This is a genomic window from Pseudomonas fluorescens (assembly GCF_005938625.1).
GTDB classification, from domain to species: Bacteria; Pseudomonadota; Gammaproteobacteria; order Pseudomonadales; family Pseudomonadaceae; genus Aquipseudomonas; species Aquipseudomonas fluorescens_BD.
The window spans coordinates 1-57671 of record NZ_VCNJ01000022.1 but is presented as its reverse complement, the minus strand read 5'-3'; the positions used below and the strand labels follow the sequence as shown (position 1 = coordinate 57671).

The following is a 57671-nucleotide window of genomic DNA, read 5'->3' as shown; positions in this document are numbered from 1 at the left end:
CCCTGGCTGAGGAAATTCTGAAAACCGGTGCGCATCTGGCGGTCAGTTCCCGTCAGATCGCACCGCTCAAGGTCTTGTCGCAACGCTATCCAGGGCAGGTTTTAGTAGTGCCGGGGGATCTGACGAACAGTCAGACAGTGCGCGAAATCGGTGAGCAGATCGCCGAGGACTGGGGTTCGCTGGACTCGGTAATTCTCAACGCGGGCACCTGCGAATACGTCGATGCCAAGCAGTTCGATTCCTCGATCATCGAGCACGTGGTGCGCACCAACCTGCTCGCCAGCAGTTATTGCATCGAGGCCGCGCTGCCGCTGCTGCGTAAAGGCACCGCGCCGCACCTGATCGGCGTGGCCAGTTCGGTCACCTACCTGCCGCTGCCCCGCGCCGAAGCCTATGGCGCGTCGAAGGCCGGTTTGCGCTACCTGTTCGAGTCATTGCGCATCGATCTGGCCGACGAAGGCATTGAAGTCACCGTGGTCAGCCCGGGTTTTGTCGAAACACCGCTGACCGCCAAGAATGATTTCCCCATGCCTTTGAGCTGGCCTGTGGATAAAGCCGCGCGGCACATCTTCGCCAAGCTCAAGGACCGGCCATTGGAAATCGCCTTTCCGGCGCTGTTCATGGCCGCGCTGTGGCCGCTATCGAAACTTCCGTCCAGGGTACAACTGGCAATCGGCAAGCGCATGGTGCGCAAGTCCCCACCGCTGACGGATCCGACATGAAAATCGCCATCGTCGGCAGCGGCATCGCCGGGCTGACCTGCGCCTACCTGCTCAATCGCCGCCATGACGTTACGGTGTTCGAGGCCAGCGACTGGATCGGTGGCCACACGCACACGGTCGACGTCACGGTCGCAGGACGTCAGTACGCTGTGGACACCGGTTTCATCGTCTTCAACGACTGGACCTACCCGAATTTCATCCGCCTGCTCGGCCAGCTCGGCGTCGCGTTCAAGCCGACGGAAATGAGTTTCTCAGTCACCGACCCGGACACCGGCCTGGAATACAACGGCAATAACCTCAACAGCCTGTTCGCCCAGCGTAGCAACCTGTTTTCGCCCGGGTTCTGGGGCATGTTGCGCGACATTCTGCGCTTCAACAAAGAAGCCCAGCGCGACCTCGTCGAACTGCGCATCGCCGCCGACACCACCCTCGACGAATACCTCAAGGCCGGCGGTTACGGCGAGCGTTTCATCCTGCATTACATCGTGCCGATGGGCTCGGCGATCTGGTCGATGCCAATGGCGGAGATGCTCAATTTCCCGCTGCAGTTTTTTGTGCGGTTCTTCAAGAACCATGGCTTGTTGTCGGTCAGTGAGCGGCCGCAATGGCAAGTTATCGAAGGCGGCTCGAGCGCCTATATCGCGCCGCTGACGGCAGCGTTCAAGGAGCGGATTCGTCTCAATTGCCCGGTAACCCGGGTTGATCGCGACGTGCATGGCGTAGTTATCCACAGCCCGGCAGGCATTGAGCATTTCGACCAGGTGGTATTCGCCTGCCACAGCGATCAAGCGTTGAAACTGCTGGCGGTCCCGAGCGAAGCCGAACGCGCGATCCTCGGCGCCCTGCCCTACGCCGACAACGAAGTGGTGCTGCACACCGACAGCCGTTTGCTGCCGACGCGAAAACTGGCGTGGGCGAGCTGGAACTATCGGCTCAGCGGCGCCGGCCACACCCACGCCGCCGTCACCTACGACATGAACATTCTGCAGGGCATACAGAGCGACACCACGTTCTGTGTCAGCCTCAACCAGAGCGCCGGCATCGGCCCGGACAAAGTGCTTGCCCGTTACACCTATGCCCATCCGCAATTCAGCCTCGCGGCAGTGGCGGCGCAAAACCGCTGGGGCGAACTGGATGGCGCGCAGCACACGCATTATTGCGGCGCCTATTGGGCCAACGGTTTCCATGAGGACGGTGTCGTCAGCGCCTTGCGCGTGGCCGCCGCGTTCGGGGAAACCTTATGAACAGCGCCCTGTACAGCGGCTGGATCGGCCATCGGCGCTTCTCGCCGCGCCGTCATGAATTCCGTTATCGGATCGGTTTGCTCTACCTCGACCTCAGCGAGCAGGACGCCGTGCTCGCAATGTCGCCGCTGGCCGGGCGCAGTCGCTTTGCGCCGTTTTCCTTTCGCGAGACGGACTACCTCAAGAGCTTTACCGGCCGAGGCATGCGCCTGATCGATGCAGTGCGTCAGCAGGTCGGCATCGCCATCGGCCACGAACCGCAAGGCTCGATCTGCCTGCTGACCCAGGCGCGCAGTTGGGGGTTGTCGTTCAACCCGGTGAGTTTCTTTTATTGCCATGAAGCCGACGGACAACTGGCGGCGATTGTCTGCGAAGTCACCAACACGCCGTGGCGCGAGCGCTATCACTACGTGCTGCCGGCGCGTACGCCCGTCGACCTGCAGGATTTCCATCAGCACTTCGCCGTGGCCAAGGCCTTTCACGTTTCTCCGTTTTTGCCGCGCGATCTCGAATACCGTATGAGTTTCAGTCCCGCCGCGCAAACCCTAGGCGTGCACATGGCCGACTGGCAAGGCGAGCACAAATTGTTCGACGCTACCCTCAATCTGCAACGCGAAAGTCTTGATCGTCGCAGCCTGCACCGTTACCTGCGGCGTTTTCCGTGGATGACCGCGAAAACTGCCTTGGCGATTTATTGGCAGGCGCTGCGACTGCTGCTCAAACGCGCACCGCTCTTTGCTCATCAGGCTGCCGACGGCAGTTTTCAAACCGCCACTGTGCCTCCCAAGGAGCACCGCCATGAAATCCTCTAGTCTGTCGGTCAGTCGGTTCAGCACCAACGGTTTGACCGGTTCGCTGCTGCGTCGTGGCGTGTTGCGCCAATTGGCGCAGCTCAAACACGGGCAACTGTTGGTGATCGAGGATGGCGAACGGCTGATGTTCGGCACGCCGGGCAGTGCCTTGCTCGGGGAAATCAATGTGCTCGACTCGGCCGTCTGGGGCATGGTCGCCGGCAACGGTTCGATTGGTGCCGGCGAGGCCTTTATTCACGGTTATTGGAGTTCGCCTGATCTGACCGCTGTGGTGCGCGTGTTCGTCAGCAATCTGGACGTGCTCGATGCCATGGAGGGCGGCCTGGCACGCCTCGGCCGGCCGTTGGTGCAAGGTCTGCACTGGCTCAACCGCAATACGCGCAAGGGTTCGCAGAAAAACATCGCCGCGCACTATGACCTCGGCAACGATCTGTTCGAGCAGTTTCTCGATCCGACCATGATGTATTCGGCGGCGCAGTTCCTTACGCCAGAAGACAGCCTCGAACAGGCGCAGCTGAACAAGCTGGAGCGGATCTGCCAGAAACTCGCGCTGCAACCCGGCGACCATTTGCTGGAGATTGGCACCGGTTGGGGCAGCATGGCGCTCTACGCCGCACAAAATTACGGTTGCCGCGTAACCACCACGACCCTATCGAAAGAGCAGTACGCGTTTACCGCGCAACGCATCGAACAACTGGGTTTGCAGGATAAGGTCACGCTGCTGCTCAAGGACTACCGCGACCTGACCGGCGAATACGACAAACTGGTGTCGATCGAAATGATCGAAGCCGTCGGTCACCGCTTCCTGCCAACCTACTTCAAACAATGTGCGCACCTGCTCAAGAGTAACGGCCTGATGCTGATCCAGGCGATCACCATTCGCGAACAACGCTACGAACAAGCCAAGCGCGGCGTCGATTTTATCCAGCGTTACATATTCCCCGGCGGTGCCCTGCCCTGCGTGCAGAAAATGCTCGAAGTGGTCAGCCGCGACACCGACATGAACCTGCTGCACATGGAAGATTTCGGCCTGCATTACGCCAAGACCCTGCGCCTGTGGCATGAGAACTTTCGCCGCGCCCATGGCCGTTTGAGCGAGCTGGGTTACGACGATTACTTCCTGCGTCTGTGGGAGTTTTACCTGTGTTACTGCGAGGGCGGTTTCCTCGAACGCACCATCGGCACTGCGCAATTGTTGCTGGCCAAACCGGCCGCGATGACGGCGCCGCTGCTCGGACGCTTCGATGCTTGAGCGTGTCGCCAATGCCGTGTTGTTCCAGCTCGGCTGGCTGACCTGCGTGCTCGGCGGCAACAGTTTGTGGTTGTTGATCGCGTTGGCGGTGCTGGTGATTCATCTGCGCTGGATCAGCAGTTGGGCGGCTGAAGGCCGTTTGATTTTGAGCGTGGTAATTGTCGGCACCGCTGTGGACAGTTTGTTGCGCGGTGTCGGCGTGTTCGAGTTTCAGGATCAGTCGCCGCTGATTCCGCTGTGGCTGATGCTGCTCTGGGCACTGCTGGCGACCACGTTGCGTCATTGCCTGGCCTGGAGCGCCCGGCCATGGTGGCTGGCGAGTGTGCTGGGGGCGGTCGGCGGCGCGTTGTCGTATTACGCTGGCGGGCGACTGGCCGGGGTGCAATTTCCCTATGGCGAGTTACCGACGCTGATCGGCATCGGCCTGCTCTGGGCGCTGCTGTTTCCGCTACTGCATGCGATGGCGCGGCGGCTGGCGCACTGAGCGTCTGTCAGACCTTTCACACGCACAGCAGCGACTGCCTTACACTGCCGCCATGAAAACCATTCCCCACCAGCAAATCACCGAGCCTGCCGTCACCTGCTCGACCTGCGCAGCCTGCTGCTGTCAGCTCGAAGTGATGCTGATCACCGACACTGGCGTGCCTGATCGCTTTATCGATACTGATGAATGGGGCGGTGAAGTGATGTTACGTCTGGACGACGGTTGGTGTGCGGCGCTGGATCGCGACACGATGATGTGCACGATTTACGAAAAGCGTCCGCTGATTTGCCGCGAGTTCGAGATGGGTGCACCGGAGTGCATTGAAGAACGCAAAGGCATCACCACGGCTTACCGCTGATCTCAAAAACAAAAGATCGCAGCCTTCGGCAGCTCCTACATGGGAATGTGTTTCACCTGTAGGAGCTGCCGAAGGCTGCGATCTTTTGATCGTGCTTACAGCGGCATCGTGTAATGCAGCGAGTAACTTTCTACACCGTCGTTGTCACTGGCAAGACCTGCGTTGGAATAGTGCGTCGCACGAATCCCGACTTCATGCCCGCCATTGAAACGCAGACCAAAACCGAAGCGGTCTTCAAACTGGAAAGAGCCGCCGAGATTGTTGGATTCGTACTTGGTGTTAGAGAAGGCCGCCACACCGATCCCCGCTTCGATATACGGTTTGACCGACTGACCGGCAAACTCATAAACAAACACCGGCGAGAACGACAAGCTGTTATTGCTCGACGTCTTGTCACCTTCCCAATAGGTGTAAGCACCGCTCCAGTAACCGGTCAGGCGACCGACGTCGCTCTGCAGCCAGCTCTTGTCCCAGTCGAAATTCATGCCCAGGCGGTACGTCATGGTCGAGTCGCTGGTGGCCCCCACCGCAAACTCAACACCTGCCGCTTGCGCAGTAAAACTTTGCCCCATCAGTGCGGCCGCAATCGCGGCCAAGCAGAATAGTCGCTTCACGTTGAAACTTCCTTTTCCGGAACGATCGTTTGTTTTCTAGGTAACTCTTCGCTATAGAAGCTAGCGCCTGCTCAGAAGTTCAGCTGATTATTTAGTTATTTCACAATTTTTTTACAAGTCGAAGTTTTGCACTTCGCCGGCACTCTGGCCCAGTAGCGGCAGGATGTTTTTGAAGTAGGCAGGATCAGCGCTGGTCCAGAATCTGACCGGCTGGTTCGGGCCGGCAGCGAGTAAGTCGCGCTCCGCCAAAAGCCGCTGAAGTTGCCGCGCTACAGCAGCACCGGTATCGATCAGACTGATGTCCGCTGGGATCATCGACTTGAGCATCGGCTTGAGAAAGGGATAGTGGGTGCAGCCCAGAATGATCGTGTCGCAACCGCTGGCCAGCAGTGGCTCGACATACCCTTGCAGCAACTGGCGCAACTCGGCGCTGTGCAGATCGCCGCTTTCGATCAGCTCGACGAGGCCGGGGCATGGCTGGGTGATCACGCGTACATCAGCGGCAAAGCGATCCAGCAACGCAGCGAACTTGGCGCTCTGCAACGTGCCGGTGGTGGCGAGCACGCCGACCACACCGCTGCGGGTCGCGGCGGCGGCAGGTTTGACCGCTGGCTCCATGCCGACTATTGGCCAGTCGGGAAAATCACGACGCAAGTCGGCAACGCCGGCGACGGTGGCCGTATTGCAGGCCAGCACCAGCGCCTTGGCGCCTTGCTCGCGGAAAAACCCGGCCATCACGCTGCAACGCTGACGGATAAATTCCGGGGTTTTCTCACCGTAGGGAATGTGCCCGCAATCGGCAACGTAGAGCAGCGATTCATTGGGCAACAAACGCTGAATTTCCGCCAGTACCGACAAGCCGCCGACCCCGGAGTCAAACACGCCGATCGGCGCTTCACGCATGGTGCGAGCCACAGACGCTGCACCCCGGATCACGCTTGACCCGCAACTCACGGAAACGCGAGCCCAAGGCATCGATCAACAGCAAGCGACCCACCAGCGGTTCGCCGAAACCGACCAGCACTTTCAAGGCCTCGAGCGCTTGCAGGCTGCCGACCAGACCGACCAGCGGACCCACCACGCCGGCCTCGCTGCAGGTCAGTTCGGCTTCACTGCCATGCCCGTATAGACAGTGGTAGCACGGGCTCTCGGCACGACGCGGGTCGAACACCGATAACTGCCCTTCCAGCCGAATCGCCGCGCCGCTGACCAACGGTTTGCACGCCGCCACACAAGCAGCATTGACCGCTTCGCGAGTGGAAAAGTTATCGGAGCAATCGAGCACCAGATCCACCGCCGCCACGGCTGCCGCGAGAGAATCCTCGTCCAGCGCCTGACGATGGGCGATCAGTTGAATCTCGGGATTGATCGCGCTCAGACGCTTGAGCGCCGAGTCGACCTTGCTCATGCCGACGCTGTCGGTGTCATGAATGATCTGGCGTTGCAGGTTGGTCAGGTCGACGGTATCGAAATCCGCCAGATGCAATTCGCCGACACCGGCCGCTGCCAGATACAGCGCAACCGGCGCACCGAGACCGCCGAGACCAACGATCAGCACGCGACTGGCCTTGAGCTTCAGTTGCCCGTCGATGTCGATGTGTTGCAGCAGAATCTGCCGGCTGTAGCGCAGCAATTCCTGATCATTCAGCACGGCAGGCGCCCCAGACTGATGCGTTGATGGCCGCCCAGATCGGTGCGGCTGTGGACTTCTTCAAAACCGCGGGTCAGCAGCAGATCACGCACGGCTTCGGCTTGATCATAGCCGTGCTCGAGCATCAGCCAGCCACCAGCCTGCAGATGCTCCGGCGACTGGGCGACGATCAGACGCAAATCGTCGAGTCCGTCTTCACCGGCGACCAGTGCACTGGCCGGCTCGAAACGCACATCGCCTTCGACCAGATGCGGATCGGCGGCAGCGATGTACGGCGGATTGCTGATGATCAACTGGAAACGCTGACCTTCAAGGGCGCTGAACCAGTGGCTGCTCAACACCGTGGCGTTGTTCAAATGCAGGCGCTGGCGATTGCGTTCGGCCAAGGCTACGGCTTCGAGTACGCGATCCACCGCAGTGACTTTCCACGTCGGACGTTCGCTGGCCAAGGCCAAGGCGATCGCGCCGCTACCGGTGCCTAGGTCGAGCACTGTGGCCGGGGTCGCGGGCAGCAATTCCAGCGCCGCTTCCACCAGCAACTCAGTGTCCGGGCGCGGGATCAGCGTGTGCGGTGCGACTTCCAGATCGAGTTTCCAGAACCCCTGCTGCCCGAGAATGTAGGCCACCGGCTCGCCGCCACGACGGCGTTGCAGGTATTCGGCAAAGGTCAGCGCTGCTTCACTCGGCACGATGCGCTCGGGCCAGGTGTGCAGAAAGCTGCGCGATTTTCCCAGCGCGGCGGCGAGGAGCAACTCGGCGTCAAGACGCGCCGTGGGCGAGTCCGGCAATTCAGCGGCGCGCAACAGGCTGGCGATGATGGTCATTTATTCACCTATCGCTGCAAGTTGGTCAGCCTGATATTCGGCCAGCAACGGCTCGATCACCGCTTCAACGCCACCGGCGAGGATTTCATCCAGCGAGTACAGGGTCAGGTTGACACGATGGTCGGTCACGCGGCCCTGGGCAAAGTTGTAGGTGCGAATCCGCTCGGAACGGTCGCCCGAGCCAACCAGCAATTTACGCTCGCTGGCGATCGCATTCGCCGCCGCTGCAGTCTGCTGATCGTTGAGTTTCGCCGACAGCCAAGCCATCGCCCGCGCACGGTTCTTGTGCTGGGAACGTTCTTCCTGACACTCGACGACGGTGCCGGTTGGAATGTGCGTAATGCGGATCGCCGAATCGGTGGTGTTAACGTGCTGACCACCGGCCCCGGAGGAACGGAACGTGTCGACGCGCAAATCCGCCGGGTTGATCTCGATGGCTTCGCGCTCGTCCGGCTCGGGCAGCACCGCTACGGTGCAGGCCGAGGTGTGGATACGGCCCTGGGATTCGGTGGCGGGTACGCGCTGTACGCGGTGCGCGCCGGATTCGAATTTCAGCTTGCCGTAAACGTTGTCGCCTTCAATGCGCGCGATGACTTCTTTATAGCCGCCGTGTTCGCCTTCGTTCTCCGAAAGGATCTCCACGCGCCAGCCACGGCGCTCGGCGTAACGCGAGTACATGCGAAACAGGTCGCCGGAGAAGATCGCCGCCTCGTCGCCACCGGTGCCGGCGCGAATTTCGAGGAAGACGTTGCGCCCGTCGTTGGGATCCTTGGGCAGTAACATGCGTTGCAGATCGGCTTCCAGGGTGATCAGCAATTCCTTGGCTTCGCGGACTTCTTCCACGGCCATTTCGCGCATGTCCGGGTCGCTGTCCTTGAGCAGCGCCTGCGCGCCTTCAAGATCGCTTTGTACGCTGAGCAACTTTTCATAGCCTTGAACCACCGGCTCGAGTTCAGCGTATTCCTTGGAATAAGCGCGGAATTTGGCCTGGTCGGCAATGACTTCGCCGTCGCCGAGCAGCGCGGTCAGTTCCTCGAAACGGTCCTGGAGGATGTCCAGCTTATTGAGCAGTGAAGCTTTCATTGCGGTTTTTTATCCGAAAAGCTATCCGGTGAGCCCTCGAGGGCAAAGAGTTCCTGGGCCATGGCCAGCGCATCGAGGCGGCCTTCGGCAGAAAGCTTTTTCAGTTGCACGCTAGGCGCGTGCAACAGTTTATTGGTCAGGCCACGGGCCAGTTGCCCGAGCACGTCTTCAGCGTTGCCGCCGTTGGCCAGCAAGCGCAGGGCTTTTTGCAGCTCCTCGTCGCGCAGGCGTTCGCTCTGTTGACGATAGGCCTTGAGCACATCGACTGCCGCCAGCTCGCGCAGGCGCACCATGAAATCGTCGGCGCCGACCGAGACCATCTCTTCAGCGGCTTGCGCTGCGCCCTGACGGCTCTTGAGATTTTCGGCGACCACTTCGTGGAGATCGTCGACGCTGTAGAGGTAAACGTCGTCCAACTCGCCGACTTCCGGCTCGATATCCCGGGGAACGGCGATGTCGACCATGAAGATCGGTTTGTGCTTGCGCAGCTTCAAAGCGCTTTCCACCGCGCCCTTGCCGAGAATCGGCAACTGACTGGCGGTCGAACTGATGACGATGTCGCTGCGTACCAGCTCTGCCGGGATGTCCGACAGCAACACCGCGTGAGCACCGAACTGTTCGGCCAGCAAACTGGCGCGCTCCAGCGTGCGGTTGGCAACAACGATGCGCTTGACGCCCAGCTCGTGCAAATGGCGGGCGACCAGGGTGATGGTCTCGCCGGCACCGATCAACAGCGCCTGACTGCGCTGCAAGTCACTGAAAATCTGTTTCGCCAGGCTGACGGCGGCAAACGCCACGGACACCGGGTTTTCACCGATCGCAGTGTCGGTGCGCACCTGCTTGGCCGCATTGAATGTCGCTTGAAACAATCGCCCCAACAGCGGACCGATGGTGCCGGCCTCGCGGGCCACGGCGTAGGCCGATTTCATTTGGCCGAGAATTTGCGGTTCGCCCAGCACCAGCGAGTCGAGCCCGGAGGCGACGCGCATCATGTGACGAACTGCCGCATCATCTTCATGCACATAAGCACTCGCGCGCAGCTCATCGAGGCTTAAATGGTGATAGTCGGCCAGCCAGCGCAGCACGATATCGGCAGAAAGCTGATCCTGTTCTATATAAAGCTCACTGCGATTGCAGGTGGAGAGGATCGCGGCTTCGCGGCTGTCGGTAAGTCGGCAGAGCTGCTGCAAGGCCTCCACCAGCTGTTCAGGAGTAAAAGCCACGCGCTCGCGGACGTCTACTGAAGCAGTCTTGTGGTTGATACCGAGTGCAAGGAAGGCCATTCAAGGTCGCTGATGGTGACGTGAAGCCGGCAATTGTCCACCTTCGAAAGATTCAGAACAACTACCGCTGACTATTGTCCCAATCGTCAGCCCCTATAATGGGCACAATTGAGTCTCGGTTATGTTTGGCCGAAGGCTTGTGTCATGATGATCCGACCGCAGGTTAGTCGTCCTCTTCCTATATGAATAGATCTTCCGCGTTGCTCCTCGCTTTTGTCTTCCTCAGCGGCTGCCAGGCCTTGGCTCCCGTTTCGCCGGACGGTACGCCGTCGGTTGAAGACACCACGCCCGCGCCTGAAAAGCCCAAGGTTTACAGCTCGTTCAGCGAGGAAACCGTTTTCAGCCTGTTGAGCGCCGAACTCGCCGGCCAGCGCAATCGTTTCGACATTGCCCTGGATAACTACGTGACCCAGGCCATCAATACGCAGGATCCGGGCGTCTCCGAGCGCGCATTCCGTATCGCCGAATATCTGGGCGCCGATCAACCGGCCCTCGATACCGCGCTGATCTGGGCGAAAAACGCCCCGGACGACCTCGAAGCACAACGCGCCGCCGCCGTGCAACTGGCGCGCGCCGGGCGTTACGACGACTCGATGGTCTATATGGAGAAGGTCCTGCAAGGCAAGGGCGATACCCATTTCGACTTCCTCGCGTTGTCGGCAGCGGATACCGATCAGGAAACCCGCAACGGTCTGATGAAAAGTTTTGACCGTTTGTTGCAGCGTCATCCGAACAACAGCCAGCTGATTTTCGGCAAAGCCCTGCTGTTGCAACAGGACGGCGACAACAAAGCCGCACTGGCATTGCTCGAAGACCATCCGCCGGAAGAAGGCGAGATCGCGCCGATTCTGCTGCGCGCACGTCTGCTGCAATTGCTGAACCGTGGCGACGAAGCACTGCCACTGCTGCAAAAAAGCATCAAGAAGTACCCGGACGACAAACGCCTGCGCCTGACTTACGCGCGCATGCTGGTCGAACAGGACCGCATGGACGACGCCAAAGCCGAGTTCTCCAGCCTTGTGCAGCAATACCCTGAAGACGACGAGCTGCGTTACTCGCTGGCATTGGTCTGCCTGGAAGCCAAAGCCTGGGACGAGGCCAAGGGTTATCTGGAAGACTTGATCGCCCGCGAAAGCCACGTCGATTCGGCGCACCTGAACCTCGGTCGCATCGCTGAAGAACGCAACGACCCGCAAGGCGCGCTCATTGAGTACGCCCAGGTCGGCCCGGGCAACGACTATCTGCCAGCGCAATTGCGTCAGGCCGATATTCTGATGAACAACGGTAAAACCGCTGAAGCGCAGAGCAAACTCGCCGCCCAACGCGACGAGCAACCGGACTACGCGATTCAGCTATACCTGATCGAATCGGAAACCCTGTCGGCCAATAAACAGGACGACAAGGCCTGGAAAGTCTTGCAGCAAGCCTTGCTGCAATACCCGGACGATCTGAATCTGCTCTATACCCGGGCCATGCTCGCGGAAAAACGCAATGACCTGGCGCAGATGGAAAAAGACCTGCGCCTGATCATCAAGCGTGATCCGGACAACGCCATGGCGCTCAACGCTTTGGGCTATACCCTGTCCGATCGCACCACGCGCTACGCTGAAGCCAAAGCGCTGATCGAGCAGGCACACCAGATCAACCCGGAAGACCCGGCCGTACTCGACAGCCTCGGCTGGGTGAATTACCGCCTGGGCAATCTGGATGACGCAGAGAAATATCTGCGTCAGGCGCTGGAGCGTTTCCCGGATCACGAAGTCGCCGCGCACCTGGGCGAAGTGTTGTGGACCAAGGGCAACCAGCGTGAAGCCAAACAAATCTGGGGCAAATTCCTCAAGGATCAGCCCGACAGCACCATTCTGCGCAGCACCATCAAGCGCCTGACCGGATCCGAGACTCTTTAACTCATGTTTTTGCGCCACGTTATTGTTTTCAGTTTCATCGCCCTGCTCGCCGGTTGCTCGGGTTTTGGCACTCGCGAATCGGTCGAGGGCCACGGCAGCCCGGCTCAATGGGCCGCGAACAAACAACAGCTGAGCGGCCTCGATGGCTGGCAGATCGACGGCAAGATCGGCATCCGTGCACCAAAGGATTCTGGTAGCGGCACGCTGTTCTGGCTGCAGCGTCAGGACTATTACGACATTCGCCTGTCTGGCCCGCTGGGTCGTGGTGCCGCGCGACTGACCGGGCGTCCGGGCAAAGTGTCGCTGGAAGTCGCCAATCAGGGGCGCTACGAATCGCAGTCCCCGGAAGCCCTGCTCGAAGAACAGCTCGGCTGGAAACTGCCGGTGTCGAATCTGGCCTGGTGGGTCCGTGGCCTACCAGCGCCTGATAGCAAAAGTCGCCTGAATCTGGACGCCGACAGCCGTCTGGCCAACCTGGAACAGGATGGCTGGAAAGTCGAATACACCGCTTACACCGAACAGAACGGCTACTGGTTGCCCGAGCGCATCAAGCTGCACGGCACTGACCTTGACGTGACGCTGGTAATCAAGACCTGGCAACCGCGCAAGTTGGGGCAATAACCGATGACCGCTGCACGTCTGACCCTGCCCTCGCCGGCCAAACTCAACTTGATGCTGCACATTCTCGGGCGCCGTGAAGACGGTTATCACGAGTTGCAGACGCTGTTTCAGTTTGTCGACTACGGCGATGAAATCACTTTTGCCGTGCGTGATGACGGCGTGATTCAACTGCACGCCGAATTCGCCGGCGTGCCGCATGACAGCAACCTGATCGTGCGCGCGGCGAAAATGCTTCAGCAACAGTCCGGCTGTTCGCTCGGCATCGACATCTGGATTGATAAAGTCCTGCCCATGGGCGGCGGTATTGGTGGCGGCAGCTCGAATGCGGCGACGACTTTGCTCGGTCTGAATCATTTGTGGCAGCTGGGTTGGGACGAAGATCGCCTGGCCGCACTGGGTTTGTTGCTGGGCGCCGACGTACCGGTTTTCGTCCGTGGTCACGCGGCGTTTGCCGAAGGCGTGGGCGAGAAACTCACCCCGGTGAATCCCGAAGAACCGTGGTATCTGGTGCTCGTGCCGCAAGTCTCTGTTAGTACGGCAGAAATTTTTTCCGATCCTTTGTTGACACGTAACACGCCGCCCATTAAAGTGCGCCCCGTTCCCGAGGGAAACAGTCGAAATGACTGCTTGCCGGTGGTTGCAAGGCGTTATCCAGAAGTACGTAACGCATTGGATTTGTTAGGTAAATTTACCGAAGCAAAACTCACCGGAACTGGAAGTTGTGTGTTTGGGGGCTTCCCAAGCAAAGCTGAAGCTGATAAAGTCTCGGCCCTTCTGACAGAGACCCTTACAGGGTTTGTAGCAAAAGGCAGCAACGTTTCGATGTTGCACCGCAAGCTGCAAAGTCTGCTCTAAAGGAACCAGGTGCTCGGCACTTGATGCAACAGATACAGGGGCGTCGCCAAGCGGTAAGGCAGCAGGTTTTGATCCTGCCATGCGTTGGTTCGAATCCAGCCGCCCCTGCCATTTTCTATACTCATCCAGGTTACCCTCAGCCTCTAGGTACTGCGCGTGTCCAAGATGATGGTCTTTACGGGGAACGCCAACCCCGATCTGGCTCGGCGTGTCGTACGTCAGCTGCATATCCCTCTCGGTGACATCTCTGTCGGTAAGTTCTCCGACGGCGAAATTACTGCCGAGATCAATGAAAACGTTCGCGGTAAAGACGTTTTCATTATTCAGCCGACTTGCGCTCCGACCAACGATAACCTGATGGAACTGGTAGTGATGGCTGATGCCTTCCGCCGCTCCTCGGCTACTCGTATCACTGCTGTTATTCCTTATTTTGGTTATGCCCGTCAGGATCGCCGTCCGCGTTCCGCACGTGTGGCTATCAGCGCGAAAGTCGTTGCTGACATGCTTACCGTAGTCGGCATCGACCGTGTTCTCACGGTTGATCTGCATGCTGACCAGATTCAGGGTTTCTTCGATATTCCGGTAGATAACATCTACGGCTCCCCGGTTCTGGTGGATGACATTGAAGATCAGCGCTTCGAAAACCTGATGATCGTTTCCCCGGACATTGGTGGCGTCGTGCGTGCACGTGCCGTTGCCAAATCCCTGGGCGTGGATCTCGGGATCATCGACAAACGCCGTGAGAAAGCCAATCACTCTGAAGTGATGCATATCATCGGTGATGTCGAAGGGCGTACCTGCATTCTGGTCGATGACATGGTCGATACCGCCGGCACTCTGTGCCACGCGGCCAAGGCCTTGAAAGAGCATGGCGCAGCCAAGGTCTTTGCCTACTGCACACACCCTGTGTTGTCGGGTCGGGCCATCGAGAATATCGAAAATTCCGTGCTGGACGAGCTGGTGGTGACCAACACCATCCCGCTGTCCGCTGCAGCACAAGCCTGTGCACGTATCCGTCAACTGGATATCGCACCGGTTGTTGCCGAAGCGGTTCGCCGCATCAGCAATGAAGAATCGATCAGCGCGATGTTCCGTTAAGGGCCCTGCCCTTCGCGAAATGTCTCGTTGACGAAAAGCGCCCCGCCCCGGCATTCCTGCCGGGGCGGGGCTTTTTTGCCCATACCGTGTTTGGCGCTGGTCGCAAACGCCACTCCGGTCATGGCTATTTTGGAGATACAAAATGAACGATTTTACTCTGAATGCTGAAGTGCGTTCCGACCTGGGGAAAGGTGCGAGCCGCCGCCTGCGTCGTATCGCTAGCCTGGTTCCAGCTGTAGTTTACGGTGGCGAAAAAGCCCCTGAATCCATCAGCATGCTGGCCAAAGAAGTTGCCAAACTGCTCGAAAACGAAGCTGCCTACAGCCACGTTATCGAACTGAACGTTGGCGGCAAAAAGCAGAACGTCATCATCAAAGCTCTGCAACGTCACCCGTCCAAGGGTCACGTTATGCACGCTGACTTCGTACGCGTCGTAGCCGGTCAGAAACTGACCGCTATCGTGCCTGTGCACTTTGTTGGTGAAGAAGCTCCGATCAAGAAAGGCGGCGAGATCTCGCACGTCCTGAACGAAATCGAAGTAACTTGCCTGCCGAAAGATCTGCCTGAGTTCATCGAAGTCGACCTGTCGGCTCTGGAAATCGGCGCAATCGTCCACCTGTCCGACCTCAAAGCCCCTAAAGGCGTTGAGTTCGTTGCACTGGCTCACGGTGACGACAAAGCTGTTGCAAACGTACACGCTCCACGCGTTGCTCCAGAAGCTGAAGAAGGCGCAGCAGAGTAATTCACTCTGTCATGCCTGAGTGAGCAAGTAACATCGCGGACTGGAACGTAGCGAGAAAGCGGGCGAGAACGCGGAGTTTACATCCATGGTAAATGAGCATTTTTCGTCCACTTTCGCCGCTTTGCCTGATCGCGGCGATGTTACCCACCACTCTAAGGAAGGGCCCCTATCGTGACTGCCATCAAACTGATCGTTGGCCTGGGAAATCCAGGCGCCGAATACGACCAGACCCGGCATAACGCAGGGGCCCTTTTTGTTGAGCGCATCGCCCACGCACAGAATGTGAATCTTGTGGCCGATCGCAAATATTTCGGCCTGACCGGGCGCTATTCGCACCAGGGTCAGGATGTTCGTCTGCTGATTCCCACCACCTACATGAACCGCAGCGGCCAGGCCGTGGCGGCACTCGCCGGTTTCTTCCGCATCAAGCCTGAAGAAATCCTCGTGGCGCATGACGAACTCGACTTGCCTCCGGGCGTTGCCAAGCTCAAGCAGGGCGGCGGCCATGGCGGTCACAACGGGTTGCGCGACATCATTGCGCAACTGGGTAATCAGAATACGTTCTACCGCCTGCGGCTTGGCATCGGCCACCCGGGCGTCGCCAGTATGGTTTCAAATTTCGTCCTGGGTCGTGCGCCACGCGCCGAACAGGAAAAACTCGATGCCAGCATCGACTTTGCCCTCGGCGTGCTGCCGGATATCCTCGCCGGTGAATGGAACCGCGCGATGAAAAACCTGCACAGCCAGAAGGCCTGACTCTACTCCGAGGGGAAACACCATGGGATTCAATTGCGGCATCGTCGGCCTGCCTAACGTCGGCAAGTCCACCCTGTTCAACGCCCTGACCAAATCCGGTATCGCGGCCGAGAACTTCCCCTTCTGCACCATCGAGCCGAACAGCGGCATCGTGCCGATGCCCGATCCGCGTCTGGAAGCCCTGGCGGCCATCGTCAATCCGAAGCGCATCCTGCCGACCACCATGGAATTCGTCGACATCGCAGGCCTCGTTGCCGGCGCCTCGAAAGGTGAAGGCCTGGGCAACAAATTCCTCGCCAACATCCGCGAGACCGATGCGATCGCTCACGTCGTGCGCTGCTTCGAAGACGAAAACGTGATCCACGTTTCCAACAGCGTCGACCCGAAGCGCGACATCGAAATCATCGACCTGGAACTGATCTTCGCCGACCTCGACAGCTGCGAGAAGCAACTGCAGAAAGTTGCGCGTAACGCCAAGGGTGGTGACAAGGACGCCGTGGTTCAGAAAGCTCTGCTTGAGCAACTGATCGCGCACTTCACCGAAGCCAAGCCGGCACGCAGCCTGATGAAGAACATGAGCGCGGACGAAAAAGCCGTGATCAAGGGCTTCCACCTGCTGACCACCAAACCGGTCATGTACATCGCCAACGTCGCCGAAGACGGTTTCGAGAACAACCCGCACCTGGACGTGGTTCGCGCCATTGCCGAAGAAGAAGGCGCGATGGTCGTTCCGGTCTGCAACAAGATCGAAGCGGAAATCGCCGAGCTCGATGACGGCGAAGAGAAAGACATGTTCCTCGAGGCCCTGGGTCTGGAAGAGCCTGGCCTGAACCGCGTGATCCGCGCCGGCTACGAAATGCTGCACCTGCAGACCTACTTCACCGCCGGTGTCGAAGAAGTCCGCGCCTGGACCGTCAAAGTCGGTGCTACCGCGCCGCAAGCTGCTGGCGTGATCCACACCGACTTCGAGAAAGGCTTCATCCGCGCCGAAGTAATCGCCTACAACGACTTCATCCAGTACAAGGGCGAAGCCGGTACCAAAGAAGCCGGTAAATGGCGTCTGGAAGGCAAGGATTACATCGTCAAGGACGGCGACGTGATGCACTTCCGCTTCAACGTGTAAGCGTTACGCCCAAGAAAAAGCCGCGTTTGATACGCGGCTTTTTTGTGCCTGAAATTTATGGCCCAACACATTCCCCCTGTAGGAGTGAGCCTGCTCGCGATAGCGTTCTATCAGCTACGGATGTGCTGACTGACACACCGCCATCGCGAGCAGGCTCACTCCTACATTTTAAATTGTGTGGAATCAGGCCTTTTTGGTGCGTGGCAGGAAAATCGCCAGTACGCCAAATAGTGGCAGGAACGAACAGAGGAAATACACATACTCAATCCCGTGCACATCCGCCAGATGCCCCAGCAGCGCCGCGCCAATCCCGCCAAAACCAAACATCAAACCAAAGAAGATTCCGGCGATCATCCCGACATTGCCCGGCACCAGTTCCTGCGCGTACACCACAATCGCCGAGAACGCCGAGGCCAGAATAAAGCCGATCACCACGCTGAGGACAGTGGTCCAGAACAGGTCAACGTGGGGCATCAGCAACGTAAACGGCGCCACACCGAGGATCGAAAACCAGATCACCGCTTTACGGCCGATCTTGTCGCCAATCGGCCCGCCGAAGAAGGTCCCCGCCGCCACCGCGCCCAAGAACAGGAACAAGTGCAGCTGCGAACTCGCCACCGACAGGTCGAACTTCTCGATCAGGTAGAAGGTGAAATAGCTGGTAAGGCTGGCCATGTAGAAATACTTCGAAAACACCAACAGCCCCAGCACCACCAACGCACTGGTCACCCTGCCCTTCGAAAGCCCGTGAGTTGCCGCCTGGCCGGCCTTGAGTTTGAACAGGTTCAAGTGATGGGCGTACCAGCGACTGATGCGGTACAGCACGAACAGCGCAAACACCGCGAACAGGCCGAACCACGCCACATTGGCCTGACCGAACGGAATGATGATCGCCGCCGCGAGCAACGGGCCAAACGCGGAACCGGCGTTACCACCGACCTGAAAGGTCGACTGCGCCAGACCAAAGCGTCCGCCGGAAGCCAGCCGTGCAATTCGCGAGGCTTCTGGGTGAAACGTCGAGGAGCCGATACCGATGAGCGCCGCAGCCAGCAGGATCAAGGGAAAACTGCCGACCATCGACATCATCACGATGCCAATCAGCGTACAGATCGAACCGGCCGGCAACAGCCACGGTTTTGGATGCCGATCAGTGTGATAACCGACCCACGGCTGCAGCAGCGACGCGGTCAGTTGAAAGGTCAAGGTGATCAGGCCGACCTGAGTAAAGGTCAGGCCGTAATTGGCCTTGAGCATCGGGTAGATCGACGGCAGTACCGACTGGATCAAGTCGTTGATCAAATGCGCCAGCGCCACCGCGCCGATAATGCGCATCACCAATGGACTGCTTTGCGGAGCAGCGGGCGCCGAGGCAGCGGCGGTCTGAGCGTTGCTGATAGCCATGAGAATTTCCGGACAACAGATGGGTGCGCACAGGCAGGTGCGTCAATGTGCCATTTTTCGGTGCGCCAGCGCCATCCCCTTAGCCAGCTAACTAACCAACCAACTGAATCACAGCTCCTACACAAAGCCCGGATTATCTAGACAAGGTGATAGCGCAACGCCATGGTCTGAATCTTGCCTTGCTACTTCCCTTGAACGCGGCGCCCTTACAAAGGGCACCGACAATGGGAAGTTTCGCTACAGAGCCGGCCTACAGAGCGGGCGAGAGTGAACTTTCGAGGCCTTTTAGCAGGGCACAACATCAACGTCGAACGACCGCGATGCACGCCAATGGTGCGTGGTGTCCAGAGGAGTCATGGGGCATGCAGGCTTTCCTTTCACCGGGGATCAAATTGCTGGGGCGGTTTGGCTTCGCAGGTAAATTCCAGTTGTTGTTTCTGCTGTTCATTCTGCCGTTGGCCGGCAGCCTGTTGATGATCGGCCAGGACTATCGCGATAAGCTCAATCTGATTTCCGGCGAACGTGCCGGCGTGCGGCAGTTGCACGCACTCGATGCGCTGGACAACCTGCTCGCCGCGCAACGCGACCGTGCCGCCCGTTGGCGCGCCACGGAAACCAATCGCCAGCCGACGCCCGCGACCCTCGCCGCCATGGGCGCGTTCGACGCGGTGCAACCGGCAGTTCTGCAAGCCACCACAGACTTGGGTAACGCGCTGAAAAACGAAGGTGCCGAAGGCGAAACCCTCAGCCGCTATCAGGCGCTGCAAACCGCTCTGAATGGTCTGGATTCGAAAAGCCTCAGCGGCGTCGGTTGGTGGCCGGACGGTTACGACCGTTTCACCAACGCCCTCAGCGCCCTGCAAGCGTTGCGCGAACAGATCGTCATGGACAATCGCCTGACCCTCGCGCCGTGGCTGGAAACCTATTTGCTGACGCAGATTTCCACGCAACACGCACCGGATCTGATCGAACGCGTCGGCCGCCTCGCTGCGGTCGGTCAGGCTTCGGTCGTCTCTGGCCAGTTCACCCTGCAAAGCCGTTTGCAGTTGCGCGACCTGCGCAGCCGCATCGGCGATGCCCGCGAACAACTGGTGAAAACCGCCACGCTGCTCGAAGCACGCCTGCCAAAAGACCAGCAGAGCTGGGCCAGCCAATACCACGACAGCCTGAAACACCTCGACAGCGGTTTGAAGGTACTGGATGACGGCGTGTTCGGTGGCAGCATCAATCTCAAACCGGAAGATTTTGAGCGCAGCCTCGACGCCTTGCTGACCGACCTCGCGTCCCTGCGCCAGCAATCGCTGGTGTCGCTGGATCAGCGACTCGACGCCTACCACAGCTCGGCGATACGTCAGTTCATCCTCGTCGCAGCCATTTTCGGCTGCCTGCTGCTCGCGGCGCTGTATCTGTTTGTCTGTCTGCAAGCCTCGATTCGTCGTAGCGCCAGCGGCATTACCCTGCTCGCCGAAGCGTTGCGTGACGGCAACCTCAGTCTGCAAGTGCCGGTGGAGGGCCGCGATGAACTGGCAGCAATCAGCACCGCACTCAACGTTGCCGTGGTGCAACTGCGCACGAGCATGCTCGGCGTCGATCACGAAACCTCGCAGTTGAGCCATGCCGTGCGTAGCCTCAACGAACACTCCAGCGGCGCTCTCGGCGAAGTCGAGGCGCAGCAGTTGCAGATCAGCCAGATCGCCGCTGCTGCCACGCAACTGGCCGCGACCTCGCAAGGCGTGGCGCAGAGCTGCGAACAGGCTTCCGGCAGCGCTCAGCACACCCGGCGCATCGCTGCCGACAGCAGCCGCGACAGCCAGCGCACCACCGCGAGTATTCAGCAGCTCAATCAACGCCTCAACGACACCGCAGCGGCATTGGGCCGGGTCAGCGAGCAAGGCCAGCAGATTCAATTGGTGGTCGACACCATTCGCGGTGTTGCCGAACAGACCAATCTGCTCGCGCTCAATGCGGCCATCGAAGCCGCGCGCGCCGGTGAACAGGGTCGCGGTTTCGCCGTAGTGGCCGATGAAGTGCGCAGCCTCTCGCAACGTACGCAGTCGTCCACCGCGCAGATCGCCGGCACGGTCGACAGCCTGCGCGCTACGGTCAACGAAGCCGTCAGTTTGATGGAAGCCGCCTGCGGTCAGGCGCAAACCGATGCCGAGTCGGTCACCGGTCTCGGTGAGCGTTTGGGCGAAATCGCCAGCGCCGTGCAGAGCGTCACCGATACCCTCGCGCAGATCGCCACGGCAGTCGAGGAACAGGCGAGTACCGCCGACGAGGTCAGCGGCAATATCCAGCAGGTCGATCAGGCAGCCGTGCGTTTACTCGAAGGCGCACGCGCAGTGAATCTCGCCGCAGACACCCTCAGCCAAGGCAGCAAAGCACTCAGCGACAACACCGCGCGTTTCCGCCTCAGTTGATTACCGCTTCAGGGAAGTCCGCTTCCAGCTCAGCCTTGAGCCATTGAATAAACCACGCCACATCCGCCGAGAGTTCGGCGGACGGCGTCAGCACCCGATAGCTTTCCAGCTTCACCTGAGCGTCGACGGCACGCACCAGTTTGCCGCTGGCGAGTTCATGGCGCACCAGCACCTCGTTGGCCAGTGCGATGCCCTGCCCGCTCTCGGCGACTGACAGCGCATGGTCATTGTTGACGTAGAGCATGTCGGAATTGAGGTGGATATCGAGGTCGTGCGCGGCGAACCAGAGGTTCCACCATTCGCCGTCATCGACGTGGATCAGTTCGTGGCTGACCAGATCGGCCGGGCTGTTGATCGGCGCGATGCTGGCCAGATACGCCGGCGTGCAGATCGGAAAAACCCGAGGACAAATCAGCGCCTCCCGTGAGTCGGCATATTGCCCGTCGAGGCCGTAGACGATGCCCAGATCTGCGCTTTTGCCATCCACTTCGGTGAAGGTCGAGTTCGGCTCGATCGCCAGTTTCAAGCCCGGGCGCAGATGGCGCAGCGCTTCGATCCTCGGCATCAGCCAGCGCTTGGCAAAACCCGGCACCACCATGATCCGCAACCAGCGCTCGGCATCTTTCGGCTGCGCTTCCTTGCCCGCCTCGATGATCAACTGCAAAGCGGCGCTGATCTTGCGGTGGTACTTGTCCCCCGCCGGGGTCAGGTTGACCCCGCGCGAGGTGCGCTCGAACAGTTGAATGCCCAACCACTCCTCAAGCAACATCACATGGCGGCCAATCGCAGGCTGGGTCACGTGCAGGGCTTTCGAGGCTTCGACATAGCTGCCCAAACGCGCAGCGGCATCAAAGGCGCGCACCGCGTTGAGCGGCGGCAAACGGTGGTCGGGCATGATTCCTGGCACCTTCGGCTGTTAAATTAACTAACACCTGCCATGTTTAAATTGAAGTGTCGCGCCGCGCAACCCCTGGCTGATAATCGAGCCACAGCAGAATAAAAAAACAGCTGGTTTCACACCCGAACGCAATCTCGATCCTGCCCAAAAAAATAATATCCATGGCCCGACGGCAACGCTTTGCAAAGCAAGTCGCAGGCGATGGGGGAATCGGAGGTAACGCATGAATGCCCTGCATTCGCTGCAAACGCTGGCGGTCTCGATCCGTTCAGTGCGCAAGGTTTACGGTGATCCGCAGACCGGTCCGGTGGCGCTGAAAAGCATCGATCTGGACATCCGCGACAATGAATTCTTCACCCTTCTCGGCCCTTCCGGCTGCGGCAAGACCACGCTGCTGCGGATGATCGCCGGATTCGAATTTCCCACCGAAGGCGAGATTCTCCTCTACGGTGAAAACATCGCCGATCGCCCGCCCTTCCAGCGTCCGGTCAACACGGTGTTCCAGCATTACGCACTGTTCCCGCACATGACCATCGCCGAGAACCTGGCTTTCGGTCTTGAATCGCAGCCGATGGGCAAAGTCCTGACCAAGGCGCAAATCGCCGAGCGTGTGCGCGAGATGCTGGCGCTGGTGCAGATGGAACGTTTCGCCAATCGCAAACCGGCGCAGCTGTCTGGCGGCCAGCAACAACGTGTCGCCCTCGCCCGCGCTTTGGCACCACATCCGAAAGTGCTGTTGCTCGATGAGCCGCTTTCCGCGCTCGATCTCAAGCTGCGTCAGGCGATGCGCGAAGAGCTGAAAACCATCCAGGCCAAGACCGGTATCACCTTCATCTTCGTCACCCACGACCAGGAAGAAGCGCTGACCATGTCCGACCGCATCGCCGTGCTCTCCGAAGGCGAAGTGCAGCAGGTCGGTCGGCCTGAAGATATCTACGAACGCCCGCGTAATCGCTTCGTTGCTGACTTCATTGGCGAGACCAATTTCATCGAAGGCACCGTCACCCGTGTGGAAGACGGTCAGGCGTGGTTCGCCGGGCCGGCCGGGCATCCATTGCCAGCGCAATCGTGCAGCGATGTGCAGGTCGGCGCCAACGTCACCTTGTCGGTGCGACCTGAGCGTCTGCATCTGGTTCCAGCTGCAACTGACACCGCACTGCCGTGCCGGATCGAAGCGCAGATTTATCTCGGCACCGACCTGCAATATCAGGTCAGCCTCAGCGACGGTTCGCGCCTCACCGTGCGTACACCCAACTGCGTCGACCAGAGCCTGCGCTTTGCGGTCGGCTCTCAGGCTGGTCTGTTGTTCGACCGTGGAAGCGCCAGCGTCCTGCACGATTGAGCCGGAGGAATTGCCATGCACGCCATACCGATTGCCAACACGCTGGAACGCCGCAAGGCCTTCCAGAGTTTCCTCGGGGTCAGCCCGGCGCTGATCGCTATCTGTTTGTTTCTGGTGGTGCCGATCCTGATCGTCATCGGCTATTCGCTGATGGAGGCCAACCCCTACGGCGGGGTCAACAAAGTCTTCAGCAGCGACGCCTACACCTCGCTGCTGTTCGAGCGGCAACTCGATGACAGCCTCGCCTTTGCCGACTCATATTTGATCATCGCCCTGCGCTCGATCGGCATTGCCGGGCTGACCACAATCATCACATTGCTGATCGGATTTCCGGTCGCCGTGTGGCTGGCGATGCAGCCGGCGCATCGTCGCGGCTTGCTGATCTTTCTGATCACCGTGCCGTTCTGGGCCAACCTGCTGATCCGCACGTACGCGTGGATTCTGTTGCTGCGCAACACCGGGGTGATCAACAACAGCCTGATGGGCATGGGCGTTATCCATGAACCATTGCAGTTGTTGTACACCGACGGCGCGGTGCTGCTGGGGCTGGTTTACACCTACGCGCCGTTCGTGGTGTTGCCGATTTACGCGACGCTGGAAAAGATGGATATCCGCCTGCTCGAAGCCGCGCAGGATCTCTATGCCGGGCGCATCCGCACCTTGCGCAAAGTGGTTTTGCCGATCGCCAAACCGGGAATTCTCGCCGGCGCCATCCTCACTTTCGTGCCGTGTCTGGGCGCGATGATCGCCCCGGAACTGCTCGGTGGCGGCACACGAATGATGCTCGGCAACCTGATCTTCCGGCAGTTCAGCGATGCGCGTAACTGGCCGTTTGGCGCAGCGCTGTCGCTGGTGCTGATGGCAGCGGTGATGCTGGTGTTGACCGTTTATGCCCTGCGCGCCGAGCGCCAGCGCATCGCCAAAGGAGGTGCGTGATGATCGGAATTTTCAAACGCAAAGGGCTGGATGTGCAGGACTTTCCCGGCTTCGGCGGCTTCAGTTTTCTGTTCTATCTGTACCTCTACGCGCCGATCGTGGTGCTGGTGGTGTTCTCGTTCAACGCCAACCAATCGGCGACGGTGTGGACCGGTTTCAGCCTCGACTGGTATCGCGCCGCGTTCGCCAATCAGGCCTTGCGCCAGGCCGCCGGCAACAGCCTGTTGATCGCCGTGTGCGCGAGCATGATCGCCACGGCGATCGCCACCCTCGCCGCCCTCGGCACCTCGCGCGGCGCCAAGTTCAAGGGCCTGCAATTGTCGATGGGCGCGATCATGTTGCCGCTGGTGCTGCCGGAAATTGTCGTCGGTGTGGCGACGCTGGCGCTGTTCTCGACCATTGGTCTGTCGCTGGGTTACGGCAACCTGATCATCGCCCATACGGTGTTCTGCATTCCCTTCGCCTACCTGCCGATCCGTGCGCGGTTGAACGATATGGACCTGTCGCTGGAGCAGGCTTCCGCCGACCTCTACGCCGGCCCGTGGCGAACCTTTCGCAAGGTCACTCTGCCGCTGCTGATGCCGGGGATTTTCTCCGGGCTGATGCTGGCCTTCATCGTCTCACTGGATAACTTCGTGATCTCGATGATGGTCTCGCAGGCTGGCACCACGACCCTGCCGATCTTCATTTTCGGCCTGCTGCGCATGGGCGTGACACCCGACGTCAATGCCGTGTCGACGCTGATCCTCGGCGTTTCGGTGCTGTTCGTCAGCCTCTCTTACCTGTTGGGCAAAAAGAACGCCTGAACCTTTCTACGACCTGTGGGGAAATAGCATGAGCAAGTGGATAAAAAGCGTTGGCACCTCGTTGTTCCTGACTTTGCCGCTGAGCATGGCCGCGAGTGTTCAGGCCGCCGAAAAACTCAACGTGGTGAGCTGGAGCGGCTACTTTTCGCCGGAGATCCTTGCCAAGTTCCAGAAGCAGACCGGCATCGAAGTCACCGTCGATTCCTACGATTCCAACGAGACTTTGCTGGCGAAATTGAAACAGGGCGGCGCCGGTTATGACGTGGCGATTCCGTCGCACCAGTTCGTGCCGATCCTGATCAAGGAAAACCTGCTGGAACGCTTCGACCCGGTCAAAGAGCCCTACTACGCCAGCGTTGTGGATAACTTGAAAAAACCGAGTTGGGACCCGGAAGGCGCGTATTCGGTGCCGTTCATTTGGGGCACCACCAGCGTCGTGCTCGATTCCGCGCGCTACAAAGGCCCGGCCGACAGCTACAAGGTTTTGTACGAGCCGCCAGCCGAGTTGCAGGGGCGCATCAACATGTTCGATTCGGTCAGCGACATGGTCGACATGGCCAGCCTCTATCTGAACATTCCGCTGTGCAGCGAAGACCCGAAACAGATGCAACAAGTGCTGACGCTGCTCAAGGCACAGAAACCGTTCGTGAAAACTTACAGCTCCAAGGCCGGCTCGATTCGCGAGAACCTCGCCTCGGGTGAAATCGACATGTCGATGTTCTGGGGCGGTTCGTCGATGCGTGCCCGTGAGATGAAACCGACGCTGAAATACCTCTACCCGAAAGAGGGCGTGCTGGCCTGGGTCGACAACATGGTCATCCCCACCGGCAGCAAAAATCCGGCAAATGCCAAGGCGTTCATCGCCTTCCTCAGCCAGCCGGAAAACTCGGCGATGACGCAGAATTTCCTCAAGCACCAGAGCCCGATCAAAGGCGTCGAACCGTTCCTTGATGCGGCGCTCAAGGACGCGCCGGAATTGCACATTCCCGAGGGCACTAACGTGGTGTTCAGCAAGACCTGCGGCGAAGGTGCGATCCGCCTCGCTGACCGTCTCTGGACCAACCTGATGCGTTGATCGCTACCGCCCCGTCGCACTGACGGGGCGTTTTTCCAGCCGTCTGAAAGGCCGCTTGCAATGAACTCTAATAACATCAGCGAACTGGTCCTGTTGCAGGCCCACGAGCTCGCCGAACGCATCCGCCTGCGCCAGGTTTCCTGCCGGGAAGTGATGCAGACTTACCTTGCCCATATCGAACGTTTCAACCCGTTGGTGAACGCGCTGATCAGCCTGGAATCACCGGAAAATCTGCTGGCTCAGGCCGACGAACGCGACGCCGAATTGGCGCGTGGTGATTACCGCGGCTGGATGCATGGCCTGCCCCATGCGATCAAGGATCTGTCACTGACCCAAGGTATTCGCACCACGCTGGGGTCGCCGCTGTACAAGGACTTTGTGCCTGAGCGCGACGGAATCATGGTCGAGCGGATCAAGGCCGCCGGCGCGATCATTATCGGCAAGACCAACACCCCGGAATTCGGTCTCGGTTCGCAAAGTTACAACCCGTTGTTTGGCGCGACTGCTTGCGCGTATGACCCGAGCAAAACCGCAGGCGGCAGTAGCGGTGGTGCGGCGGCGGCGCTGGCGATGCATCTGGTGCCGGTGGCCGATGGCAGCGACATGATGGGCTCGCTGCGCAATCCGGCGGCGTTTAACAACATTTTTGGTTTTCGCCCGTCACAGGGGCGTGTGCCGTTTGATGACAGTGCCGATCTGTTTTTTGATCAGCTCGGTTATGAGGGGCCGATGGCGCGCAGTGTGAGGGATGCGGCGTTGCTGTTGTCGGTGCAGGCCGGGGGCGATGCGCGGGCGCCGTTGTCGATAGCTGAATCCGGTGAAGCCTTTGCGGCGCCGCTGGAGCGTGATTTCAAAGGCACGCGATTGGGTTGGCTTGGTGACTTCGGTGGTTATCTGGCGATGGAGCAAGGCGTGCTGTCGCTGTGCGAGAAGACCTTTGCCGACTTTGAGAGCCTTGGCTGCCACGTTGAGTCCGTTCAGCCGGGTTTCGCGCCTGAATGGCTGTGGAGCAGTTGGCGGACGTTGCGGCACTGGATGGTCGCGGGGTCGTTGGGTGCGACGTATGCCGATCCGCAGAAACGCGCGTTGCTGAAACCGGAGGCGATCTGGGAAGTGGAAAACGGCTTGAAGCTATCGGCCAGTGAAGTGTTTGCCGCCTCGGTGGTGCGCAGCGATTGGTATCGGGCGATTTCTCGTCTGTTCGAAAAGTACGATTACCTGCTGCTGCCCAGCGCCCAAGTGTTCCCTTTCGATAAAACCCAGCCCTGGCCGACCTCGATTGAGGGCGTGGCGATGGACACGTATCACCGCTGGATGGAGGTGGTCATCCCCGGCACGTTGTCGGGTTGCCCGGTCGCCAGCGTCCAGGCGGGATTCAATGCGCAGGGTTTACCGATGGGCCTGCAAATCATCGGCAAGCATCAGGCCGACTTCGCTGTCCTGCAATTGGCGCACGCGTATGAACAGGCCAGCCGCTGGTTCCAGAGCTGCCCTTCGCCGCTTCTCAGCCAGTGATTTTGATAAACGGTTGAAAGCGTAGAAAAAATTTTTAAATTTACGCTTGACGCTTTTCCATTTCAGGGGAATAATGCGCGCCACTTGGCTACATAGCTCAGTTGGTTAGAGCATAGCATTCATAATGCTGGGGTCCGGGGTTCAAGTCCCTGTGTAGCCACCAAGTACTAAAAACGGCTTACCGAAAGGTAGGCCGTTTTTTTATGCCTCGAGAAAAGTCTCGGTAATTTGTTACTTCAAAACACCCTTCTCTTCGTCGCTCGTTTTGGTCGCTGCCTGTGCGATCAGTGCGTCAAGCATCTGCGCAATGACCTTCTGTTGGACCTTCGAAAGCTCATTGATGGACTGCAGCCGTCGATACCACGTCGAGGTCAAGCTGCGTCTGGGCGTCTCCGTGTACGAGGGAACCCCGAGCAGGTCTTCAACAGGCACGCGAAGCGCAAACGCCATCTTCACCAGCGTCGTGACCGGCATGCTGCGGGTGCCCTCCTCGTAGCCCTGAAAGGTTTGCCGGGAAAGACCTAAGGCCCGTGCAAACCGAGTCTGTGTGATCTCGTGCACTGTGCGTAAGTGAGCAATGCGACTGCCCAGCGCCACCAGAAAATCACGGTCCTCATTGGAATACTCATGACAATGGCCGACTGAAAATAGAGTTGAATGGCAACGGATTCATCCTTTTCATCTGAAATCCATCCTGGAAAAACAACAGAAAATATCCTCAGGCAGCGGCGCGTAAGTTGTCGACCTGAAAAGTCTGTAGGAGAAATGTGGAGCAACCGCCAAGTTGCAGCGAGGTACTACAGGCGCGAAATGCCTTTTCATTCGACTGAATCGGTACCGAGAGATCTGGTTGAAAAAACGCTGTAGGAAACGGATTCGATCCTGGTATGAATTAGATCGCGCAGCACAAATACAAAAAAACGGCTTACCGCAAAGTGAGCCGTTTTTTGTGCCCGGAGGAAAGTGCCGGCAGCAAAGACACTGATGATTTACTGCGACCAGTTACCCAACGCCGACAACCCTTTCGCCCAGATTTGCCGCGTGCGCAAACCGACCATCGTCCGCCAGTCCGGATCGGCCGGATAGAACTGCTCCAGCAGATTCAGTTTGATTTCACGTCCTACCGCATCCAGCGGATCGCCATGCAAATGCAGCCAATGATCATCGCGCAAATGTCGGTGCACCTCCGGCCCCGGATACGTCCCGCACTCGATCACGAACGGCATCAACTGCACGTCCGGTAAAGCATTGAGCAACGCCTGCGAGGTGTACCCGGTAGCCGTCGCTGCCACTCCGGTTTCGCTCAAGGTTTCGGCACCGGTGTGCAGCGTGTAAAGCCATGGGCCATAAATTGCCTGGGCTTGCGCGAGTGCCGGGTACGGCGCCTGGGTGATGGTCAGCAACATCGGATGGCCGTATTCGCCAGCGCCGGTGTGCAAATCAAAACACATCACGGTTTCAGCGCCAGCCAGATGCGTTTCGATGATTTGGTGCAAGGTGCGATTCGACCAGCTCGGCGCGCGGCCACCGTAAAACAGTCCGTCGGGATGACTGTGCTGACCGCCCTCGACAATCGACATTACCGCTGGCCAACCGTGTTCTTTTATCTGCGCATCGAGCAAGGCATCGGCGCTTTTGCGCTCGGGGCCGTTCAGATCAGTGCACGCGTAGATTTCATGTAGGGTGGCGTACGCGCGGTTATCCGGCAGCGGACCGGTGAAATCCAGGTGATTGCGGTTGAGGTCGATGTTGTCTTCGTTGACCCGCCGTAACCACGCCGTGCCCCATGGGTTGATCAGGTGCACCATCACCACCGCGACATCCCTGGGCAGCGAAGCGGGCTCGAAGGTTTTCAGCCAATCGATCTGACAATCCGAGCCGTAATAGCCCTCGACTCCGTGCGTACCACTGAGCGTTACCAGCCGCCGTTTGGCCTGTGGATCGCCGAGCACGGCGACGTCTGTGCTCAGGGGTTCGCCAAAGGGGCCGCAGCGTGGATGGGCGTACGAGGTGAGCGTGGCACCGGCGGCGTTAGCGGCGGCGATGAACTGTTCGCGTTGGTCGCGGTAGCTGGATTCAGTGGGGAACTCGCTGTGCATATCAGCCTCTTGTTGATCTTGTAATTGTGGGAGCGAGCTTGCTCGCGAAAGCGGTTGGACATTCAACATTTCTGCCGACTGACACTGCGCATTCGCGAGCAGGCTCGCTCCCACAGGTGCTCATTGCAGCTCAGTAGATTTGCGGTTGACCCTAGCGAACATCCGCCCTGAAAAGAAAGACAAAAATGCCCACCGGTTTGCGTCGCGACCGAGCGGTCGATAAAGTCCCTGAGACTTTTATCCCACGGACGGAGAGCCCGCGTGTTTTCAGCCTTGCCCTTGAGCCGTTTTCGCCTGCCTGCCCTGACGCTGATCATCAGCGCCCTGACCCTCACCGCATGCAACGCCCCGCCCTCCTCGACCTTGCCGCTGGCACCGGAAGCCGCGTCCGGTTTCCGCACCGATCTGCAAACCCGCCACGCCAGCAAACACATGGCCGCCGCTGCCAATCCTCTGGCTGCTGAAGCCGGTCGGGAGATGCTGCGTCAGGGCGGTTCGGCGATTGACGCGGCGATTGCGATGCAAGCGGTGTTGACCCTGGTTGAGCCGCAATCGTCCGGAATCGGCGGCGGCGCGATGATCGTGTTGTGGGACGGCAAACAGGTGCGCACTTACGACGGTCGCGAAACCGCGCCGGCCGGTGCCACCGAAAAGCTGTTCTTGCGCGCCGATGGCCAACCGATGTCGTTCCCGCAGGCGCAGATCGGCGGTCGCTCGGTCGGTACGCCGGGCGTATTGCGTGCGCTAGAGCTGGCGCATAAACAACACGGTCGCCTGCCATGGGCGAAGCTGTTTGAACCGGCGATCAAACTGTCCGAGCAAGGCTTTGCCATTTCGCCGCGCCTGCATTCGCTGCTGGAATCAGATCCAGTCATCCGCAAGTCGCCTGATATGGCCAAGTACTTCCTCAACACCGATGGCAGCGTCAAAGCCGTCGGCACGCGCCTGCAAAATCCGGCATTGGCCGCCGTGTTCAAACGCATCGCCAATGAAGGTGCGGACGCGCTGTACAAAGGCCCGATCGCCGAAGAAATCGTCGCCAAGGTGCAGGGCCATGCCAACCCCGGCAGCCTGTCGCTGAACGATCTGCAGCGCTATCAGGCCAAGGAGCGCGCGCCGCTGTGCACCGATTACAAACGCTGGCAGGTCTGCGGCATGCCGCCGCCGTCGTCGGGCGGCATCGCCGTGGCGCAGATTCTCGGCACATTGCAGGCGCTGGAAACCCGCGATCCACGCCTTTCCCTGACACCGCTCAAACCAGTGAAAACCGACAAACCGGCTGGTATTGAACCGGACCCGCAAGCCGTGCATCTGATCGCCGAAGCCGAACGTCTGGCCTACGCTGACCGCGCGCAATACGTCGCCGATACCGACTTCGTGCCGGTGCCGGTCAAAGGCCTGGTCGACCCGGGTTATCTCGCCAGCCGCGCCAGCCTGATCGGCGAGCGCAGCATGGGCAGCGCCAAACCGGGCACCCCGCCGGGCGTGCAGGTCGCCTACGCCCCGGACCGCTCGCCGCTGCGCATCTCCACCTCGCAAGTGGTCGCGGTGGATGACCTCGGCGGCGCCGTGTCGATGACCACCACCATCGAAGCAGCGTTCGGTTCGCACCTGATGGTTCAGGGCTTCCTGCTCAACAACCAGATGACCGACTTCTCGTTCATCCCCGAAGAGAATGGCCAGAAAGTCGCCAACCGCGTCGAACCCGGCAAACGCCCACGCTCGTCGATGGCGCCAACGCTGATCTTCGATCGCGCCAGCGGCGAATTCGTCGCTACGGTCGGCTCGCCCGGCGGTTCGCAAATCATCGAATACGTGGCGAAAACCACCGTCGGCCTGCTCGACTGGAACCTCGACCCGCAAAGCGCCATCAGCCTGCCCAACTTCGGCAGCCGCAACGGCCCGACCGAACTGGAACAAGGCCAGTTCAGCCCGGCGCTGATTCAGGCACTGAAAGACAAAGGGCATGCGGTGAATGAAATCGACATGACCAGCGGCACCCAGGCCATCGTGCGGGTCAAAGATGCGCAGGGGAAAGCGTCGCTGGAGGGTGGCGCGGATCCACGGCGTGAAGGCGAAGCGTTGGGGGATTGAGGGTAGTACGCAAACAAAAAAGGCTTACCGCGAGGTAGGCCTTTTGCTTGGCACACTGCGTATTTCAAATCGGGATGTTTAAAAGCTGCGAGGCAAACAGAGAACCGTCCCACAAGGTTTTCAGGTTGTCCGTCGGACGTCAGCTCTCTAGCCTGTACTCGTCGCTGCAAATTCAGTGACCGGGATTGGAAACCCCGAGTAGAACCGAGCGCACAAGCGCCTTTCATAACGTATCCTTGCACACCTTCATGGTGTGCACTCCGTTATGGCGGCTGTGCGCGGGAGACCTTCGGGTCAACCGGGTTCTCCGTTCCCCGGGTTTCCAACCTGCGTACAGCTGCCACCTATTCGTTCGGAAACCGAATCGGCCAGCTCCAATCCTGATCGGAGAACACCATGAAAAAACCAACACCCAATCCCCCCGAAACAAACACCGACCCAACATCCCCGTACGCAACCATCGACAGCAAAAAACTCAACGAAGCGGCCGACCGCGCCCTCGACCACTACCTCAAACCGACCACTCACATCATGGCGTCCACCCGCGTAGCTGAACCCATGTACCTCGCCAACCCGGTTTACGACACCGAATCGCTGCTGGCCAATGCCAGTGAGTCCTTGGGTTCGGTCACCGAGATGCTCAACAATTTCGCCGCCGTGCTGGATACCGCGCACCGCAAGACCGCGCTGGGTATCGCGCAAATCGTCATGCTGAGTGAGTTGGCGGTGAATCAGGCGCTGGATAACGTTCAGCCGGTTACGTAGTTTTCGCAATGCATAAAAAATCCGATGCCGTGCAGGCATCGGATTCTTATTTCCTGGCACATACGAGGCCAAACAGCTTTCACATCCAAGATCTATGGCTCAGCGATTAGCCACCAGATGCACCCCAAACAACAGATAGCAACCGCCCGCGAAGCGATCCAGCCATTGCCGCGAACGCTCATACACACCGGCAATCCGCCGACTGGCGAAGAATAGCGCTACGCAGCAATACCAACTGAACGACAGCGTCGCCATGGTCATGACTGCCAGCGCCAGCAACAGCGGCGGGATGTGAGCCGGCATGGCGGTGGCGAAAATGGTCGCGACAAACAGTGCGGATTTGGGATTGGTCATGTTGCCCAGAAATCCCCGCCCGTAAGCGCCGAGCAACGTTTGCTGCGAGTCATCCAGCGTGCCGGCGACGATCGGCGCCTTGCGCTTGAACTGCTTGAGCCCGAGGTAGATCAGGTAGCAGCCACCGGCAATCTTGAAGCTCAAGTACAGCGCTGGTGCGGCGCTGAACAGCGACTGAATGCCCAGGCCACCCGCCAGCCCCCACAACACGGTTCCGCTGGCCACTCCGAGCGCCGCGACTACGCCATGACGGCGGGAACGGCTGACCGCGAGTTGCGCGATGTTGAAGAAGTTCGGGCCGGGCGTGACCACGGCCACGGTCCACAACAGGGCCAGCGACAGCAACGGCGCCAGATAACTCGAAAGGGAAAAATCCATGGGGGTATGCGCCTGATTGGGTTCGACGATGCCCTCTACCTTGCAACATCCCGCAATGTTTTGCCATCAGCCGCCATTCAGACCGCTAGCGTCTTGCCATCCACAGCATCACCAATCTTCAGGAAATGCCCGCCCGCCACGTGGTGCAAGGTGCGCAAACCATCGTGCCCTTCGAAATGCCAGCGCCCGTCGCTGAACACGCGCTCATCGGCATGGGCGGCGATGACTTCGGCGAGGAACAGATCGTACTGCTCGTGATTGCGCGGCTCCGGCAGCAAACGGCATTCCAGCCAGGCGACGCAGCCGTCGAGCAGCGGCGCTTCGACTTGTTCGCCGGCAAAGGTTTGCAGGCCGTAAGCCTGAAACTTGTCCTGCCCTTGGGTTTGGGTGATGTCCAGACCCGACGTATTGCCGACGGTTTGCACGATGTCGGCCTGATTGACGCACGGGACATTGAGCACGAAGGTGCCGGACGCTTCGAGCAACTGGCGGGTCCAGGTGGATTTATCGAGGACGACGGCGACTTTCGGTGGTTCGAAATCCAGCGGCATTGCCCAGGCGGCAGCCATGATATTGCGCTGGCCGTCGTGGGCGGCGCTGACCAGCACGGTCGGCCCGTGGTTGAGCAAACGGTAGGCTTTGTTCAGGGGCACCGGGCGGCGGTGGGAATCGCTCATGGGAATCTGCTCCGGGGAAAAGGAGCCGATTGTAGCGCCAGCATCGAAATACAGGCGGGTGAAAACTCTGTAGGAGCTGCGGGACGCTGCGATCTTTTGATCTTGATGTTGATCCTCGGAATCAAGATCAAAAGATCGCAGCGTGCCGCAGCTCCTACAGGGGTTTAGTGCAGGTCAGTGGGAGAGTTGGTTGGCGAACTGGCCAACGGCATTCACGACTTTCTGCGCACCGTCCTGAATCTCGACAATCACCGTGCCCGCCTCTGCTGCCAGCGCCAGCCCTTGTTCGGCCTGAAGCTTGCCATCGGTCATCAGCGCCACGGCGTTGCGCGCCATTTCCTGGTTCTGCCGCACCACGGTGACGATCTCTTCGGTCGCCTGACTGGTGCGCGAAGCCAGTTGTCGCACTTCGTCGGCCACCACCGCAAAACCACGGCCCTGCTCACCGGCGCGCGCCGCCTCAATGGCAGCGTTGAGCGCCAGAAGGTTGGTCTGCTCGGCAATGCCGCTGATGGTTTTGACGATGGTGCCGATCACCTGCGACTGCTCGTTCAGTGCCTCGATGCCCTCACCGGCAGCCTGCATGTGCCGCGACAGATCACGCATTACGTTGACCGCTTCAGTCACCACCGTGGTACCGCGCTGGGCGGTGCTGTCGGTTTGCTGCGAGGTGCTGTAGGCAATGCTCGCCGCGTCGGCTACTGCTTGTTCGCGGTTGACCTGATCGGTGATCACCGTGGCGAACTTCACCACTTTGTACAGTTTCTCGTTGGCATCGACGACCGGGTTGTAGGACGCCTCCAGCCAGACCGTACGACCGTGGCTGTCGACACGCTTGAAGCGATCAGCCACGAATTCGCCGTTGTTCAAACGCCGCCAGAAGTTCTGGTATTCGGCGCTGTTGTATTCCTCCGGGGTGCAGAACAGGCGGTGATGTTTGCCCTTGATCTGCGCCAGGCTGTAACCCATGCCGCTGAGGAAGCGATCGTTGGCGTTGAGCACGTTGCCGTTGAGGTCGAACTCAATCACCGCAGTCGAACGCACCAACGCGCCGATCAGGTTTTCATGTTCACGCGAGGCTTCAATGGTGCGGGTCAGGTCGCTGGCGAACAGCGAAATGTGCTTGATCCGCCCATCCGAAGAACGCACCGGTTGCACGATCGAACGCAGCCACGCTTCTTCACCATTGCCACGCAGCAAGCGCACGGCACCAGCGAAATGCTCGCCGCGGGTCATGGCGTTTTTGAAGCGATGATGGAATTCATCAGTCTTCACATGCGCCGGGACGATATCTTCAATCGCCCGACCGATCAGGTCCTGACTCTTGTAGAGCATCTCGGTGAGGAAGTTCTGGTTGACCGATTGAATGCGCCCGTCGGGCTCAAGGTTCAGCACCAGCATCTCGCTTTCCAGGCTTTCCTTCACCTGCACGAGGCTGGAGAGTTCTTCACGAAGAGCGGCCAGCTCTTGCTTCAGGCGTTTGTTGAACATGGGGAAGTACCGATGGGCAGGATAGAAAGCGGGATGCAGCCTAACCATCGGCCTTGAAAATCTTTTCTGAAGAGCGCTGGCGACTCGTCAGTCAAAAATAGTTCTGACCGCTAAAGTCACGCCGCTCCGGCCACCTGACACTGTCCCGAACGCGGCATCCGCGCACCGAAATACGCCGCCGTCAGCAGACCCACCACGCCCATCACCGCGCAGAACATCACGCAGATCCATGGACTCCACGGCATCAGACCGATCAGCAACAGCGGTGTGATACTGGCCCAAATGGCGTAGGCAATGTTGTAGGTAAAGGAAATGCCTGACACGCGAATACGTGCCGGGAACAACCCGACCATCACCGACGGCACCGCGCCGACCACACCGCAAGCCAGACCGGCCACCGCGTAAGCCAGGCCTACCCAGTGACCGCCCATGATCAAGCAGCCATACAGCACGCCAATACCCAGCGGCAGCAACAGGCTATACAGCATGACGGTGCGCCAGGCGCCGAGACGATCGACCAGCAACCCGGCGATCACGCAGCCGATATTGAGAAACACGATGCCCAATGCACTGAGGGCGAAGGTGTGGCTGGCGGTCATGCCGAAGGTTTTCTGCATCATGGTCGGGGTGATGACCACGAACACCACCACCGCCGAGGTCAGCACGCAAGTCAGCAGCATCGCCGGCAACATCGCCAATCGATGCTCGCGCAGCACCGTGCGCAGCGGCAATTCAACGCGCGCCTCACGCTGCGCTTCCATGGCCATGAACACCGGGGTTTCGCTCAGCCAGCGACGCAGGTAAACGCCGATCACACCGAAGACGCCACCAAGCAGGAATGGATAGCGCCAGGCGTAATCAAGGATTTCCGCCGGAGTGAAGACTTGTGCCAGAAACGTCGCGGTCAGCGCGCCGATCAGGTAACCGAAGGTCAGGCCGGCCTGCAAAAAGCCCAAGGCATACCCGCGATGGCCGGCCGGCGCGTGTTCAGCGACGAACACCCAAGCGCTCGGCACCTCACCACCGACCGCCGCGCCTTGGAGGATGCGCAGCGCCAGCAACAGCAAAGGCGCGAAGTAACCGATCTGCGCGTAGGTCGGCATGATCCCGATCAGCAGGCACGGCAGCGCCATCATCAGGATGCTCAGGCTGAAGACTTTCTTGCGCCCGAGTTTGTCGGCGAAATGCGCCATCAGGATTCCGCCCAGCGGCCGCGCCAGATAACCGGTGACGAATATCCCGAAGCTTTGCAGCAGACGCAGCCATTCGGGCATTTCCGGCGGGAAGAACAGCTGGCTGAGGGTCAGGGCGAAGAATACGAAGATGATGAAATCGTAGATTTCCAGCGCGCCGCCAAGGGCCGCAAGGCCGAGGGTCTTGTAGTCGGAACGGCTGAACGGCGCAGGTTTGGCCGGGGATTGGGCAGTCATGGCAAAGAACTCGGAAACAGGCAAAAAACCAAGGCGCCCATGGTCTACGCAAATGCGCGGATGGACAACCCGTTAGACCATAGTCCCGGTTTTGCAAAACCTGCTCACAAAGCATCGGTAGTTGAATTACTGTTAATGCCTGTCCTGCCAGGCGAACCACCATCGGCAAGTCATGCCGAGATCCTTGTAGGAGTGAGCCTGCTCGCGATGGCGTCGATTCAGTCAATACGAGTGTTGAGTGTAAGAAAGCTATCGCGAGCAGGCTCACTCCTACAGGGGATATGAGTTTCGTCCGCAAGACCACAATAACCATAAAAAATCCGAGGTACTCCCTGTGGCCGTTGATATCGAAGATAGCCGCTCCGCACGCTTTGCCCTGCGCTGTTCAAGTTTCGCCGAACGCTGGTTCCCCGATTCCTGGGTATTCGCCGCGCTGGCCGTGATCATCGTCGCCCTGGCCACGCTGGCCATGGGCGCCAAACCCACCGATGCGGCGATGGCTTTCGGTGACGGCTTCTGGAGCCTGATTCCGTTCACCATGCAAATGGCCTTCGTGGTGATCGGCGGTTACGTGGTCGCCAGCTCGCCACCTGCGGTAAAACTGATAGATCGCCTGGCGCGGATCCCGAAAAACGGCCGTTCCGCCGTGGCGTGGGTCGCGCTGATCTCAATGGTTGCCTCGTTGCTCAACTGGGGCTTGTCGCTGGTGTTCGGCGGTTTGCTGGTCCGCGCCCTCGCCCGCCGCACTGACCTGAAAATGGATTACCGCGCCGCCGGTGCTGCTGCCTACCTGGGCCTTGGTGCGGTGTGGGCGCTGGGTTTGTCGTCGTCAGCCGCGCAGTTGCAGGCCAACCCCGCCAGCCTGCCGCCGTCGATCCTGTCGATCACCGGGGTGATTCCGTTCACCGAAACGATTTTCCTCTGGCAGTCCGGCGTCATGCTGCTGGCGCTGATCGTGATTTCAATCATCATCGCCTACGCTACCGCTCCCGGGCCGAACTCGGCGCGCGATGCCAAGGCCTGCGGCATCGACCCAGCCTTCAATCTGCCTCCACTGCAACCGCGTACCCGTCCAGGTGAATGGCTGGAACACAGTCCGCTGCTGATCATTGTGCTGGTGCTGTTGGCGGCGGGATGGCTGTTTCATGAGTTTTCGACCAAACCGGCGATTACCGCGATTTCCGGCCTCAATACCTACAACTTCCTGTTCATTATGCTGGGCGCCTTGCTGCACTGGCGTCCGCGCAGCTTCCTCGATGCCGTCGCCCGCGCCGTGCCGACTACCACTGGCGTGTTGATTCAATTTCCGCTGTACGGCTCGATTGCCGCACTGATGACCACGGTCAAAGGCGCGGATGCGCAGACGCTGGCGCACCACATCTCGACGTTCTTCGTCAGCATTGCTTCCCACGACACCTATGCGCTGTTGATGGGCGTGTACTCGGCGATTCTCGGCTTCTTCATTCCGTCGGGTGGCGGCAAGTGGATCATCGAAGCGCCGTACGTGATGCAGGTCGCCAACGATCTGCAGTACCACCTCGGCTGGGCAGTGCAGATTTATAACGCTGCAGAAGCGCTGCCTAACCTGATCAACCCGTTCTACATGCTGCCGCTGCTGGGCGTGCTTGGGTTGAAGGCGCGGGATCTGATTGGTTTCTCCTTCGTGCAGTTGCTGGTGCACACGCCGCTGGTGCTGGTTCTGCTGTGGGCGCTGGGGACGACGCTGGCGTATACGCCGCCAGTCATGCCGTAATCCCAAGCGGGGCGCAGTCATGATGGCCGCGCCCCGCACTTTTCTCGTGAAACAGCCGCGTGTCGGGCTGCCTGTCGCAAATAATGGCTCAGAGCCATCATCCTGCTTTACCGCATCGTACTCACGGTAATATTCTGCGCGCCGATAAATGTTTCCATTTTTTACCAAGCGCAAAGGGAGTTCGTTGCAATGATCGTAGGGATTGACCTGGGAACCACCAACAGCCTGGTCGCCGTCTGGCGGGGCGATGCCACCGAGTTGGTGCCCAATGCCCTGGGCCAGTTCCTGACACCGAGCGTTGTCGGCCTCGATGATCAAGGCCGGATTCTGGTCGGCCAGGCCGCGCGCGAGCGTCTGCACACGCATCCACGTCTGACGGCTTCGCTGTTCAAGCGCCACATGGGCAGCGCCACGCAAACGTACCTGGCCGACAAGGCGTTTCGCCCGGAAGAGCTGTCCGCGCTGGTGCTCAAAAGCCTGAAAGAGGACGTCGAACGGGCTTATGGCGAAACCGTTACCGAAGCGGTGATCAGCGTCCCGGCCTACTTCAGTGATGCCCAGCGCAAGGCTACGCGGATCGCCGGCGAACTGGCCGGGCTGAAGGTCGAGAAGCTGATCAACGAACCGACCGCTGCCGCCCTCGCCTATGGACTGCACCAACGGGACAAAGAAACTTCGTTCCTGGTTTTCGACCTCGGTGGCGGCACGTTCGACGTGTCGATTCTGGAGCTGTTCGAAGGGGTGATGGAAGTCCGCGCCAGTGCCGGTGACAACTTCCTCGGCGGCGAAGACTTCGACACCGTGCTGCTGGAGCACTTCATCAGCCATCACCGTTCTGCCGCAGACTTCCCGGAGCGCAACAGCATCATCCAGCCGCTGCGTCGCGAGGCCGAGCGTGTGCGCAAGGCGCTGGGCCAGGACGACAGCGCCGAATTCCGCTTGCAGCACGGTGAGCGCCAGTGGACGCAAATCATCACCCAACAACAGTTGGCGACGCTGTACATGCCGCTGCTCGAACGCCTGCGTGCGCCGATTGAGCGGGCGCTGCGCGATGCGCGCATCCGCGTTAGCGACCTCGACGAAATTCTGTTGGTCGGCGGTACCACGCGCATGCCGCTGGTGCGCAAACTCGCTGCCGGGCTGTTCGGCCGCTTCCCGTCGATCACCCTCGACCCGGATCAGGTCGTGGCACAGGGCGCGGCCATTCAAGCAGCACTCAAAGCCCGCGCCGCCGCGCTGGAAGAAGTGGTGCTGACCGATGTCTGCTCCTACACGCTGGGGATCGAGACCTCCACTCAGGTCGGCCGCAACTATGAGAGCGGGCATTACCTGCCGATCATCGAGCGCAACAGCATCGTCCCGGTCAGTCGGGTGAAAACCGTGTACACCCTGCACGACAATCAGGAACAGGTGGTCGTGCGCATCTTTCAGGGCGAAAGCCGCCTGGTCAAAGACAACGTCGCACTCGGCGAACTGGACATCAAGGTGCCGAAACGCAAGGCCGGCGAAGTTGCCCTCGATGTGCGTTTCACCTACGACAACAACGGTCTGCTGGAAGCCCAGGTGAAAATCCCCCTGACCGGGCAACAGCATTCGCTGGTCATCGAGAACAACCCGGGCGTGCTGTCCCCCGAGGAAATCCAGCAGCGCTTGCAGAACCTGGCACAGCTGAAGATTCACCCGCGCGAGCAGCAGGTCAACACGCTGCTGAGTGCACGTCTGGAGCGCCTCTATCAGGAAAGCCTGGGCGATATGCGCGATCTGATGGGCGATTGGGCCAAGCGATTCCAGATCGCGCTGGACTCTCAGGACGAGCGCCAGATCCGTGAAGTGCGCACCGAACTGAGTCGACAATTGAGCGAACTTGATCGCACTCCGTGGCAATAAGGAGCCTGGCCATGGATTGCTGGTCGGTGCTGCACCTGCACGATGACGCTGAAGCCCGCGACATCAAGCGTGCCTATGCGCGCCTGCTGAAAACCTTCCGCCCCGATGAGGATGCCGAAGGTTTCCAGCGCCTGCGCGAAGCCTACGAACAGGCGCTGGCGATTGCCCGGTGGCGTCTTGAAAACGCTGAGCCTGCGGACGAAGACGACGTCGCCGTGGCCACGGCGTCCAGCGCCTTTGCCGCACTGGCGTTCGATGCCGCACTGGCAAAAAACCCGTCGCGGGATGTTGCAGCGTTTGAGCTCCCGCCCGTCAGCCCGGCAGCCCCGCAAGCGTTTACACCGCCCGAGATGGACGATGTTCAACGTGCCGAGCCGTTGGCGGCGGACACTCGTACTGACGCAAAAGCCGTTGAAATGCAGGCCGCGCAGCAACTGGTCGAAGGCCTGTCGGCAGAGAACCTCGCTGAACGTTGGGATCAGGCCCAACAGCAAGACTGCGCCCAGGCGCTTGAAAGGCTGTTGCTGCAACTGTGTTTTGAACAGCCACAACTGCGCGGCCCGGTGCTGCACTGGGCCGTCGCGCAACTGGGATGGCTAGGCCCTTGGCAAGCGCTGCTGATGAATGAACGTCAGCGCGACCTGCTCGCCGAAAGCCTGATGGCCGATTATCAAAACGCCCTGCAAGCGCTACTCGAAAGCCACAGCGAACGCGAATTCCTCAACTTGCTCACACGCTACAGCGCCCAACCGTGGCTTCAGGTTTTCGATCGCCGTGAACAATGGCAGCAAACCCTGCTGCATTTGCTCAATGACAGCGAGTGGAGCGTGCCGCTGTTCGACCGCATCGGCCAACTGTTCGGCTGGGATCACAACAAAGGTCTGCACCCACAGCCGGACTGGCTCTGGGACACATTGATCGAGCGCTGCAATCAGGAAAGCTTCTACGACAACCTGCGGGCCAAGGCTGAAAGCGACCGGACGTGGGCGGCCGATGTTCAGGCAGCGCATCTGTTGATCAATCCGCTCAAGCCCCAGCAGCAAAAGAAGATCATCGACGGCTTTGGTCAGAACGAATGGCAGGCCTGCCATGATCTGTCGGAAAACCTCAAATGGCGCTTCCCGGCGCTGCTCGCGCGATTGCCCTACGCCGACGTTTTTTATTGGCGGCGGTTCTTCCCCCGGCCCATCGCGGCCGAAACCTGGGTGCGGGTATGGGCGGCCATTGCGTTGGCGCTGTGCCTGTTTTATCTGGGCCTTGAGAAAAGAGATGCCGCCAATCTCATCTTCATTCCGATGATCTTTGCCTGCGTGCCGGTCTGGTTTTTCCGCTTCGCACTGAGTTGGTGGGTGGTGCTCACGGCCCACGTGATTGTCCCCGACCTGTGGCTCACCGAAGGGCTGATTCCGCGCAAATGGAACCCTGACACGCGCTGGCTGGTGATACGCCACGGAGTACCGCAAGGGGTGATGGTGCTGCTGTTTTCGCTGATGCTTGGCCCGCTGGGGGCGATCACTTATGTCGGCACGCTGCTGATCGGGCTGGTGCACAAACGGCGAATCGGTTCGCTGAACCCGGATCTGAGCAACCGCCACCCTTGGTTGACCGCGCTGCACTGGGCGCATTTCAGTCCGCTGCAATTGCTGTTTCTGGTGGTCATGACCGCCGTAACAGCGGCCAGCAAGCTCGGCTATTCGCTCACCCAGCTCGTGCCCGGTTAAGAACGCAACGACAAGTCGTTCTGTCACCCAACCGTCATATTCCCTTGTTAGCGTCCGCCCGAAACAAACTGAAACACTTAAGCAGAAACGGGCTGATAGATGAAAGACGAAACAGACGGCACTGACACACCTGAATCCAATCAACCTACCGACACCAGCCGCCGCCGCTTCCTTGGCGGCGTCGCGGTGCTTGGCGTCGGTGCCACTCTGGCCGGGTGTGGCAGCGCCAATGATCAACCGGGCAAACCGGCCGAGCGCCCGCTGACGCCCGCCGAGCTGGACAAGGCCCTGCGCGATCAGGTGAAAACCGTGGTGGTGATCTACGCCGAGAACCGCAGCTTCAATAACCTGTTCAGTGATTTCCCCGGTGTCGAAAAGCCTCTGTCGGCGCTCAAGCCCGCCGACTATCAACAACGTGACCGCGACGGCGCGCTGCTGCAAACCCTGCCGCCGGTCTGGGGCGGCGTGCTGCAAATCGGCCCGCAAACCCTCGATGGCGTGACCTACCCCAGCGCCACGCAGTTTCAGGAAAACCTGCCCAACGCCCCCTTCGCCCTCAAAGGCCCGAATGGTGAGGACTTGCCTTTCGGTCTGGTGACCCGCGACTTGTGGCACGTGTTCTATCAGAACCAGATGCAGATCAATGGCGGCAAGAACGATGGCTTCGTCGCCTGGGCCGACTCCGGCGGTTTGACCATGGGTCATTACGCGCAGAGCCGTTATTCCCTGCGCCTGTGGGACGTCGCTCAAGAGTTTGTGCTGTGCGACAACTTCTTCCAGGGCGCCTTCGGTGGCTCGTTCCTCAATCATCAGTACCTGATCAGCGCCACCGCGCCGTTCTATCCGGATGCGGCCAACTCCGTCGCCAAATCACAGATCGCCGCGCTGCAAAGTGATGATCCAACCGACCCGCGCCTCAAGCCGCTGGAGCAATCGCCGGCCAGCGCCATGACCGGCCCGCCACAGTTCGGCCCGAGTGCGCTGACCCCGGACGGCTTCGGCGTCAACACCCTCGCCCCGCCCTACTGGCCGACGTGGATTCGCGATCCGGAGCGCCCGGCGTATGCCAAAGCGGATCTGCCCAACGTCATGGTGCCGCAAACCCACGAACACATTGGCGACAAGCTGTCGAAGAAAAACATTGATTGGGCCTGGTACGCCGGCGCTTGGCAGGCGACGCTGGATCAGTACAAGGATTCCGGCGGCATCCCGAAAATCCCCAATTTTCAGTACCACCATCAGCCGTTCAACTACTTCAAGCAGCAAGGCCCGGAGAATCCCGACGAACGTAATAAGCGCCTGCGCGACGCCGGCCTGGGTGATGAGTCGAGCAGCAATAAGTTCTTCGCCGATGCCGAAGCGGGCAAGTTGCCGGCGGTGAGTTTCTACAAACCTCAGGGCAACCTGAACATGCACGCCGGTTATGCCGACGTGGCCTCCGGTGAACGGCATATCGTGCGCGCGCTGAAAGTACTGCGCGAAAGCCCGCAGTGGCAAAACATGGTGGTGATCGTCACGGTCGATGAAAACGGCGGTTGGTGGGACCACGTCGCACCGCCCAAGGGCGACCGCTGGGGGCCTGGTTCACGAGTGCCTGCGCTAGTGGTGTCGCCGTTTGCGCGCAAGGGCACAGTGGACCACACGGTCTACGACACGGCATCCATTCTGCGGTTGATCAGCCGTGTGTTCCAGCTCGAGACCCTCAACGGCCTCAAACAACGTGACGACGCCATGATCGCTCGGGGTCAGAAACCCATGGGCGATTTGACCAACGCCCTGCATTTTCAGGTCTGAGCGCAATTCCTGCGGCGTGCAGCAAATATCTGCACATGACGGCTTTTCTGTGCAACACCGCTGATCCAATATGAGCCGCCCCCGATACCCGGGGAACCCACGCTGAAAAGGATCTGAGCATGTTCAAACTCGCAGGACTCACACTCGCCGCGCTCACACTGAGCGCGGCCGCCCACGCCGATGTCGACCTGAAACTGGGCAGCACCGAGCGTGTTACCCGCCTCTTCGCCTACCCCAACAATTGCAACGTGATCTGCTACCGCAACTGGACGCTGGAACAGACCGTCGCCCATTACCTGAGCCAGAGCGTGCAACGCGATGGTTATGCCGATGCCAAGGTGCTGGTAAAAACCGATAACGACCAGCTCTACGCCGAGATCACCGGCGTGCCGAAGGATTACGACAAACCCTTGTCGGCCCTGCTGGACGCGGGTGATCTGGCCTACACCGGCGCCAGCAAGCTCAACGCCGACGGCAAATGGGCCTATAGCTGGTATCTGTTCCTGCCGCTGGGCATGGCTCTGGAAAACCGCAAAAGCGTCGAGTTGCTGCACTTCCCGCCGGATTACTCGCTGACCCAGGCGCAGGATTATCTGCGTTCGAACACCACCGATCGCTGGGCGACATTGCTGACTGACAATGGCATTCCCGCCGGGCAGACGCCGGCCTATCAAACCATCATCGACATCGCCCCGATTGCTGCGCCGTCCAATGCTGGCAGCGATCTGGAAGGCGTGTATGACTACTTCAAGGACTACCAGACCACCCTGGTCAAACAGTTCAGCCAGACCGCCAGCGGCACGACGCTGCCGATGGTCGCGTTCGGTGCGCCGGTGCGTAACTGGATCAAGCAGCAATACGGGCCAACCGTGAATGTATTGGGGCTGGTGACCATCAGCCCGAGCGAAGGGGTGAAAGTGCCGGTGCTGGGTTCCAACCACCCAAGTTACATCTGGTACGCAGCCGACCCGAAGAGCTACAGCGGCGACGATGCGCAGGCGAAGGCTGATGCAGCAGGCCTGAAAGTCATGGGTCAGGATTTGAGCGCCGCCTGCTGGCAAGCCGGAATGGGCAGCAAACCGGGCAGCGATGCCCAGGCTACCCTCAGCAGTTGCACGCAGACATGGCAGGTCACGCAGAAAGTCAAAACCTGCGAGCTGTTCTACACCTCGATCCGTAATCTGACCCCGGAACAAGCCACCGCCAAGTGCGCTACCACCCCGATCAAGGCCCAACTGAAGCAATTGCAAGCACCGTTGCCAGCCACCGCCGTTCCTGCCCCGCACCTATAACCGCTTGAAGCGTTCCCGTGTCAGCCAATGCTGACGCGGGAAAGCGTCTAAATCGCCTGTCAGATCTGACAGTAGACCCGCTATACCTAATAGGACACGATTGGATCCAGCCAGCAGTATTGCAGCGCTGACAGGACGTCAACCCAAGGAAGTCGCAAAAGCCTTGCGACAAGGACTGATATGAATATCCACGCCAAGGCGCACTCGCCGCCACGCGATACTAAAGGTATCTATCCCTTCGCCGGTCTGCCCGTGCGTCTGGGGTTTCCGGCCAGCGCCGATTTCGAAATCCTTCAGGATGGGTACGGTGCCCCGGCAGCGGTCGCCGCGCGGCGCGAGTTCCTGCACACCCACCGGATGTGCCGGGTGTCCGGGCAATTACTGCCGTATCGCTGCCGCCAGACCCGACAATTGCTGACGGGCATCCACATCTACGATCCGCGTTTTTGCGGTTTGATCGAACACGCGTGCGACCCCAACGTGTTTCTCGACATGAGCGAGCTATGGCTGTGGGCGTTAAAAGATATCCACAGGGGCGAACGGCTGACCATGGACTACACCGCCACTGAAGACAAACTGCTGCACCAGTTTGCCTGCGGTTGCGGTTCTCCACGCTGCCGTGGGTGGATCACCGGCTACGACGAACCACCCAGTCTGGAAGGCCAGCACTTTCTACGGCGCTGGCGGCATTGCGGCTTGCGCTGAAAGGTGCGTTATACCGCGCCAACCGGACGCAAACGATACTGCGGCGGCAGTTGCTCGAAACCACTGATAGTGGTGTTCAGACTTTTCCAGCGGCCATCCTTGATGCCGTAGATGCACCCGTGGATCGACAGGCTCTGCCCGCGATGCCAGGCGTTCTGGATGATGCTGGTGTGGGCGACGTTGGCCACTTGCTGAACCACGTTCAGTTCGCAGAGACGATCAACCTGCTCTTCTTCAGTCGGCAACTTGGCCAGTTCTTCACGTTTTTCGTAATACAGATCACGGATCGAACGCAGCCAGCCGTCGATCAGACCGAACTGCCGGTCCTGCATCGAAGCGCGCACACCGCCACAGCCGTAGTGGCCCGTGACGAGGATGTGTTTGACCTTGAGCACGTCGACCGCGTACTGGATCACCGACAGGCAGTTGAGGTCGGTGTGCAGTACCACGTTGGCGACGTTGCGGTGCACGAACAGATCGCCCGGCAGCATGCCGACGATCTCGTTGGCCGGCACACGCGCATCGGAACAACCGATCCACAGATATTCCGGCGTTTGCTGACGCGCCAGCTTGGCGAAGAAATCCGGGTCTTCCTTGGTGATCGCGTCAGCCCAACGCTCGTTGTTATCAATCAGGTCTTGTAAGTCATGCATGCTGTAAGGCCTCAAGAAAGATGCGCTGGTATGACAGACGACCGCCCGTCGGGGTCACGCCGCCAGCGCAAGTGATTTCATTGGAATTCTCGTGTGCCCGGTGAGTCCACCTAAGTAAGGCCCACAGTATGAGGAATTGCCATGACTGATTCACGACGCCCTTACGATGCGGTGCAACCGGAGCCCATCGATGATAACGAAGACCGTATGGGTTCGGTGCACGAGCTGGATTTCGATGAAGACGAACCGAGCGCGAAAATCGGCGATGAGATTCCCGAACGTGAACGCGAGCAGTTGATGCCGCGTGAACGAGTGCGTGAGGCCGGATTGACCGGCGCATCGACCGCTGACCATGAACCCACCGACGATGATCTGAGCCCGGAAACACTGATTCATGAAGATGGCGCGCGGGATGCCGAAGAAGCCGGTGAAGGCAATCAGGCGGATTGGGATTTGAGCATTGTCGATGAGGATGACATTGGCGGAGGTAATGGACTGGATGAGGCGGAGCTGGCGCGGCACGATCCGCTGGATGGTAACCGCTGACCTGTGTCGGTTGGTAAATAGCTATCGCGAGCAGGCTCACTCCTACAGGGGAACGCATTCCAAATTGTAGGAGTGAGCCTGCTCCGGGCGGCGTTCCGACGATGCTTTTAAGGTTTAATCGACCAGGGTGCAGGCCATGACCACGGCATCTTCACGCCCGCCCACCGCCGGATAATAATCCCGACGTCGGCCAATCTCGTTGAAGCCATACCGCTCATACAATTTGAACGCGCCTGTATTGCTGTCACGCACTTCCAGAAAACATTCCCGCGCCGAAGCCGCATACGCCCGCGACATCAAGTGCTCTAGCAACGTCAGCCCCAGGCCGCGCCCCTGATTCTCCGGTTTGACGGTGATGTTGAGCAGATGCGCCTCATCCAGAATGATCTGCACCACACCATGCCCGACTTGCTGCTGCCCTTCGAACATCAGCCAGATCTGGTACTTGCCCAGTCCGTCGAGAAAAATCCCCCGGGTCCACGGATGGCTGTAGGCGGCGTACTCGATTTTCAGCACGGTTTCCAGATCCGCCTCGGTCATCGGGCGGAACGATACAGCATCACTCATTCGATTCTTTCCAGCGCGCCATCAGCCGACGCATGGCTTGCCACACAGCGGCTTTGCGCTGTGGCTCTTCCATTAACAATTCCAGACCGGGAATGGCCCAGGCCGAGCCCAGACCTTCGATCTGCAATTCACGATTGAACGCTTCGGCATCCGCTTCACCGGCAAAACGCACCGCTGGCAGGCCGATCAGCCACAGGCAGGCGCACGGAGCGGCTTCCATTTGCACCGAAAGGAACCCCTGAACGAAGTCACGCGCCGCTTCCGGGCCTTGATCCATGGTGCCGCGATTTAGCCACGGCCAACGCACCGGCTCGCCGACGATTTGCGGCGCATCCGGCAAACCGGCGGCGCGCAGCATGTCTTTGAGCAGCAGATAAGCCGGATCGCGGCTCTGGAACGGTTCGCCTGTGGGTAACTCGACCAACAGCAGGCAACGCCCGGCGCGTAGCAATTGCAGAGCAAAACGTGGCGGTGGCACGGGCGCCGGTTTGGCGACCACTGGCGTGTCGTCTGCCTCTTCCACCGGTTTGGCGTTGGTCCGGGTGCTGGCCAACGAAGGGCGCGGCACTTCGATCTTCGGCCGTTCGGCCGGACGAACGGCAGGCTGCGCGGGCGTTTCGACTTGAGGCGCAAGCACCACCGGCGCCTCTACCTCGGGCTCGGGCATGCCCAACAGCTCGGGCCGCGAAGGCGCGGCGAAGGGCAATTCGGTGCGCGGCAGCCAGTTGACCACCTGCATGGCGTTCAAATAGGCGCGGCGGCGGGACTCGATAAGCAAGGGGTCGGCCACTTGTGGATAACTGAAGTGGGCTGATTCTACCGCCCTTCGTTCAAGATCGCTTGCTGTTGATCGATAGCCTTTACCTAAGCTCCCTCCCTTAGAAAATTCGACAGCCCGTCCCGAGAGTGAATCGCATCCTTCGTGATGCAGTACAATCGCGGCTTTTAATCGTCAACCAGCCGGCCATTCCGATGATCGAACCCAAGCGCGTCTTGCGCGCCCTCGCTGAACACTGGGCACTTCTGGAGCCACTGTGCGAGCACTTCGACCAAGGCACACTGAGCCTCAACGAACTGCGCACGCAACTGGCCGCCCAACAACTGGACAGCACACCGCAGGACATCACCAGCCTGCTCGACGTGTGGATTCGCCTCGATATTCTGATTCCGGTGGCGAAAAGCCCGAACCGTTTCGAGCTGAACGCGCAGATCCACGACTTTCTCGCGTATCTGCGCCGTGAACACCGCTTGGGCCTGTGCCTGGAAATCGAAGCCTATCTGCGTCACCTCGAGCGTCTGGCCGGGTATATCCAGGACGCGTTCGAAGTCCGTGACGGCCACGACCTTGCCCGCCAGCTGCGCCTGCTCGACATGCGTGTCCGCGACGTGTTGAAGAAGCTCGACAACGACGAACAGGCCTTGGTCGCCGTAGCCGAACGGGCGAAGACCAGCGATCGACAGATTCCATTGCGTCAGCGTTACGCCGAAGTGCTGGCGACCTGGGACGAATACGTCGAGCCGATGATCGATCTGGTGAACGCCGACGGCGCCTTCGAACAAGGCGTGCGCAAGGTCGAAACCGTGCTGCTGAAGATGCTCAGCGAGCAACAGCGCCTCGGCCATCTGGTTGACGACGACATGCTCCTGCGCACCCACGCGCGCATCCTCGAAATGCAAACCAGCGCCCAGTTGACCTTGCGCCATGCCCGCGAACTGCTGCTGCCGCTGCGTGAAGAAGCGCGCCGGCACAACGCCGTGACCCGTGGTGCCGCACTCGCATTGGCCGCGATCCGCCGCAAAGGCATCGACGCCGTACCGCAAGCGGCGATGCCGCTGTTCACTCGCCCGCAGAGCACCTTCCTCGGCAGTGCCAGTCAGGTCGAAGCCTACGTTTATGCACTGGCGCGTTTCGAACCGAAACCAGCACGCTTCCCGAAAGCGCACAAAACGCAGAAAGGCGAAGCCCCACGCGCACCACGCACCGTGCGTGAGATGGTCGACCGTTGCGAAGAAGCCCTGCCGATGCCGGATTTGATGACCTGGTTGCTGGAGCAGGAACCGGACGGCGCCACCGACGAATTGCTCTACTGGTTCTCGCGCCTGTCGCGGGAAAAGCGCTTCAAGCGCGAGCGTCTGGAACGCCGCGAATACCACACTCACGAGCACCAGGTCAGCCTGCGCTCCTTCGCCCTGCTCTCGGCCAGCGACTCTGCCTCCGAGAATTCTGCGAGCATCCCCAATGCATCTTGATCTTTCCGAACTGTCGCAACTCGCGCCGATCTTCCGCGAGCTGTTCAAGGGTTACCACGTTAGCCGCCGCGACCCGGAGCTGTACGCGCAATTGTCGAACTTCCAGGATCAATACCGCACGCTGTTCAAGGCGCTGGGCTTTGAACTGGTCTGCGACACCCGCGGTTTCTACTACTTCGTGCCGGACATGGCCGCAGCAGCGGTGAACAAGACTGCCCAGCGTCTGGCGCTGTTCACCTTCATCCTCGTCGAGCATCTGGCCGATCAGGGTCGCGACCCGATCGCCGTGCTTGATGGCGGCAGCCTCGGCCGCGAAGAGTTGCCATCACTGCTGGAAAAATACCGCGACCTGTTCATTCAGGCCGAAGTGCAGACCGTGGAAGAACTCGAAGAAAAGATCATGCGCCGCATGACTCAACTCGGTTTCGCCAGCGAAGAAAACGGCGTGTACCGCTTCCTGCCGCCGATGCACCGTTTCCTCGACGTGTGCCTGTCGGTGCAGCAGGATCGCGATCTGGCGGCCAGCGTGCACAGCGTATTGCCGCTGCCAGCGCCGGTGCTGATCGACGAAGCGGCGGAAGCCAAATTCCTCGAAACCGACGATCCGCTCGATCTCACCGAATTCGATGAAGAAAGCGAAGAAGACGCACTGGCCCGCGCCATTGCCGAAGAACAGGAGTCCGACGCATGAGCCAGGAACGCTACGGCATCCGCCGCTTTGCCCTTTTGAACACCGCCGGTTACAGCCTCGGCCTGTTCCCGCTGGAAGAACCGTTGTCGGTTTACGGCGCGAACAACCTCGGTAAATCGGCGTCGATCAACGCCTTGCAGTTCCCGATTCTGGCGCGCATGTCGGACATGAGTTTCGGCAAGTACAGCCTCGAACAATCGCGGCGCTTCTACTTCGCTTCCGACACCAGCTACATCCTTGTCGAAGTGAACCTGCCGCACGGTCCGCACGTGATCGGCGTGGTCGGTCGCGGCCCGGGCGGTGGTTTCGGTCACCAGTTCTTCGCTTACGCCGGCAAGCTCGATCTGGCGCATTACCAGAAGAACGACACCTGCCTGCGTCAGAAAGAGCTGTTCAGCAACCTTGAGAAAGAAGGCCTGAAAGCCTACGAACTCAAGCCGGACGAACTGCGTCGCTTGTTGGTTGGCGGTCACACGTCGATCCCGCTCGACCTGACGTTGATCCCGCTGCGCTCCACCAGCGAACAGAGCCTGAAGACCTTCCGCGCGTTGTTTATCAATCTGCTGCACATGCGTGAAATCACTGCAGCCAAGTTGAAGCAGTTGTTCCTCGATGCCTTCGAACACAGCCTGCGTTCCGGCAGCGTCGATTACATCGCTGCGTGCGAAGAAGCCTTCCGCGACGTGCGCCGCATGGAACAGGACTACAACTCGCTGGTCGCTGCCGGCCCGTTGGTTGAGGCCTTGGCCAATGGCGTGAAACAGCGCGACGTACTGCGCGGCAAACTGCATCGCCTGTCGCCGCTGCTCGACTCATTGCTCGGCACCTGGTCCGACTACGCCAGTGCGCGTAAAGAAGAGCTGACCATCCAGGCCGATCACTACCGTGGCGAGCAGGACAGCCTGCAAAACGACCAACGCGGTGGCACCCAGGAACTGATGCGTCTGGAGCGGGAAATTTCCGGCATCCAGCGTTGGCTCGGCGAGCTGTCGGTGTTGAAAAATCGCTTCGCCCTGGTCGACGACGTCAAAGTGCTCGAGCAACAATTGCTCGCGGCCAAAGACGCCCACGACGAACTGGCCGGCGCCCTGGCGCAATCCCGCCAGTTCAGTGCGGAAGATCTGGAAGAGCGCGTGCGCGATCTGGAAAAACGCCTGAAGTCGGTGAAGCAGCAACTCGATCACGCCGACAACAACAGTTACGCGCGTCTGCGTGAGGAGTTCTCGCAACAGGACGTCGAGCGTCTGATGCGTCTGTTCAACAGTGCATTGTTCAGCCTGCCGCTGGGTGAACACGGCATCACCCTCGATGAAGATGGCGAGTGGGTCAAATCCGTTGAGCTGATTCTCGATGGCTTCAAAGGCGAGCGCTTCGAAGTCCCGGGCCTGTCCATCGACATCTCCCACATCGAGCCGCCGGCCCTGCAAGCACTGGCCGACCGCGCCGCGTTGCGCGATCAGAAAGAGCGTCTGGAAAAAGAACTCAAGCAACTGAAAACCCAGCAGGCCGTGGCCGCCGATCGCGCCGCGAGCAAAACCCAGACCGAAACGCTGTACCAGCAAGTGCTGGACGCGCAGAAAGCACTGGAAGACTTCCGCCGCACGCAGACTTTGAGCGCTGAAGAAAGCGACAAGCTCGAGCAACTGGCGCAGATGGAAGGCGCGCAGGACGAACTCAAGCGTTCCAGCGATGCCTTCACCGAGCGCGTCCAGCAACTGTCGGCCAAGCTGCAACTGGTCGGCCGGCAGATCGCCGATATGGAAGCCAAGCAACGCACCCTCGACGATGCGCTGCGCCGTCGTCAGTTGTTACCGGCGGATCTGCCGTTCGGTACGCCGTTCATGGATCCGGTCGACGATTCGATGGACAACCTGTTGCCGCTGCTCAATGACTATCAGGACAGCTGGCAAGGCTTGCTGCGCGCCGACGGTCAGATTGAAGCGTTGTACGCGCAGGTGCGCCTCAAAGGCGTGGCCAAGTTCGATAGCGAAGACGATATGGAGCGCCGTCTGTCGCTGCTGATCAACGCTTACGCGCACCGCACCGATGAAGCGCTGACGCTGGGCAAGGCCCGTCGTGCGGCGGTCACCGACATCGCCCGGACGCTGCGCAACATCCGCAGCGACTACGACAGCCTCGAACATCAACTGGCGCTGTTCAACCGCGAGATCAACAAGCGTCAGGTGTCCAACCTGCAGAGCTTCCGTATCGTCCTCGCGCCGAACAAGGAAGCGCTCAAGCACATCGACCAGATCATTCACAGCGCCGGTCAGTACGAAGAAGGCGAAACCCTGTCGGTGTTCGATCTGAGCCAAAGTGCCGAGCAGGACAACAAGAACGAAGAAGCCAAGGAATACCTGGCGCGGCTGGTGGCGGCGAACCACAACCAGCTCGGCCTCAAGGATTTGTTCGAACTGGCGTTCGAGATCACCAAGGTCAACGGCCAGCCGGTGATCCACACCGACATCGATGGCGCGGCGTCCAACGGCACGACCATGACCATCAAGGCGCTGACCAACATGTATTTGTTGCTGCACTTGATGGACCGCGATCAGGCCGGTCGCGTGCGCCTGCCGTACTACCTCGACGAGGCGGCGGACATTGACGAGAAGAACCAGGCCGCGCTGCTGGAAACCAGCCTTCAGCTGGGCTTCGTGCCGATTCTGGCGAGTGTGAAGCCGCAGGTCTGCGCCAGTGTCGCGATCGACCTGGAAGGCGGCAGCGGCCCGGCGGGGATCTACATTGATGAGGCGGACTGGAAGTACATCCGTCGCCATGATGTGGTGAAGGCTACGGTCAATGTTGAAGCGGATGAACCGGAGCTGGATGCGGTTTGATCGGCGTTAACTGAAAACAAGAAAGGGCCGCGATCTGTTTGGATCGCGGCCCTTTTTTATGGCTTGGGGTTTGTGCTGATTTTGCGGGCCCTATCGCGAGCAGGCTCACTTCTACAGTTGGAATGCGTTCCCCTGTAGGAGTGAGCCTGCTCGCGATGGCGCCACTTCAGACACCATAGAATCACTTACCGAGCGAAATCTTCGGCGCCCACGTCAGCCACTCATCCTCAAACTTGTCGAACAACGGGAACGTCTGCTCAGCCCGCGCCGGGTTACCCATGCGCTCGCCATCCGGCGTGGCGAAAGCAATCCCACCCTGAATCGCCGTCTCCAGCGATTCCGTGCGCACCGTCAGCCCGTTGAACAAACCGATATCGAAACCGACACCGCTGGTGTTCCAGAACCGGCTGCCACTGCGCACCAACGGCGCATATTTAGGCTCGATCAGAATGTGCACCAACACCCGATCTGCGGTCTGACCCAGTTCATAACCGGTGACTTTACCCACGGTAATTTCACGGTAAGTCACCGGCACGCCCGGCTTCAGCGAACCACGACGGGCAGCGCTCAATACCAGACTCAGCCCCGCCTCTTGCTTGGTCACTTCCGGCGCATTGGCCAACGCGACGAAGTTCTTCTGCGGGCCGAGATTCTTGGCCGCCGGTTGCACTTCGATGTACTGCCCGGTCACCAGGGTTTCCAGATTGGCAGTCTTGATCAGACCCAGCTCCGGTTTGACCACCCAGAACTGGCTGCCAACCCGCGCGATCTTCTCCGGCACTTCGGTGATGCGCGCCGTGAGGATCACCGATTGCAGATCGTCAGTCAGATCGACACTTTCAATCTTGCCGACATCCAGTCCCTTGAAGCGAACCGGAGTGCCGCTGCGCAGACCATCAGCGCGATCGACCTTGATCGTCACTACGGCGCCCTTCTGATTGGCGTCATCATGGTTGGCGAACAAACGGAAACGCGGAATACGCTTCTGCAATGGCGCCTTGGCTTGCGGTGTCTCGAAGGCGATACCACCGGCCATCAAAGTCTGCAGCGATTCACTCTTCACTTGAATGCCACCGGTCAGTCCGCCGGTCAGTGTGATGCCGCTGACATTCCAGAAGCGGGTCGAAGCGTTGACCAGGTTTTCGTATTCCTTCTCGATGTGAACGCCGATCACCAGTTGCTTGCGGGTCTTGGAGAACTGATAGCTCTGAACCGAACCAACCTTGACCTGCTTGTACAGAATCGGGCTGCCGACATCGATGGAGCCGAGGACGTCAGTGAACAACACCAGGTGCAGACCCGGTGAGCGCAGATCCAGCGGCGGTGCTTTTGGCCGTGCCTCGAACTCGCGTTTCGGTGCAGCGCCTTTATCACCCGGACGCACGGCGATGTAGTTACCTTTCACCAAAGCTTCCAGACCGGTGATACCGGCCAGAGAAATCGACGGTTTGACCACCCAGAACTGGGTGCCGTCGACCAGATAATCTTCGGCCAATGGATCCAGGGTCAGCTCGGCCGTGGCGCTGTTCAGATCCGGATCGACCTTCAGTGCTTTCAGGTTGCCGACCTGAATGCCTTTGTACATCACCGGCGTGCGGCCAGCCTGCAGGCCCTCGAAGTCGCTGAGTTTGACCTTTACGCGGATCCCGGCAGCAGCGGCATCGAAGTCTTCGTAAAGACGGAATGGCAGGCTTGGATCAGTCGGTGGACTGTCCTTGCGATTCTCTGGTGTAGCGAAAGCGATACCACCGGCGACGATGCTGGCCAACGATTCGCTGCGCACTTTTACGCCGGACAGGTTGGCGTCGATGCTGATGCCGCTGGCGTTCCAGAAACGCGTATGTTTGCGCACCAGTTTGGCGTAAGTCGGCTCGATGAAGACTTTGAGTTCAACGGTGCTCTGATCTTCCGAAAGCACGTAGCTTTTGATCTGGCCCACCTTGATCTGCTTGTAGAACACCGGGCTGCCGCGGCTCAACGAGCCAAGACGATCAGCCTTGATGGTCAGATGCAGGCCAGGCTTGGCGTCGGACAGCGGCGGCTCTTCGGAGAGTGCCTTGAACTTGCGTGTCGGTTCGCCTTCGCCGGGACTGATGGCAACATAGTTACCCGAGACCAATGTCTCCAGCCCAGTAATACCAGCCAGGGTGACGCTCGGTTTGACCAGCCAGAAACGCGTGCTGGTCTTGAGGTATTGCTCGACGTCTTTATTCATCTCGACGGTGGCAATCACGCCTTTGGAGTTGCCCTCATCGTCGAGCTTGAGCGTCTTGACCTTACCGACCGACATGCCCTTGTACATGACCTCGGTCTTGTTGGCCTGAATACCTTCGCCACTCTCGAAGCGGATCTGAATTTCGATCCCGGTCTCGGAGTACGCACGCCAGCCGAGCCAGCCGCCGATGATCAGCGCAATCAGAGGCAGTACCCAAATGGCAGACCAGTTCGAAGCCGGTCGGGTTTTAGCTACGGGCAAATCAGTCATGGTCGTCGTCCGACTCCGTGTTATCCCAAATCAGTCGGGGATCGAAAGTTACTGCGGCGAGCATCGTCAGAATCACCACACTGGCGAAGGCGATGGCGCCAAGATTGGCTTCGACACTGGCAAGCCGGCCGAAGTTGACGACCGCCACCAGAATGGCGATCACAAAAATATCGAGCATCGACCAGCGACCAATGAACTCGATAAAACGGTACATCCAGATGCGCTGACGAGCTGACAACGGCTGGCGTCGTTGCACCGAAAACAGCAGCAGCGCAATACCCACCAGTTTGAAGGTCGGCACCAGAATACTGGCGATAAACACCACAGCCGCAATAGGAATCATGCCGTGTTGCACCAGCTGGATCACGCCGGACATGATCGTGCTCGGATCACCTTGACCCAAAGAACTGACAGTCATGATCGGCAAAACGTTGGCCGGAATATAGATAATTGCCGCCGTGATCAGCAGTGCCCAGGTTCGCACGAGGCTGTTCGGACGCCGGGCGTGAACCAGCGCACCGCAACGGCTGCAGGTTTGCTCGTCGGTTTCCGCTTCCTGCTTGTTCAATTCGTGGCATTCGGTACACACCAGAATGCCCGCATCAATCGCCCGCATGAGCGTCCTCTCCTGATAACGCCTGCCAGATCTGATGCGGTGACATCACCACTTCCAGCCAGACCTGCACCAATAACAAGCTGATAAAACACGCCAAGCCGAGACCTACGGTGATGGCTGCCATGTCAGCCAGTTTGACGATCGCCACCAGCACGCCCATGAGATAGACCTCGAGCATTCCCCAGTCTTTGAGATGGTGATAAATGCGATAGAGCAGCAAGCCATAGCTGCGTCCGACATTGAAGCGAATCGTCAGCAAAACGAATAACTGGCACAGCAACTTGAGCAGCGGTATGGCCATGCTGCACAGGAAGACGACGATCGAAACACCCTGCATGTCCGTATTGAACAGGCCGAGTACGCCGCTCCACACCGTATCCTGCGAAGATTGTCCGAGGATATTGAGTTGCATGATGGGTAAAAAGTTTGCCGGGATGTACAGCAATAATGCTGCGATCACCAAGGCAAGGCTGCGCTGCACCACGTTATGGCGATGAGCGTACAGTTCGTAACCGCAGCGAGGGCAGAGCGCTTTTTCGCCGTGAGCAAGCGTTGGCTTGCGCATCAGCAGGTCGCACTCGTGACAGGCCACCAAGTCTTCCAGCGGTAAATCTGACAGCCCGGGGGCGTCAACCGACTCTGACATAAAGGCTCTGGCTCCGAATAAGGTGGGGCTATTCTAGTGTTCTGATTCGAAAATAACTGTGCAAATTTGTTCGCTGCTGCGAGTAAAAACTTTTCTACAGGCAAAACAAAACCCCAAC

At 59.6% G+C, this 57671-nt stretch carries 50 protein-coding genes, 2 tRNA genes and 2 pseudogenes (1 of these 54 running past the window's edge); 33 read left to right on the top strand and 21 right to left on the bottom strand.

Translation table 11 applies throughout. The features are described 5' to 3' along the window. The 6 genes in view from FGA82_RS14145 to FGA82_RS14120 are tightly spaced (at most 52 nt apart) and all read left to right on the top strand, a layout consistent with a single transcriptional unit that may run on beyond the window. Window positions 1-722 carry the 3' portion of an SDR family NAD(P)-dependent oxidoreductase gene (locus FGA82_RS14145; RefSeq protein ID WP_141127545.1) on the top strand. 61 nt of this gene lie to the left of the window's left edge, so 722 of the gene's 783 nt are visible here — the last part of the coding sequence; its start codon lies off the left edge, out of view; it ends in the stop codon at window positions 720-722. Then, complete coding sequence (locus FGA82_RS14140; RefSeq protein WP_141127544.1) at window positions 719-1966, top strand: NAD(P)/FAD-dependent oxidoreductase; 1248 nt, start codon at window positions 719-721, stop codon at window positions 1964-1966. Before FGA82_RS14145 ends, FGA82_RS14140 begins: the two co-directional genes overlap by 4 nt. Continuing rightward, window positions 1963-2778, top strand: coding sequence for a DUF1365 domain-containing protein (locus FGA82_RS14135; protein WP_141127543.1), 816 nt, complete (start codon window positions 1963-1965; stop codon window positions 2776-2778). Before FGA82_RS14140 ends, FGA82_RS14135 begins: the two co-directional genes overlap by 4 nt. Continuing rightward, complete coding sequence (locus FGA82_RS14130) at window positions 2765-4030, top strand: SAM-dependent methyltransferase (RefSeq protein ID WP_141127542.1); 1266 nt, start codon at window positions 2765-2767, stop codon at window positions 4028-4030. The genes FGA82_RS14135 and FGA82_RS14130 overlap by 14 nt, the downstream gene beginning before the upstream one ends. Next, a complete protein-coding gene (locus FGA82_RS14125) occupies window positions 4023-4514 on the top strand; it encodes a DUF2878 domain-containing protein (protein WP_141127541.1) in 492 nt (163 codons plus the stop codon). Before FGA82_RS14130 ends, FGA82_RS14125 begins: the two co-directional genes overlap by 8 nt. A 52-nt stretch (window positions 4515-4566) precedes the next feature. Further along, a complete protein-coding gene (locus FGA82_RS14120; RefSeq protein WP_077574517.1) occupies window positions 4567-4872 on the top strand; it encodes a YkgJ family cysteine cluster protein in 306 nt (101 codons plus the stop codon). A gap of 95 nt (window positions 4873-4967) precedes the next feature. Here the strand turns inward: FGA82_RS14120 and FGA82_RS14115 are convergent, their stop codons facing one another. From FGA82_RS14115 to hemA, 6 genes are all read right to left on the bottom strand, one after another. Then, a complete protein-coding gene (locus tag FGA82_RS14115) occupies window positions 4968-5486 on the bottom strand; it encodes an acyloxyacyl hydrolase (RefSeq protein ID WP_141127540.1) in 519 nt (172 codons plus the stop codon). A 111-nt stretch (window positions 5487-5597) separates the two neighbouring features. Next, on the bottom strand, window positions 5598-6389 hold the full coding sequence (gene murI / locus FGA82_RS14110) for a glutamate racemase (protein WP_141127589.1): 792 nt from the start codon (window positions 6387-6389) through the stop codon (window positions 5598-5600). After that, window positions 6382-7137, bottom strand: a complete 756-nt coding sequence (locus FGA82_RS14105) for a molybdopterin-synthase adenylyltransferase MoeB (RefSeq protein ID WP_141127539.1) — start codon at window positions 7135-7137, stop codon at window positions 6382-6384. Before FGA82_RS14105 ends, murI begins: the two co-directional genes overlap by 8 nt. After that, complete coding sequence (prmC, locus tag FGA82_RS14100; RefSeq protein ID WP_141127538.1) at window positions 7131-7961, bottom strand: peptide chain release factor N(5)-glutamine methyltransferase; 831 nt, start codon at window positions 7959-7961, stop codon at window positions 7131-7133. The genes FGA82_RS14105 and prmC overlap by 7 nt, the downstream gene beginning before the upstream one ends. Further along, a complete protein-coding gene (prfA, locus tag FGA82_RS14095) occupies window positions 7962-9044 on the bottom strand; it encodes a peptide chain release factor 1 (protein ID WP_141127537.1) in 1083 nt (360 codons plus the stop codon). Beyond that, window positions 9041-10327 carry a glutamyl-tRNA reductase gene (gene hemA, locus FGA82_RS14090; RefSeq protein ID WP_007951716.1) on the bottom strand — a complete coding sequence of 429 codons (1287 nt, stop codon included), beginning with the start codon at window positions 10325-10327 and terminating at the stop codon, window positions 9041-9043. The genes prfA and hemA overlap by 4 nt, the downstream gene beginning before the upstream one ends. Before the next feature lie 182 nt (window positions 10328-10509). On the opposite strand from hemA, the gene FGA82_RS14085 reads away from it, so the two are divergent. The 8 genes from FGA82_RS14085 (at window position 10510) to ychF (ending at window position 17429) form a co-directional block, all read left to right on the top strand. Continuing rightward, a complete protein-coding gene (locus tag FGA82_RS14085; RefSeq protein WP_007912892.1) occupies window positions 10510-12234 on the top strand; it encodes a tetratricopeptide repeat protein in 1725 nt (574 codons plus the stop codon). A gap of 3 nt (window positions 12235-12237) precedes the next feature. Next, on the top strand, window positions 12238-12855 hold the full coding sequence (gene lolB, locus FGA82_RS14080) for a lipoprotein insertase outer membrane protein LolB (protein WP_141127536.1): 618 nt from the start codon (window positions 12238-12240) through the stop codon (window positions 12853-12855). A gap of 3 nt (window positions 12856-12858) precedes the next feature. Beyond that, window positions 12859-13710 (top strand): 4-(cytidine 5'-diphospho)-2-C-methyl-D-erythritol kinase, encoded by an 852-nt coding sequence (gene ispE / locus FGA82_RS14075; protein ID WP_141127535.1) that lies wholly within the window; start codon window positions 12859-12861, stop codon window positions 13708-13710. 36 nt (window positions 13711-13746) lie between these two features. Further along, window positions 13747-13821, top strand: a tRNA-Gln gene (locus FGA82_RS14070). Window positions 13822-13866: 45 nt separating this feature from the next. Beyond that, window positions 13867-14808 carry a ribose-phosphate pyrophosphokinase gene (locus FGA82_RS14065; protein ID WP_003171603.1) on the top strand — a complete coding sequence of 314 codons (942 nt, stop codon included), beginning with the start codon at window positions 13867-13869 and terminating at the stop codon, window positions 14806-14808. Between the two features lie 142 nt (window positions 14809-14950). Beyond that, window positions 14951-15550: a 50S ribosomal protein L25/general stress protein Ctc gene (locus tag FGA82_RS14060; protein ID WP_038360906.1), complete on the top strand. Its 600-nt coding sequence runs from the start codon at window positions 14951-14953 to the stop codon at window positions 15548-15550. A 171-nt stretch (window positions 15551-15721) separates the two neighbouring features. Next, window positions 15722-16306, top strand: coding sequence for an aminoacyl-tRNA hydrolase (gene pth / locus FGA82_RS14055; protein ID WP_008079560.1), 585 nt, complete (start codon window positions 15722-15724; stop codon window positions 16304-16306). A gap of 22 nt (window positions 16307-16328) precedes the next feature. After that, the gene (gene ychF / locus FGA82_RS14050; protein WP_007912904.1) at window positions 16329-17429 is read left to right on the top strand and encodes a redox-regulated ATPase YchF; all 1101 of its coding nucleotides are present in this window, start codon (window positions 16329-16331) and stop codon (window positions 17427-17429) included. A gap of 183 nt (window positions 17430-17612) precedes the next feature. Here the strand turns inward: ychF and FGA82_RS14045 are convergent, their stop codons facing one another. Further along, window positions 17613-18830, bottom strand: coding sequence for an MFS transporter (locus tag FGA82_RS14045; protein WP_141127534.1), 1218 nt, complete (start codon window positions 18828-18830; stop codon window positions 17613-17615). Between the two features lie 362 nt (window positions 18831-19192). Here FGA82_RS14045 and FGA82_RS14040 point away from each other — a divergent pair, with 362 nt between their 5' ends. Further along, window positions 19193-21250, top strand: coding sequence for a methyl-accepting chemotaxis protein (locus tag FGA82_RS14040; RefSeq protein ID WP_141127533.1), 2058 nt, complete (start codon window positions 19193-19195; stop codon window positions 21248-21250). On the opposite strand, the gene FGA82_RS14035 is transcribed toward FGA82_RS14040, so the two are convergent. Then, on the bottom strand, window positions 21243-22145 hold the full coding sequence (locus FGA82_RS14035; RefSeq protein ID WP_141127532.1) for a LysR substrate-binding domain-containing protein: 903 nt from the start codon (window positions 22143-22145) through the stop codon (window positions 21243-21245). The two genes, FGA82_RS14040 and FGA82_RS14035, sit on opposite strands and share 8 nt — an antisense overlap. Before the next feature lie 226 nt (window positions 22146-22371). Here FGA82_RS14035 and FGA82_RS14030 point away from each other — a divergent pair, with 226 nt between their 5' ends. The 6 genes from FGA82_RS14030 to FGA82_RS14005 all read left to right on the top strand — a co-directional run bounded on the left by FGA82_RS14030 (window position 22372) and on the right by FGA82_RS14005 (window position 27985). Further along, window positions 22372-23490: an ABC transporter ATP-binding protein gene (locus tag FGA82_RS14030; RefSeq protein ID WP_141127531.1), complete on the top strand. Its 1119-nt coding sequence runs from the start codon at window positions 22372-22374 to the stop codon at window positions 23488-23490. Between the two features lie 15 nt (window positions 23491-23505). Further along, window positions 23506-24426 carry an ABC transporter permease gene (locus FGA82_RS14025; RefSeq protein WP_141127530.1) on the top strand — a complete coding sequence of 307 codons (921 nt, stop codon included), beginning with the start codon at window positions 23506-23508 and terminating at the stop codon, window positions 24424-24426. Beyond that, window positions 24426-25232 (top strand): ABC transporter permease, encoded by an 807-nt coding sequence (locus FGA82_RS14020; RefSeq protein WP_141127529.1) that lies wholly within the window; start codon window positions 24426-24428, stop codon window positions 25230-25232. Before FGA82_RS14025 ends, FGA82_RS14020 begins: the two co-directional genes overlap by 1 nt. A gap of 28 nt (window positions 25233-25260) precedes the next feature. Continuing rightward, window positions 25261-26307 (top strand): extracellular solute-binding protein, encoded by a 1047-nt coding sequence (locus FGA82_RS14015; RefSeq protein ID WP_141127528.1) that lies wholly within the window; start codon window positions 25261-25263, stop codon window positions 26305-26307. A 60-nt stretch (window positions 26308-26367) separates the two neighbouring features. After that, complete coding sequence (locus tag FGA82_RS14010) at window positions 26368-27822, top strand: amidase (RefSeq protein WP_141127527.1); 1455 nt, start codon at window positions 26368-26370, stop codon at window positions 27820-27822. An 86-nt stretch (window positions 27823-27908) separates the two neighbouring features. Continuing rightward, a tRNA-Met gene (locus tag FGA82_RS14005) sits at window positions 27909-27985 on the top strand. A 68-nt stretch (window positions 27986-28053) separates the two neighbouring features. Here FGA82_RS14005 and FGA82_RS14000 read toward each other — a convergent pair. Beyond that, window positions 28054-28383 (bottom strand): helix-turn-helix domain-containing protein, encoded by a 330-nt coding sequence (locus tag FGA82_RS14000; RefSeq protein WP_249384246.1) that lies wholly within the window; start codon window positions 28381-28383, stop codon window positions 28054-28056. A 428-nt stretch (window positions 28384-28811) separates the two neighbouring features. Continuing rightward, window positions 28812-29921 carry a DUF2817 domain-containing protein gene (locus FGA82_RS13995; RefSeq protein ID WP_141127526.1) on the bottom strand — a complete coding sequence of 370 codons (1110 nt, stop codon included), beginning with the start codon at window positions 29919-29921 and terminating at the stop codon, window positions 28812-28814. Between the two features lie 261 nt (window positions 29922-30182). Here FGA82_RS13995 and ggt point away from each other — a divergent pair, with 261 nt between their 5' ends. Further along, window positions 30183-32015, top strand: a complete 1833-nt coding sequence (ggt, locus tag FGA82_RS13990) for a gamma-glutamyltransferase (RefSeq protein WP_141127525.1) — start codon at window positions 30183-30185, stop codon at window positions 32013-32015. Between the two features lie 396 nt (window positions 32016-32411). After that, window positions 32412-32780, top strand: a complete 369-nt coding sequence (locus tag FGA82_RS13985) for a DUF6124 family protein (protein ID WP_141127524.1) — start codon at window positions 32412-32414, stop codon at window positions 32778-32780. 99 nt (window positions 32781-32879) lie between these two features. Here the strand turns inward: FGA82_RS13985 and FGA82_RS13980 are convergent, their stop codons facing one another. From FGA82_RS13980 to FGA82_RS13965, 5 genes and pseudogenes are all read right to left on the bottom strand, one after another. Further along, complete coding sequence (locus FGA82_RS13980) at window positions 32880-33512, bottom strand: LysE family translocator (protein WP_141127523.1); 633 nt, start codon at window positions 33510-33512, stop codon at window positions 32880-32882. Between the two features lie 77 nt (window positions 33513-33589). Beyond that, window positions 33590-34189: a flavin reductase family protein gene (locus FGA82_RS13975; protein WP_116255197.1), complete on the bottom strand. Its 600-nt coding sequence runs from the start codon at window positions 34187-34189 to the stop codon at window positions 33590-33592. Window positions 34190-34363: 174 nt separating this feature from the next. Continuing rightward, window positions 34364-34801, bottom strand: a pseudogene (locus tag FGA82_RS32890) (methyl-accepting chemotaxis protein); the annotation flags it as partial. 102 nt (window positions 34802-34903) lie between these two features. After that, window positions 34904-35680, bottom strand: a pseudogene (locus FGA82_RS32885) (PAS domain-containing protein); the annotation flags it as partial. A gap of 116 nt (window positions 35681-35796) precedes the next feature. Next, window positions 35797-37110: an MFS transporter gene (locus tag FGA82_RS13965; RefSeq protein WP_141127521.1), complete on the bottom strand. Its 1314-nt coding sequence runs from the start codon at window positions 37108-37110 to the stop codon at window positions 35797-35799. A 334-nt stretch (window positions 37111-37444) separates the two neighbouring features. Here FGA82_RS13965 and FGA82_RS13955 point away from each other — a divergent pair, with 334 nt between their 5' ends. The 6 genes from FGA82_RS13955 to FGA82_RS13930 all read left to right on the top strand — a co-directional run bounded on the left by FGA82_RS13955 (window position 37445) and on the right by FGA82_RS13930 (window position 46262). After that, complete coding sequence (locus FGA82_RS13955; protein WP_116031448.1) at window positions 37445-38863, top strand: short-chain fatty acid transporter; 1419 nt, start codon at window positions 37445-37447, stop codon at window positions 38861-38863. Between the two features lie 189 nt (window positions 38864-39052). Next, window positions 39053-40750: a molecular chaperone HscC gene (locus FGA82_RS13950; RefSeq protein WP_141127520.1), complete on the top strand. Its 1698-nt coding sequence runs from the start codon at window positions 39053-39055 to the stop codon at window positions 40748-40750. 11 nt (window positions 40751-40761) lie between these two features. Next, window positions 40762-42471, top strand: coding sequence for a J domain-containing protein (locus FGA82_RS13945; protein WP_141127519.1), 1710 nt, complete (start codon window positions 40762-40764; stop codon window positions 42469-42471). Between the two features lie 99 nt (window positions 42472-42570). Then, entirely contained in the window at window positions 42571-44265 is a 1695-nt protein-coding gene (gene acpA, locus FGA82_RS13940; RefSeq protein WP_141127518.1) for an acid phosphatase, read from the top strand. 119 nt (window positions 44266-44384) lie between these two features. Next, on the top strand, window positions 44385-45557 hold the full coding sequence (locus FGA82_RS13935) for a hypothetical protein (RefSeq protein ID WP_141127517.1): 1173 nt from the start codon (window positions 44385-44387) through the stop codon (window positions 45555-45557). A gap of 180 nt (window positions 45558-45737) precedes the next feature. Continuing rightward, entirely contained in the window at window positions 45738-46262 is a 525-nt protein-coding gene (locus FGA82_RS13930) for an SET domain-containing protein-lysine N-methyltransferase (protein WP_141127516.1), read from the top strand. 8 nt (window positions 46263-46270) lie between these two features. On the opposite strand, the gene can is transcribed toward FGA82_RS13930, so the two are convergent. Beyond that, window positions 46271-46915, bottom strand: coding sequence for a carbonate dehydratase (gene can / locus FGA82_RS13925; RefSeq protein WP_095190641.1), 645 nt, complete (start codon window positions 46913-46915; stop codon window positions 46271-46273). A gap of 141 nt (window positions 46916-47056) precedes the next feature. On the opposite strand from can, the gene FGA82_RS13920 reads away from it, so the two are divergent. Continuing rightward, window positions 47057-47461: a serine kinase/phosphatase gene (locus FGA82_RS13920; protein ID WP_141127515.1), complete on the top strand. Its 405-nt coding sequence runs from the start codon at window positions 47057-47059 to the stop codon at window positions 47459-47461. Between the two features lie 114 nt (window positions 47462-47575). Here FGA82_RS13920 and rimI read toward each other — a convergent pair whose 3' ends face one another. Further along, a complete protein-coding gene (gene rimI / locus FGA82_RS13915; protein WP_141127514.1) occupies window positions 47576-48028 on the bottom strand; it encodes a ribosomal protein S18-alanine N-acetyltransferase in 453 nt (150 codons plus the stop codon). Beyond that, window positions 48021-48767, bottom strand: a complete 747-nt coding sequence (locus tag FGA82_RS13910) for an energy transducer TonB (protein ID WP_141127588.1) — start codon at window positions 48765-48767, stop codon at window positions 48021-48023. Before FGA82_RS13910 ends, rimI begins: the two co-directional genes overlap by 8 nt. A gap of 233 nt (window positions 48768-49000) precedes the next feature. On the opposite strand from FGA82_RS13910, the gene mksB reads away from it, so the two are divergent. From mksB to mksF, 3 genes are read left to right on the top strand one after another with little or no spacing between them, the layout of a single operon-like run. Further along, complete coding sequence (gene mksB, locus FGA82_RS13905; RefSeq protein ID WP_171057284.1) at window positions 49001-50278, top strand: Mks condensin complex protein MksB; 1278 nt, start codon at window positions 49001-49003, stop codon at window positions 50276-50278. Further along, complete coding sequence (gene mksE / locus FGA82_RS13900; RefSeq protein WP_016983587.1) at window positions 50268-50969, top strand: Mks condensin complex protein MksE; 702 nt, start codon at window positions 50268-50270, stop codon at window positions 50967-50969. Before mksB ends, mksE begins: the two co-directional genes overlap by 11 nt. Further along, window positions 50966-53806, top strand: a complete 2841-nt coding sequence (gene mksF / locus FGA82_RS13895; RefSeq protein ID WP_141127512.1) for an Mks condensin complex protein MksF — start codon at window positions 50966-50968, stop codon at window positions 53804-53806. The genes mksE and mksF overlap by 4 nt, the downstream gene beginning before the upstream one ends. Window positions 53807-53987: 181 nt before the next feature. On the opposite strand, the gene FGA82_RS13890 is transcribed toward mksF, so the two are convergent. The 3 genes from FGA82_RS13890 to FGA82_RS13880 are packed head-to-tail and all read right to left on the bottom strand — an operon-like array spanning window position 53988 to window position 57553. Next, on the bottom strand, window positions 53988-56291 hold the full coding sequence (locus FGA82_RS13890; protein ID WP_141127511.1) for an intermembrane transport protein PqiB: 2304 nt from the start codon (window positions 56289-56291) through the stop codon (window positions 53988-53990). Then, window positions 56284-56907 carry a paraquat-inducible protein A gene (locus FGA82_RS13885; RefSeq protein WP_141127510.1) on the bottom strand — a complete coding sequence of 208 codons (624 nt, stop codon included), beginning with the start codon at window positions 56905-56907 and terminating at the stop codon, window positions 56284-56286. Before FGA82_RS13885 ends, FGA82_RS13890 begins: the two co-directional genes overlap by 8 nt. After that, window positions 56894-57553 carry a paraquat-inducible protein A gene (locus FGA82_RS13880; protein WP_141127509.1) on the bottom strand — a complete coding sequence of 220 codons (660 nt, stop codon included), beginning with the start codon at window positions 57551-57553 and terminating at the stop codon, window positions 56894-56896. The genes FGA82_RS13885 and FGA82_RS13880 overlap by 14 nt, the downstream gene beginning before the upstream one ends. Window positions 57554-57671 lie beyond the last annotated feature (118 nt).

Coding starts and splice junctions, on each gene's coding strand:
- FGA82_RS14060 (WP_038360906.1), top strand. CDS start 14,951: ATGAACGATTTTACTCTGAATGCTGAAGTGCGTTCCGACCTGGGGAAA.
- FGA82_RS13985 (WP_141127524.1), top strand. CDS start 32,412: ATGAAAAAACCAACACCCAATCCCCCCGAAACAAACACCGACCCAACA.
- FGA82_RS14035 (WP_141127532.1), bottom strand. CDS start 22,145: ATGCCCGACCACCGTTTGCCGCCGCTCAACGCGGTGCGCGCCTTTGAT.
- FGA82_RS13920 (WP_141127515.1), top strand. CDS start 47,057: ATGACTGATTCACGACGCCCTTACGATGCGGTGCAACCGGAGCCCATC.
- mksB (WP_171057284.1), top strand. CDS start 49,001: ATGATCGAACCCAAGCGCGTCTTGCGCGCCCTCGCTGAACACTGGGCA.
- FGA82_RS13890 (WP_141127511.1), bottom strand. CDS start 56,291: ATGACTGATTTGCCCGTAGCTAAAACCCGACCGGCTTCGAACTGGTCT.
- FGA82_RS13935 (WP_141127517.1), top strand. CDS start 44,385: ATGTTCAAACTCGCAGGACTCACACTCGCCGCGCTCACACTGAGCGCG.
- FGA82_RS13885 (WP_141127510.1), bottom strand. CDS start 56,907: ATGCGGGCGATTGATGCGGGCATTCTGGTGTGTACCGAATGCCACGAA.
- FGA82_RS13910 (WP_141127588.1), bottom strand. CDS start 48,767: ATGCAGGTGGTCAACTGGCTGCCGCGCACCGAATTGCCCTTCGCCGCG.
- ychF (WP_007912904.1), top strand. CDS start 16,329: ATGGGATTCAATTGCGGCATCGTCGGCCTGCCTAACGTCGGCAAGTCC.
- FGA82_RS14025 (WP_141127530.1), top strand. CDS start 23,506: ATGCACGCCATACCGATTGCCAACACGCTGGAACGCCGCAAGGCCTTC.
- FGA82_RS14125 (WP_141127541.1), top strand. CDS start 4,023: ATGCTTGAGCGTGTCGCCAATGCCGTGTTGTTCCAGCTCGGCTGGCTG.
- ispE (WP_141127535.1), top strand. CDS start 12,859: ATGACCGCTGCACGTCTGACCCTGCCCTCGCCGGCCAAACTCAACTTG.
- rimI (WP_141127514.1), bottom strand. CDS start 48,028: ATGAGTGATGCTGTATCGTTCCGCCCGATGACCGAGGCGGATCTGGAA.
- FGA82_RS14140 (WP_141127544.1), top strand. CDS start 719: ATGAAAATCGCCATCGTCGGCAGCGGCATCGCCGGGCTGACCTGCGCC.
- FGA82_RS14085 (WP_007912892.1), top strand. CDS start 10,510: ATGAATAGATCTTCCGCGTTGCTCCTCGCTTTTGTCTTCCTCAGCGGC.
- FGA82_RS14040 (WP_141127533.1), top strand. CDS start 19,193: ATGCAGGCTTTCCTTTCACCGGGGATCAAATTGCTGGGGCGGTTTGGC.
- prfA (WP_141127537.1), bottom strand. CDS start 9,044: ATGAAAGCTTCACTGCTCAATAAGCTGGACATCCTCCAGGACCGTTTC.
- can (WP_095190641.1), bottom strand. CDS start 46,915: ATGCATGACTTACAAGACCTGATTGATAACAACGAGCGTTGGGCTGAC.
- prmC (WP_141127538.1), bottom strand. CDS start 7,961: ATGACCATCATCGCCAGCCTGTTGCGCGCCGCTGAATTGCCGGACTCG.
- FGA82_RS13965 (WP_141127521.1), bottom strand. CDS start 37,110: ATGACTGCCCAATCCCCGGCCAAACCTGCGCCGTTCAGCCGTTCCGAC.
- FGA82_RS13980 (WP_141127523.1), bottom strand. CDS start 33,512: ATGGATTTTTCCCTTTCGAGTTATCTGGCGCCGTTGCTGTCGCTGGCC.
- FGA82_RS13995 (WP_141127526.1), bottom strand. CDS start 29,921: ATGCACAGCGAGTTCCCCACTGAATCCAGCTACCGCGACCAACGCGAA.
- murI (WP_141127589.1), bottom strand. CDS start 6,389: ATGCGTGAAGCGCCGATCGGCGTGTTTGACTCCGGGGTCGGCGGCTTG.
- FGA82_RS13950 (WP_141127520.1), top strand. CDS start 39,053: ATGATCGTAGGGATTGACCTGGGAACCACCAACAGCCTGGTCGCCGTC.
- FGA82_RS14120 (WP_077574517.1), top strand. CDS start 4,567: ATGAAAACCATTCCCCACCAGCAAATCACCGAGCCTGCCGTCACCTGC.
- FGA82_RS14135 (WP_141127543.1), top strand. CDS start 1,963: ATGAACAGCGCCCTGTACAGCGGCTGGATCGGCCATCGGCGCTTCTCG.
- FGA82_RS13975 (WP_116255197.1), bottom strand. CDS start 34,189: ATGAGCGATTCCCACCGCCGCCCGGTGCCCCTGAACAAAGCCTACCGT.
- FGA82_RS13930 (WP_141127516.1), top strand. CDS start 45,738: ATGAATATCCACGCCAAGGCGCACTCGCCGCCACGCGATACTAAAGGT.
- mksF (WP_141127512.1), top strand. CDS start 50,966: ATGAGCCAGGAACGCTACGGCATCCGCCGCTTTGCCCTTTTGAACACC.
- FGA82_RS14010 (WP_141127527.1), top strand. CDS start 26,368: ATGAACTCTAATAACATCAGCGAACTGGTCCTGTTGCAGGCCCACGAG.
- lolB (WP_141127536.1), top strand. CDS start 12,238: ATGTTTTTGCGCCACGTTATTGTTTTCAGTTTCATCGCCCTGCTCGCC.
- FGA82_RS13880 (WP_141127509.1), bottom strand. CDS start 57,553: ATGTCAGAGTCGGTTGACGCCCCCGGGCTGTCAGATTTACCGCTGGAA.
- acpA (WP_141127518.1), top strand. CDS start 42,571: ATGAAAGACGAAACAGACGGCACTGACACACCTGAATCCAATCAACCT.
- hemA (WP_007951716.1), bottom strand. CDS start 10,327: ATGGCCTTCCTTGCACTCGGTATCAACCACAAGACTGCTTCAGTAGAC.
- FGA82_RS13945 (WP_141127519.1), top strand. CDS start 40,762: ATGGATTGCTGGTCGGTGCTGCACCTGCACGATGACGCTGAAGCCCGC.
- FGA82_RS14015 (WP_141127528.1), top strand. CDS start 25,261: ATGAGCAAGTGGATAAAAAGCGTTGGCACCTCGTTGTTCCTGACTTTG.
- FGA82_RS14030 (WP_141127531.1), top strand. CDS start 22,372: ATGAATGCCCTGCATTCGCTGCAAACGCTGGCGGTCTCGATCCGTTCA.
- mksE (WP_016983587.1), top strand. CDS start 50,268: ATGCATCTTGATCTTTCCGAACTGTCGCAACTCGCGCCGATCTTCCGC.
- FGA82_RS14020 (WP_141127529.1), top strand. CDS start 24,426: ATGATCGGAATTTTCAAACGCAAAGGGCTGGATGTGCAGGACTTTCCC.
- FGA82_RS14130 (WP_141127542.1), top strand. CDS start 2,765: ATGAAATCCTCTAGTCTGTCGGTCAGTCGGTTCAGCACCAACGGTTTG.
- FGA82_RS14045 (WP_141127534.1), bottom strand. CDS start 18,830: ATGGCTATCAGCAACGCTCAGACCGCCGCTGCCTCGGCGCCCGCTGCT.